Annotated in this window: 58 protein-coding genes, 1 pseudogene and 1 riboswitch (1 of these 60 running past the window's edge); of the genes and pseudogenes, 17 read left to right on the forward strand and 42 right to left on the reverse strand. The window is 72.5% G+C overall.

The window, feature by feature from the left end; translation table 11 throughout:
• The 12 genes from nuoE to V6U82_RS21995 all read right to left on the reverse strand — a co-directional run.
• The coding region (nuoE, locus tag V6U82_RS21940; protein ID WP_334464082.1) for an NADH-quinone oxidoreductase subunit NuoE at positions 1-1,066 on the reverse strand (1,066 nt) is incomplete at its 3' end.
• The gene (locus V6U82_RS21945) at positions 1,063-2,388 is read right to left on the reverse strand and encodes an NADH-quinone oxidoreductase subunit D (protein WP_334464085.1); all 1,326 of its coding nucleotides are present in this window, start codon (positions 2,386-2,388) and stop codon (positions 1,063-1,065) included. The genes V6U82_RS21945 and nuoE, both read right to left, overlap by 4 nt.
• The gene (locus V6U82_RS21950) at positions 2,385-3,119 is read right to left on the reverse strand and encodes an NADH-quinone oxidoreductase subunit C (protein ID WP_128138195.1); all 735 of its coding nucleotides are present in this window, start codon (positions 3,117-3,119) and stop codon (positions 2,385-2,387) included. Before V6U82_RS21950 ends, V6U82_RS21945 begins: the two co-directional genes overlap by 4 nt.
• Positions 3,116-3,796: a NuoB/complex I 20 kDa subunit family protein gene (locus V6U82_RS21955; RefSeq protein ID WP_013283602.1), complete on the reverse strand. Its 681-nt coding sequence runs from the start codon at positions 3,794-3,796 to the stop codon at positions 3,116-3,118. The genes V6U82_RS21950 and V6U82_RS21955 overlap by 4 nt, the downstream gene beginning before the upstream one ends.
• Positions 3,797-3,807: 11 nt before the next feature.
• Complete coding sequence (locus V6U82_RS21960) at positions 3,808-4,173, reverse strand: NADH-quinone oxidoreductase subunit A (RefSeq protein ID WP_013283601.1); 366 nt, start codon at positions 4,171-4,173, stop codon at positions 3,808-3,810.
• A gap of 134 nt (positions 4,174-4,307) precedes the next feature.
• On the reverse strand, positions 4,308-5,582 hold the full coding sequence (locus V6U82_RS21965) for a geranylgeranyl reductase family protein (protein ID WP_030273587.1): 1,275 nt from the start codon (positions 5,580-5,582) through the stop codon (positions 4,308-4,310).
• Positions 5,583-5,716: 134 nt separating this feature from the next.
• The gene (locus V6U82_RS21970) at positions 5,717-5,935 is read right to left on the reverse strand and encodes a hypothetical protein (protein WP_128138197.1); all 219 of its coding nucleotides are present in this window, start codon (positions 5,933-5,935) and stop codon (positions 5,717-5,719) included.
• Between the two features lie 74 nt (positions 5,936-6,009).
• On the reverse strand, positions 6,010-6,720 hold the full coding sequence (locus tag V6U82_RS21975; RefSeq protein WP_013283598.1) for a demethylmenaquinone methyltransferase: 711 nt from the start codon (positions 6,718-6,720) through the stop codon (positions 6,010-6,012).
• A gap of 98 nt (positions 6,721-6,818) precedes the next feature.
• Positions 6,819-8,078, reverse strand: coding sequence for a cell wall anchor protein (locus V6U82_RS21980; protein WP_334464095.1), 1,260 nt, complete (start codon positions 8,076-8,078; stop codon positions 6,819-6,821).
• A gap of 425 nt (positions 8,079-8,503) precedes the next feature.
• Complete coding sequence (gene mqnC, locus V6U82_RS21985; protein WP_334464097.1) at positions 8,504-9,694, reverse strand: cyclic dehypoxanthinyl futalosine synthase; 1,191 nt, start codon at positions 9,692-9,694, stop codon at positions 8,504-8,506.
• A gap of 73 nt (positions 9,695-9,767) precedes the next feature.
• Positions 9,768-10,178, reverse strand: coding sequence for a type II toxin-antitoxin system VapC family toxin (locus V6U82_RS21990; RefSeq protein WP_128137405.1), 411 nt, complete (start codon positions 10,176-10,178; stop codon positions 9,768-9,770).
• Positions 10,175-10,453, reverse strand: a complete 279-nt coding sequence (locus tag V6U82_RS21995) for a type II toxin-antitoxin system Phd/YefM family antitoxin (RefSeq protein ID WP_128137404.1) — start codon at positions 10,451-10,453, stop codon at positions 10,175-10,177. The genes V6U82_RS21990 and V6U82_RS21995 overlap by 4 nt, the downstream gene beginning before the upstream one ends.
• 104 nt (positions 10,454-10,557) lie before the next feature.
• On the opposite strand from V6U82_RS21995, the gene V6U82_RS22000 reads away from it, so the two are divergent.
• The gene (locus V6U82_RS22000; RefSeq protein ID WP_334464101.1) at positions 10,558-11,199 is read left to right on the forward strand and encodes a hypothetical protein; all 642 of its coding nucleotides are present in this window, start codon (positions 10,558-10,560) and stop codon (positions 11,197-11,199) included.
• A 12-nt stretch (positions 11,200-11,211) separates the two neighbouring features.
• Here the strand turns inward: V6U82_RS22000 and paaE are convergent, their stop codons facing one another.
• Genes paaE through paaA form a run of 5 tightly spaced genes read right to left on the reverse strand, consistent with a single transcriptional unit; the run spans position 11,212 to position 15,032 of the window.
• Positions 11,212-12,324: a 1,2-phenylacetyl-CoA epoxidase subunit PaaE gene (gene paaE, locus V6U82_RS22005; RefSeq protein ID WP_334464103.1), complete on the reverse strand. Its 1,113-nt coding sequence runs from the start codon at positions 12,322-12,324 to the stop codon at positions 11,212-11,214.
• Positions 12,321-12,797, reverse strand: coding sequence for a 1,2-phenylacetyl-CoA epoxidase subunit PaaD (paaD, locus tag V6U82_RS22010; protein WP_334464235.1), 477 nt, complete (start codon positions 12,795-12,797; stop codon positions 12,321-12,323). Before paaD ends, paaE begins: the two co-directional genes overlap by 4 nt.
• Entirely contained in the window at positions 12,791-13,549 is a 759-nt protein-coding gene (paaC, locus tag V6U82_RS22015) for a 1,2-phenylacetyl-CoA epoxidase subunit PaaC (protein WP_436836957.1), read from the reverse strand. Before paaC ends, paaD begins: the two co-directional genes overlap by 7 nt.
• Positions 13,550-13,569: 20 nt before the next feature.
• On the reverse strand, positions 13,570-13,914 hold the full coding sequence (gene paaB, locus V6U82_RS22020; protein WP_442933456.1) for a 1,2-phenylacetyl-CoA epoxidase subunit PaaB: 345 nt from the start codon (positions 13,912-13,914) through the stop codon (positions 13,570-13,572).
• 53 nt (positions 13,915-13,967) lie between these two features.
• Positions 13,968-15,032 (reverse strand): 1,2-phenylacetyl-CoA epoxidase subunit PaaA, encoded by a 1,065-nt coding sequence (gene paaA, locus V6U82_RS22025; protein ID WP_334464105.1) that lies wholly within the window; start codon positions 15,030-15,032, stop codon positions 13,968-13,970.
• 359 nt (positions 15,033-15,391) lie between these two features.
• Between paaA and V6U82_RS22030 the strand changes: the two genes are divergently transcribed.
• Both V6U82_RS22030 and V6U82_RS22035 read left to right on the forward strand, forming a co-directional pair.
• On the forward strand, positions 15,392-16,372 hold the full coding sequence (locus V6U82_RS22030) for a hypothetical protein (protein WP_334464107.1): 981 nt from the start codon (positions 15,392-15,394) through the stop codon (positions 16,370-16,372).
• Entirely contained in the window at positions 16,372-17,310 is a 939-nt protein-coding gene (locus tag V6U82_RS22035) for a hypothetical protein (RefSeq protein ID WP_128137399.1), read from the forward strand. Before V6U82_RS22030 ends, V6U82_RS22035 begins: the two co-directional genes overlap by 1 nt.
• A 56-nt stretch (positions 17,311-17,366) precedes the next feature.
• On the opposite strand, the gene V6U82_RS22040 is transcribed toward V6U82_RS22035, so the two are convergent.
• From V6U82_RS22040 to V6U82_RS22060, 5 genes are all read right to left on the reverse strand, one after another.
• On the reverse strand, positions 17,367-18,218 hold the full coding sequence (locus V6U82_RS22040) for a menaquinone biosynthetic enzyme MqnA/MqnD family protein (RefSeq protein WP_334464109.1): 852 nt from the start codon (positions 18,216-18,218) through the stop codon (positions 17,367-17,369).
• A gap of 80 nt (positions 18,219-18,298) precedes the next feature.
• A complete protein-coding gene (locus tag V6U82_RS22045) occupies positions 18,299-19,552 on the reverse strand; it encodes an MFS transporter (protein ID WP_334464111.1) in 1,254 nt (417 codons plus the stop codon).
• A gap of 41 nt (positions 19,553-19,593) precedes the next feature.
• Positions 19,594-20,175 carry an ArsR/SmtB family transcription factor gene (locus tag V6U82_RS22050; protein WP_128138652.1) on the reverse strand — a complete coding sequence of 194 codons (582 nt, stop codon included), beginning with the start codon at positions 20,173-20,175 and terminating at the stop codon, positions 19,594-19,596.
• A 55-nt stretch (positions 20,176-20,230) separates the two neighbouring features.
• A complete protein-coding gene (locus V6U82_RS22055; RefSeq protein WP_120572095.1) occupies positions 20,231-20,551 on the reverse strand; it encodes a helix-turn-helix domain-containing protein in 321 nt (106 codons plus the stop codon).
• A complete protein-coding gene (locus V6U82_RS22060; RefSeq protein WP_120572096.1) occupies positions 20,548-20,919 on the reverse strand; it encodes a type II toxin-antitoxin system RelE/ParE family toxin in 372 nt (123 codons plus the stop codon). Before V6U82_RS22060 ends, V6U82_RS22055 begins: the two co-directional genes overlap by 4 nt.
• A 221-nt stretch (positions 20,920-21,140) precedes the next feature.
• Here V6U82_RS22060 and V6U82_RS22065 point away from each other — a divergent pair, with 221 nt between their 5' ends.
• Positions 21,141-23,186, forward strand: coding sequence for a HelD family protein (locus tag V6U82_RS22065; protein WP_334464114.1), 2,046 nt, complete (start codon positions 21,141-21,143; stop codon positions 23,184-23,186).
• Positions 23,187-23,234: 48 nt separating this feature from the next.
• Here the strand turns inward: V6U82_RS22065 and V6U82_RS22070 are convergent, their stop codons facing one another.
• From V6U82_RS22070 to V6U82_RS22085, 4 genes are read right to left on the reverse strand one after another with little or no spacing between them, the layout of a single operon-like run.
• Complete coding sequence (locus tag V6U82_RS22070) at positions 23,235-23,834, reverse strand: hypothetical protein (protein ID WP_334464116.1); 600 nt, start codon at positions 23,832-23,834, stop codon at positions 23,235-23,237.
• Between the two features lie 4 nt (positions 23,835-23,838).
• Positions 23,839-24,192, reverse strand: a complete 354-nt coding sequence (locus V6U82_RS22075) for a YbaB/EbfC family nucleoid-associated protein (RefSeq protein WP_151500175.1) — start codon at positions 24,190-24,192, stop codon at positions 23,839-23,841.
• 9 nt (positions 24,193-24,201) lie between these two features.
• A complete protein-coding gene (locus V6U82_RS22080; protein WP_128138091.1) occupies positions 24,202-25,128 on the reverse strand; it encodes a WXG100 family type VII secretion target in 927 nt (308 codons plus the stop codon).
• 12 nt (positions 25,129-25,140) lie between these two features.
• Entirely contained in the window at positions 25,141-25,461 is a 321-nt protein-coding gene (locus V6U82_RS22085; RefSeq protein WP_128138090.1) for a type VII secretion target, read from the reverse strand.
• Positions 25,462-25,609: 148 nt separating this feature from the next.
• Here V6U82_RS22085 and V6U82_RS22090 point away from each other — a divergent pair, with 148 nt between their 5' ends.
• The 3 genes from V6U82_RS22090 to V6U82_RS22100 all read left to right on the forward strand — a co-directional run bounded on the left by V6U82_RS22090 (position 25,610) and on the right by V6U82_RS22100 (position 28,097).
• Positions 25,610-26,497, forward strand: coding sequence for an ABC transporter ATP-binding protein (locus V6U82_RS22090; RefSeq protein ID WP_334464122.1), 888 nt, complete (start codon positions 25,610-25,612; stop codon positions 26,495-26,497).
• 9 nt (positions 26,498-26,506) lie between these two features.
• The gene (locus V6U82_RS22095) at positions 26,507-27,244 is read left to right on the forward strand and encodes an ABC transporter permease (protein WP_128138089.1); all 738 of its coding nucleotides are present in this window, start codon (positions 26,507-26,509) and stop codon (positions 27,242-27,244) included.
• Positions 27,245-27,338: 94 nt separating this feature from the next.
• Positions 27,339-28,097, forward strand: coding sequence for a VOC family protein (locus tag V6U82_RS22100; protein WP_334464124.1), 759 nt, complete (start codon positions 27,339-27,341; stop codon positions 28,095-28,097).
• 426 nt (positions 28,098-28,523) lie between these two features.
• Here the strand turns inward: V6U82_RS22100 and V6U82_RS22105 are convergent, their stop codons facing one another.
• From V6U82_RS22105 to V6U82_RS22120, 4 genes and pseudogenes are all read right to left on the reverse strand, one after another.
• Positions 28,524-29,303, reverse strand: coding sequence for an ABC transporter ATP-binding protein (locus tag V6U82_RS22105; RefSeq protein ID WP_334464126.1), 780 nt, complete (start codon positions 29,301-29,303; stop codon positions 28,524-28,526).
• Positions 29,300-30,382 (reverse strand): FecCD family ABC transporter permease, encoded by a 1,083-nt coding sequence (locus V6U82_RS22110; RefSeq protein WP_334464238.1) that lies wholly within the window; start codon positions 30,380-30,382, stop codon positions 29,300-29,302. Before V6U82_RS22110 ends, V6U82_RS22105 begins: the two co-directional genes overlap by 4 nt.
• 86 nt (positions 30,383-30,468) lie before the next feature.
• Positions 30,469-31,401 (reverse strand): ABC transporter substrate-binding protein, encoded by a 933-nt coding sequence (locus tag V6U82_RS22115; RefSeq protein ID WP_334464128.1) that lies wholly within the window; start codon positions 31,399-31,401, stop codon positions 30,469-30,471.
• A gap of 106 nt (positions 31,402-31,507) precedes the next feature.
• Positions 31,508-31,601, reverse strand: a riboswitch (cobalamin riboswitch).
• Positions 31,602-31,721: 120 nt separating this feature from the next.
• A pseudogene (locus V6U82_RS22120) lies at positions 31,722-33,044 on the reverse strand (M14 family metallopeptidase); the annotation flags it as partial.
• Between the two features lie 205 nt (positions 33,045-33,249).
• On the opposite strand from V6U82_RS22120, the gene V6U82_RS22125 reads away from it, so the two are divergent.
• A complete protein-coding gene (locus tag V6U82_RS22125; RefSeq protein ID WP_334464130.1) occupies positions 33,250-34,590 on the forward strand; it encodes a C39 family peptidase in 1,341 nt (446 codons plus the stop codon).
• A gap of 71 nt (positions 34,591-34,661) precedes the next feature.
• Here V6U82_RS22125 and V6U82_RS22130 read toward each other — a convergent pair whose 3' ends face one another.
• Genes V6U82_RS22130 through mqnE form a run of 3 tightly spaced genes read right to left on the reverse strand, consistent with a single transcriptional unit; the run spans position 34,662 to position 36,566 of the window.
• A complete protein-coding gene (locus tag V6U82_RS22130) occupies positions 34,662-34,934 on the reverse strand; it encodes a DUF4229 domain-containing protein (protein WP_128137958.1) in 273 nt (90 codons plus the stop codon).
• 26 nt (positions 34,935-34,960) lie between these two features.
• Positions 34,961-35,389 (reverse strand): hypothetical protein, encoded by a 429-nt coding sequence (locus V6U82_RS22135; protein WP_128137959.1) that lies wholly within the window; start codon positions 35,387-35,389, stop codon positions 34,961-34,963.
• A 7-nt stretch (positions 35,390-35,396) separates the two neighbouring features.
• A complete protein-coding gene (mqnE, locus tag V6U82_RS22140) occupies positions 35,397-36,566 on the reverse strand; it encodes an aminofutalosine synthase MqnE (RefSeq protein WP_120572110.1) in 1,170 nt (389 codons plus the stop codon).
• A 223-nt stretch (positions 36,567-36,789) separates the two neighbouring features.
• Here mqnE and V6U82_RS22145 point away from each other — a divergent pair, with 223 nt between their 5' ends.
• The 5 genes from V6U82_RS22145 (at position 36,790) to V6U82_RS22165 (ending at position 43,838) form a co-directional block, all read left to right on the forward strand.
• Positions 36,790-38,409, forward strand: a complete 1,620-nt coding sequence (locus V6U82_RS22145) for a C40 family peptidase (protein WP_334464134.1) — start codon at positions 36,790-36,792, stop codon at positions 38,407-38,409.
• A gap of 109 nt (positions 38,410-38,518) precedes the next feature.
• Positions 38,519-40,384: a hypothetical protein gene (locus V6U82_RS22150; protein ID WP_334464136.1), complete on the forward strand. Its 1,866-nt coding sequence runs from the start codon at positions 38,519-38,521 to the stop codon at positions 40,382-40,384.
• Positions 40,385-40,574: 190 nt separating this feature from the next.
• Positions 40,575-42,458 (forward strand): DEAD/DEAH box helicase, encoded by a 1,884-nt coding sequence (locus V6U82_RS22155; RefSeq protein WP_334464138.1) that lies wholly within the window; start codon positions 40,575-40,577, stop codon positions 42,456-42,458.
• Positions 42,459-42,705: 247 nt separating this feature from the next.
• The gene (locus V6U82_RS22160) at positions 42,706-42,921 is read left to right on the forward strand and encodes a helix-turn-helix transcriptional regulator (RefSeq protein ID WP_036311366.1); all 216 of its coding nucleotides are present in this window, start codon (positions 42,706-42,708) and stop codon (positions 42,919-42,921) included.
• A gap of 296 nt (positions 42,922-43,217) precedes the next feature.
• Positions 43,218-43,838: a putative glycolipid-binding domain-containing protein gene (locus V6U82_RS22165; protein WP_334464240.1), complete on the forward strand. Its 621-nt coding sequence runs from the start codon at positions 43,218-43,220 to the stop codon at positions 43,836-43,838.
• Positions 43,839-43,854: 16 nt separating this feature from the next.
• On the opposite strand, the gene V6U82_RS22170 is transcribed toward V6U82_RS22165, so the two are convergent.
• Genes V6U82_RS22170 through V6U82_RS22180 form a run of 3 tightly spaced genes read right to left on the reverse strand, consistent with a single transcriptional unit; the run spans position 43,855 to position 46,303 of the window.
• Positions 43,855-44,949, reverse strand: coding sequence for a PLP-dependent cysteine synthase family protein (locus tag V6U82_RS22170; RefSeq protein WP_334464146.1), 1,095 nt, complete (start codon positions 44,947-44,949; stop codon positions 43,855-43,857).
• A gap of 10 nt (positions 44,950-44,959) precedes the next feature.
• Positions 44,960-45,802 carry an SDR family NAD(P)-dependent oxidoreductase gene (locus tag V6U82_RS22175; RefSeq protein WP_128137418.1) on the reverse strand — a complete coding sequence of 281 codons (843 nt, stop codon included), beginning with the start codon at positions 45,800-45,802 and terminating at the stop codon, positions 44,960-44,962.
• A gap of 42 nt (positions 45,803-45,844) precedes the next feature.
• Positions 45,845-46,303: an Lrp/AsnC family transcriptional regulator gene (locus tag V6U82_RS22180; RefSeq protein WP_128137417.1), complete on the reverse strand. Its 459-nt coding sequence runs from the start codon at positions 46,301-46,303 to the stop codon at positions 45,845-45,847.
• A gap of 257 nt (positions 46,304-46,560) precedes the next feature.
• Between V6U82_RS22180 and V6U82_RS22185 the strand changes: the two genes are divergently transcribed.
• A complete protein-coding gene (locus V6U82_RS22185) occupies positions 46,561-46,827 on the forward strand; it encodes a BldC family transcriptional regulator (RefSeq protein WP_013473529.1) in 267 nt (88 codons plus the stop codon).
• Positions 46,828-46,884: 57 nt separating this feature from the next.
• On the opposite strand, the gene V6U82_RS22190 is transcribed toward V6U82_RS22185, so the two are convergent.
• Complete coding sequence (locus tag V6U82_RS22190) at positions 46,885-47,529, reverse strand: UbiX family flavin prenyltransferase (protein ID WP_047891631.1); 645 nt, start codon at positions 47,527-47,529, stop codon at positions 46,885-46,887.
• A gap of 143 nt (positions 47,530-47,672) precedes the next feature.
• Here V6U82_RS22190 and V6U82_RS22195 point away from each other — a divergent pair, with 143 nt between their 5' ends.
• The gene (locus V6U82_RS22195; RefSeq protein ID WP_128137416.1) at positions 47,673-48,638 is read left to right on the forward strand and encodes a terpene synthase family protein; all 966 of its coding nucleotides are present in this window, start codon (positions 47,673-47,675) and stop codon (positions 48,636-48,638) included.
• A 58-nt stretch (positions 48,639-48,696) separates the two neighbouring features.
• On the opposite strand, the gene mqnP is transcribed toward V6U82_RS22195, so the two are convergent.
• Genes mqnP through V6U82_RS22210 form a run of 3 tightly spaced genes read right to left on the reverse strand, consistent with a single transcriptional unit; the run spans position 48,697 to position 51,664 of the window.
• Positions 48,697-49,602, reverse strand: coding sequence for a menaquinone biosynthesis prenyltransferase MqnP (gene mqnP, locus V6U82_RS22200; RefSeq protein WP_128137415.1), 906 nt, complete (start codon positions 49,600-49,602; stop codon positions 48,697-48,699).
• A complete protein-coding gene (locus tag V6U82_RS22205) occupies positions 49,602-51,059 on the reverse strand; it encodes a menaquinone biosynthesis decarboxylase (protein ID WP_334464152.1) in 1,458 nt (485 codons plus the stop codon). Before V6U82_RS22205 ends, mqnP begins: the two co-directional genes overlap by 1 nt.
• A gap of 47 nt (positions 51,060-51,106) precedes the next feature.
• Positions 51,107-51,664, reverse strand: a complete 558-nt coding sequence (locus V6U82_RS22210) for a carboxymuconolactone decarboxylase family protein (protein WP_334464154.1) — start codon at positions 51,662-51,664, stop codon at positions 51,107-51,109.
• 63 nt (positions 51,665-51,727) lie between these two features.
• Here V6U82_RS22210 and V6U82_RS22215 point away from each other — a divergent pair, with 63 nt between their 5' ends.
• Together V6U82_RS22215 and V6U82_RS22220 are read left to right on the forward strand one after the other, a co-directional pair.
• On the forward strand, positions 51,728-52,198 hold the full coding sequence (locus V6U82_RS22215) for a MarR family winged helix-turn-helix transcriptional regulator (protein ID WP_128137412.1): 471 nt from the start codon (positions 51,728-51,730) through the stop codon (positions 52,196-52,198).
• 44 nt (positions 52,199-52,242) lie between these two features.
• Positions 52,243-52,467: a hypothetical protein gene (locus tag V6U82_RS22220; protein WP_128137411.1), complete on the forward strand. Its 225-nt coding sequence runs from the start codon at positions 52,243-52,245 to the stop codon at positions 52,465-52,467.
• Here the strand turns inward: V6U82_RS22220 and ccsB are convergent.
• Both ccsB and resB read right to left on the reverse strand, forming a co-directional pair.
• Positions 52,433-53,410: a c-type cytochrome biogenesis protein CcsB gene (ccsB, locus tag V6U82_RS22225; protein ID WP_334464157.1), complete on the reverse strand. Its 978-nt coding sequence runs from the start codon at positions 53,408-53,410 to the stop codon at positions 52,433-52,435. The genes V6U82_RS22220 and ccsB overlap by 35 nt on opposite strands.
• Positions 53,410-54,248: the 3' portion of a cytochrome c biogenesis protein ResB gene (gene resB, locus V6U82_RS22230; RefSeq protein ID WP_334464159.1), read on the reverse strand. 781 nt of this gene lie beyond the right edge of the window; the window shows 839 of its 1,620 coding nt (coding positions 782-1,620); its start codon lies beyond the right edge, outside the window; its stop codon occupies positions 53,410-53,412. Before resB ends, ccsB begins: the two co-directional genes overlap by 1 nt.

Here is a 54,248-nt window from a genome sequence, read left to right on the forward strand (position 1 = left end):
CCGCCGGGTCGGCGCCGCCCGCGCCCGTACCGGACTCCGCTTCCTTGAGGTTGCGCCCCTGCGCGCCGGCCGCGCCGCCGGCGGGCTTGCCGTCGCCGGCCGGCGGGTTCGCCGCCGCGCCGGCCGCCTCGGCCGCCCGCGCGTCGCGGGGCGCCGGGGCCGGGCCGTCCACCGGCATCTTCGTGCCGGGCGCGTCGGGCACCGCGGTGCTCGCGTCCGGCTGCCGGGTCTCGGCGGTACGCACCTGCGGCGACTTGGCGTCCGGCGCCTTGACGTCCGGCGCGGTGCTGCCGGTGGCCGCCTCCGGCTTGGCCGGCTGGGGCGCGGGGGCCGGCTTCGCGGCCTCGGCCTTCGCCTTCTCCTCGGCGGCGGCCCGGTCGGCCTCGGCCTTGCTGCGGATCGGCGTCCTCGGGTCGAAGCCCGGCACCGAGACGCCGTGCTGCTCGGCCAGGCGCAGGCCGCGCAGGCTGGGCTCGCCCGGCCCGCCGTCGGCCACCGCGCCGTCGCGCTCGTCGGCGAAACCGGCGAGCTGGACCGCCATCTCCTTGAGCGTGCAGAGCCGCGCCCCGCGGGTCGGCATCGGCCGGCCGCCGGCGCGCAGCTCCTCGACCACGTCGAGCGCGGCCTGCGGCTCCACGTTGTCGAAGAAGTCGTAGTTGACGGTCATCACCGGGCCGTAGTCGCACGCCGCCAGGCACTCGGCGTGCTCCAGGGTGATCTTCCCGTCGGCGGTGGTCTCCTCGTGCCCGACGCCGAGGTGCTCGGCGAGGGTGTCGTAGACCTTCTGCCCGCCGAGCACGTCGCACATCGTGTTGGTGCAGACGCTCACCAGGTAGTCACCGGTGGGCTTGCGCTTGTACATGGTGTAGAAGGTGGCGACGGCGCCGACCTGGGCCTTGTTGAGCCCGAGCACCTCGGCGCAGAACTCGACCCCGGCCGGGGAGACGTAGCCCTCCTCGGACTGGACCAGGTGCAGCAGCGGCAGCAGCGCCGAGCGGGACCGGTCCGCCGGGTACCGGGCGATGATCTCCCGCGCCCGGGCGCGAGTCGTTTCGGAAAAGCTCATCGGTCACAACCACCCATCACGGGGTCCAGCGAGGCGCCGCCGGCGATCACGTCGGCGATCAGGCCGCCCTCGGCCATCGCCGGGAGGGCCTGGAGGTTGACGAAGCTCGGCTCCCGGTAGTGCACCCGGTAGGGCCGGGTGCCGCCGTCGGACACCGCGTGCACGCCCAGCTCGCCGCGGGGCGACTCGATGCCGACGTACACCTGGCCCGGCGGAACCCGGAAGCCCTCGGTGACGAGCTTGAAGTGGTGGATCAGCGACTCCATGGACTGACCCATGATCTTGGCGACGTGCTCCAGCGAGTTGCCCATGCCGTCCACGCCGATGGCGAGCTGCGCCGGCCAGGCGATCTTCTTGTCGGACACCATCACCGGGCCGGGCTTCAGGCGGTCCAGCGCCTGCTCGATCAGCTTCAGCGACTCGCGGATCTCCGCCACCCGCACCAGGTAGCGGCCCCACACGTCACCGTCGGTGTGCGTCGGCACGTCGAACTCGTACGTCTCGTAACCGCAGTACGGCATCGTCTTGCGCAGGTCCCAGGCGAGGCCCGCGGACCGCAGCACCGGGCCGGTGACGCCGAGCGCCATGCAGGCGGTCACGTCGAGCACCGCCACGTGCTGCGTACGCTCCAGCCAGATCGGCTGGCCGGACAGCAGGTTCTCGTACTCCTTGAGCCGCTTCGGCATCAGCTTGAGGAAGTCGCGGATCTTGCGGATCGCGTCGTCCGGCACGTCCTGCGCCACACCGCCCGGCCGCACGTACGCGTGGTTCATCCGCAGGCCGGTGATGGTCTCGAAGATGTCGAGGACGTACTCCCGCTCGCGGAAGCCGTACAGCATCATGTTGATCGCGCCCAGCTCCATGGCGGTGGTCGCCAGCCAGACCAGGTGCGACGAGACGCGGTTGAGCTCCATCATCAGCACGCGGATGGTGGTGGCCCGCTCGGTGATGTCGTCGGTGATGCCGAGCAGCTTCTCCACCGCGAGCGCGTACGCCGTCTCGTTGAACAGCGGCGAGAGGTAGTCCATCCGGGTCACGAACGTCGAGCCCTGGACCCAGTTGCGGTACTCCAGGTTCTTCTCGATGCCGGTGTGCAGGTAGCCGATGACCGAGCGGGCCTCGCGGACCGTCTCGCCCTCCAGCTCCAGGACCAGCCGGAGCACGCCGTGGGTGGACGGGTGCTGCGGGCCCATGTTGACGACGATCCGCTCGTCGTTGATCGGGTCCGTGCCGGAGACGACCTCGTCCCAGTCCCCGCCGGTGACGGTGAAGACCTTGCCCTCGGTCGTCTCGCGCTCGGTCGCGTAGTTCGACGTGGTCATTGGTACGACCTCCTACGGTCCGGCGGGGGGATCTCCGCACCCTTGTACTCGACGGGGACGCCGCCCAGCGGGTAGTCCTTGCGCTGCGGGTGCCCCTCCCAGTCGTCCGGCATGAGGATCCGGGTCAGGGCGGGGTGGCCGTCGAAGACGACGCCGAACATGTCGTACGTCTCCCGCTCCTGCCAGTCGGCGGTCGGGTAGACGGCGGTGACACTCGGGACGTTCGGCTCCTCGGCGGAGACCGCCACCTCCAGCCGGACGCTGCGCCGGTAGGTCATCGAGGTGAGCTGGTAGACCACGTGCAGGCGGCGCTCCGCGCCCAGGTAGTCCACGCCGGACACCGACGAGAGCAGCTCGAAGCGCAGCGCGAGGTCGTCGCGCATCACCTGGCAGACCTCGGCGATCCGCTCCGGGCGGACGTGCAGGGTCAGCTCGCCCCGGTCGACCACGACCTTCTCGATCGCGTCGCCGAAGTCCGGGTACGCCTCCTCCAGCGCGTCCCGCACCTCGTCGAAGTAGCTCCCGTACGGCCGGGCCGCCTCCTCGATCGGCTTGCGCTGGCGGACCAGGCCGCCGTAGCCGGAGACGTCACCGGTGCCCTGGTTGCCGAACATGCCCCGGCCGGCCGGGCTGGCCGGGGGGTACTCCGCCGGGGCGGTGGAGCTGGCACCGGCCGGGGTGGTGGGTACCGGCACCCCGCCGTCGTTGTTCTTGTCGTTCGGTGCGGTCATTTCGGGCCCCTATGCGACGCCTGAAGGTGGTTCTGCGCCTTCATCCAGTTCTCGATCCGAAGCTGCTCCTCGCGCCCCTCGCGGACCGCCTTCGTCCACTCGGCACGCCGGGCCTTGTCGCTGCGGTACGACGAGGGCATCGAGCCGTACGGCACCACCGGCACGTCACCGCGCGCCTGGCGGGCCTCCAGCATCTTGCGGCCGTTCGGGCCCAGCGGCTCGTGCATGATCTTCTCGCGCAGCTTGAGCACCGCGTCGATGAGCATCTCCGGCCGGGGCGGGCAGCCGGGGAGGTACATGTCGACCGGGACGACGTGGTCGACGCCCTGCACGATGGCGTAGTTGTTGAACATGCCGCCGCTGCTGGCGCAGACGCCCATCGAGATGACCCAGCGGGGCTCGGCCATCTGGTCGTAGATCTGGCGCAGGACCGGGGCCATCTTCTGGCTCACCCGGCCGGCCACGATCATCAGGTCCGCCTGGCGGGGCGAGGCGCGGAAGACCTCCATGCCCCAGCGGCCCATGTCGTAGTGCGGGCCGCCCGCCGCCATCATCTCGATGGCGCAGCAGGCCAGACCGAACGTGGCGCCCCAGACCGAGGTCTTCCGCGTCCAGTTGACCAGCTTCTCGACGCTGGTGAGCAGGACGCCGGAGGGGAGCTTCTCCTCGATGCCCATCTGCTACCTCCTCAGTCCCAGTCCAGGCCGCCGCGACGCCACACATAGGCGTACGCGACGAAGACCGCGACGATGAACAGGACCATCTCCACGAAGCCGAAGATCGGCAGGGCGTCGAAGGAGACCGCCCAGGGGTAGAGGAAGATGATCTCGATGTCGAAGACGATGAAGAGCATCGCCGTCAGGTAGAACTTGATCGGGAACCGGCCGCCGCCGACCGGCTGCGGGCTCGGCTCGATGCCACACTCGTACGCCTCGAGCTTGGCCTTGTTCAGACGCCGCGGGCCGGCGAGTCGGGCAGCGGCCACGGAGAACAGCGCGAACGCCGCAGCGAGGGCGAACAGCCCGATGATGGGTGCGTAAGGAGAGAGCGTCATCGTTGTCCCCTGCTCGTCCTTCCCTGACCTCGGTGGTTGGCCAAAATCACACTATTCACGTCCCTCACGACCTCGGTCGGCGGGGGTCGATCTCTGTCCGGCTCGTGGGCGTTCGGCCCCGGGCCGGTCGTCTCCTACACGGCCGGGGCCACCTTCGTCATCGCGTTGATGACCCGGTCCATCGCGTCCCCGCCGCGCGGGTCGGTCAGGTTGGCCAGCAGCTTGAGCACGAAGCGCATGAGCATCGGGTGCGGCATGCCGTGCTTGGTGGCCATCCGCATGATCTCGGGCCGGCCGATGAGCTTCACGAAGACGCCGCCGAGACGGTAGTAGCCGCCGAAGCGGGCCTTCAGCTCCTGCGGGTACGCCATCAGCGCCCGCTCCCGTTCCGCGCCGGCCGGGCGGGCGAGCGCCTGCACGACGACTTCCGCGGCCATCTCGCCGGACTCCATCGCGTACGCGATGCCCTCGCCGTTGAACGGGTTGACCATGCCGCCGGAGTCGCCGACGAGCAGGACGCCGCGGGTGTAGTGCGGTACCCGGTTGAAGCCCATCGGCAGCGCGGCGCCGAGGATCGGACCCTCCGCGTTGGACTCGTCGGTCATCCCCCAGTCCTCCGGGGTGTTCGCGAGCCAGTCGGTGAGCAGCTTGCGGTAGTTCGTCTTGCCGAACGCCGAGGAGGAGTTGAGCACGCCCAGGCCGACGTTCACCCGGCCGTCGCCGAGGCCGAAGATCCAGCCGTAGCCGGGCAGCAGCGCGTCGCTGCCCTTGGCCCGCAGCTCCAGCCAGGACTCCAGGTAGTCGTCGTCGTGCTTGGCGGGCGAGCGGTAGTAGCGGCGGACGGCCACGCCGATCGGGCGGTCCTCCCGCTTGGCCAGTCCGAGGGCGAGCGGGAAGCGGCCGGAGACGCCGTCGGCGGCGACCACGAGCGGCGCGTGGAACGTGGCGGGTTCCTTGTCCGGGCCGACCTCGGCCTGCACACCGATCACCCGGTCGTCGGCGCCGAGCACCGGACCGAGGACGTTGACGCTGGTCTGCAGCTTCGCCCCGGCGGCGACCGCACGCTGGGCGAGCAGGTCGTCGAAGTCGAGCCGGGTGCGCACCAGGCCGTAGTTGGGGAAGCTGGCCAGGTCGGGCCAGTCCAGCTCCAGGCGTATGCCGCCGCCGATCACCCGCAGGCCCTTGTTGTGCAGCCAGCCCGCCTCGGGCGAGGTGTCCACGCCCATCCGGATCAGCTGCCGCACGGCGCGGGGCGTGAGCCCGTCGCCGCAGACCTTCTCCCGGGGAAATTCCGTCTTCTCCAGCAGCAGCACGCGTACGCCGTGCCGCGCCAGGTGGTACGCCGTGGCCGATCCTCCGGGACCGGCGCCCACGACGATGACGTCGGCGTCGTTCTCCACCGCGGTCATCCGCGCCTCCTCCCGCATGCTCGTGAAATGCTTCACAAGCCGATCCGGTTGGAGTCTATGACCGGCGTTACACCAGTACGCGCTGAGGGGGGCCTAACTTCGCGGAAACGCGCCGGTAAGAGCGTCGAGACCGGTCAGGGGCGCGCCCGCGCGGCCGGTCCGAGCCCGGCGTCGAGCCGGATGGCCTCGGGCAGATGGTCGCGCAACGCGCCACCGGCGGCCCGGTCCAGCGCGGCCAGCACCTCGGCGACGACCTGCCGGACATCGGCGGGATCCGCGCCGGCCAGCTCGCGGAGCTGCGCGATCAGCTCGGCGGCGTCGTCGTCGGTGGCGACCTGGTCTGATCCCGTCATGGGGGCGAGCCTACGGGACAAAGTAGACCAGAATCGGATATTCACGAAATGACCAGCGCCCGCTGGCCGGACGGTCAGTTTCGGACGGCCCGGTGCAGCGCCACGACGCCGCCGGTCAGGTTGCGCCACGCCACCCGGCCCCAGCCGGCCGCGCCGATCCGCGCGGCCAGCGCCGCCTGGTCCGGCCAGGCCCGGATCGACTCGGCCAGGTAGACGTAGGCGTCCGGGTTGCTCGACACCGCGCGGGCCACCGCCGGCAACGACCGCATCAGGTACGACAGGTAGACGGTGCGGAACGCCGGATTCACCGGAGTGCTGAACTCGCAGACCACCAGCCGCCCGCCCGGCCGGGTCACCCGGGCCAGCTCGGCCAGCGCCGCGTCGGTGTCGTTGACGTTGCGCAGCGCGAAGGAGATGGTCACCGCGTCGAAGCTGGCGTCGGCGAACGGCAACCGCAGCGCGTCCCCGGCCAGCAGCGGCACCGACGGGCGGGTGCGCTTACCGGCGTGAAGCATGCCCAGCGACAGGTCCGCGCCGACCGCGTACGCCCCGGAGTGGGCCAGTTCCTCGGTCGACACACCGGTGCCGGCGCCCACGTCCAGCACCCGCTCGCCCGGCCGCAGTCCGAGCGCCGCCCGGGTGGCCCGCCGCCACGACCGGTCCTGACCGAACGACAGGACGGTGTTCGTCAGGTCGTAGCGGGCGGCGACGCCGTCGAACATCGCGGCGACCTCGTGCGGCTGCTTGTCCAGGCTGGCGCGCTGGCCCTGCGGGGTACGGCTCACCCCTCCACTCTGCCAGCCGCGCCGCCCCCGCCTCCCCTCGGGTACGCGACAGGGCGAGGTGGTCACCCACCCCGCCCTGGTCGCGTGTCGGTTCCCGGTCAGTCGCCGGCGCGCTCCTCGCCGGGAGCCACCAGGACCACCTTGCGGCGGCGGGACAGCATCATCAGCGCCGCGCCGGCCGCGAGCACTGCCGCGCCGATGCCGCCGATCAGGCCGACCTGCATACCGGTCACCGGCAGGCCGCCGTCGCCGGTGCCGCCACCCGCACCGCCACCGGCGGTCGGGGTCGGCACCGCCGTCGCGTCACCGGTCGGCGTCGGCTGGGCGGTCGGCGTCGAGGTCGGGCCGGCGGTCGGCGTCGGGCTCGGGGTCGACTGCGGGCTCTGGTCGACGAAGACGTCGAACTGGGCGGTGTTGTCGCCGTCGTCGGTCTCGGCGAACGCGCGCCGCTGCGCCGAGCTGGCGGCCCGCGGCTCCTCCTCCGGCGTGCCGGTGGCGGCGTCCAGGCCGGCGGCCCAGACGAAGCCCGGCCGGAGCAGCTTCTCGGTCACGTCCGCGCCGACCTTCACCCGGACGTCGGCGGTGTAGTACTGGCCGGGCTCGAGCACCGCGCCCAGGTCCTCGCAGTACGCGTTGGCGAAGCCGCCCAGGTCCTGCTCGACGCAGCCCTCGGGCAGCTTGGCGAAGGTGACGCCGGCCGGCAGCGTGATCCCGTAGCTGACGCCGGTGGCGCGCTTGCTGCCGTCGTTGAACACGGCCCAGTCCAGCGGCGCGGTCTCGCCCGGCCGGACCGGGCGCAGGCCCGCCTCACCGGCGTCGTCGCCGTCCACGGTCACGCCGGCGTACACGTCCTGGACCCAGGTGGTGAGGTCGTAGCCGGGCTCGGTGACGGTGATGTCGTGGTCGACCGTGTCGAGCACGCCGGTGCCGTTCGCCGCGCTGATCGAGACCGTGAGCGTGCCGGCCGCACCCTTGCCGCCGGTGGAGAACAGCGGGAGGCCGAAGTCCTCAGTGGTGCCGGCGGGCAGGTCGCCGAGCAGGCACGAGAAGGTGGTGCCGCGGATGTCGCAGCCGGCCGGGACCAGCACGCCGACCTTGGCGGTCTTGAGGCCCTTCGTCTCGACGGTGACCCGGACGCCCTTCGCGTCGACGGTCCCCAGGGTGTTGTTCACCTGGAACTTGAACGGCTTGGCCTTCGCCTCGGTGACGCCCTTGGCGAGCTGGTAGCTGAGCGGGACGAGCTGGAGGTCGGCCTTGTCGGCGGCCTGTGCCGGGCCGGCGGCGGCGCCGAGACCGGCGGTGGAGAGCAGGGCCACGACGCCGGCGCGGGCCAGCGTGGACCGGTAGCGGAAGGTCATTGTTCCCCCGGGGGTAGGGACACGTGATCACGTACCGAACGAACGGACGGTACCGGAGCGACGCGTCGTCACGCCACCGCCCGGCGGCGGGAATTCCCATCGATCCCGGCAGACGGCAGGGGCGGGATGGTCACCCATCCCGCCCCTGCCGCGGTGCGTTATGTGAACGGCCCTCATGGGCCGATGGAGGACGACGGTCCGACGGACGCCGCAAGCGTAATGGCGTCGTCGGCTCACCGGGCCGTGCTCGACCGGGTCGCCGCCGACCTGTTACCTGCCTGCTCGCGGCCCGGATCGGTGGTGTCGCGCGGGCAGGCTAGCCGCCGGTGATCAAGCAGGTGAAGACCCCTGGCGCAAGCTTCACCGGAAACGGGCGGAGCTCCGGCCGCACGACGAACGCCGACCGGCCGAACGGCGGAACCGGGTCAGTTGACCTCGACCAGCGGCAGCGACTTCCCGGCGCCGCCGCCGGGCAGGGCGATCGACGAGAAGTGCGAGACCACCCGGTCGTCGCTCGGGTCGTCGGCGGGCGTGTGGTGCACCGCGAGCCGGTTGTAGAGCGTGTCCCGCTGGGCCGGGATCCGGTCGGCCGACCGGATCATGCCGATCAGCTCGTGCAGGTTCGACCGGTGCCGGGCGCCGGCCGAGGAGATGACGTTCTCCTCCAACATGATCGAGCCGAGGTCGTCCACGCCCATGTGCAACGCGAGCTGCCCGACGTCCTTGCCGGTGGTCAGCCAGGACGCCTGGAGGTGCGGGACCGTCTCGAAGAACAGGCGGGCCACCGCGACCAGGCGCAGGTACTCCAGCGTGGTCGCCTGGGTCCGGCCCTTCAGGTGGTTGTTCTCCGGCTGGTACGTCCACGGGATGAAGGCCCGGAAACCGCGGGTGCGGTCCTGCACGTCGCGGATCATCCGCAGGTGCTCGATGCGCTCGGCGTTCGTCTCGCCGGTGCCCATCATCATGGTGGCGGTCGACTCCAGGCCCTGCCGGTGCGCCAGCTCCATGACCTCCAGCCAGCGGGCGCCGGACTCCTTCAGCGGCGCGATCGCCTTGCGCGGCCGGTCCGGCAGCATCTCGGCGCCCGCACCGGCGATCGAGTCCAGCCCGGCGGCCTTGATCCGGGCGATGGCCTCGTCCAGGCTCACGCCGGAGACCTTGGCCATGTGCAGGATCTCGCTCGGACCGATCGAGTGGATGGCGAGCTGCGGGTACGCCTTCTTGACCGAGGAGAACAGCTCCTCGTAGTACTCGACGCCGTAGTCCGGGTGGTGCCCGCCCTGGAGCATGACCTGGGTGGCGCCCAGCTCGACCGCCTCGCCGCAACGGCGCAGGATCTCCTCGGTCGGGTGGGTCCAGCCCTCCTTGTGCTTGGGGGCCCGGTAGAACGCGCAGAACTTGCACGCCGTCACGCAGACGTTCGTGTAGTTGATGTTGCGGTCGATCAGGTACGTGACGACGTTGTCCGGGTAGCGGCGCCGCCGTACCGCGTCGGCCGCCTCGCCCAGCGCGTGGAAGGGCGCGTCGGTGTAGAGCAGCAGCGCCTCCTCGGGCGTGATCCGCCCGCCGTCCGCGCCGCGTTGCAGGATGTCGTCGATCTCCCGGTTCGCCGTCACATCCCCGAGCGTACGTCGCGGGCCCGACGGCGGTAAACGCCACTCCTCACCCGGTGACGAGAGACCCACCTGGTCAGGGCATGCCCGGACTGGCCACCGGCAGCCCGATCGCCCTGGCCGCCTCCAGCAGCCGCTTGTCGTACGTGACGAACGCGACGAACTCGGCCGCTGCCTGCCGGGCCAGCACCTCGGCGGTCGCGAGATGGACGGCGTCCAGGCTGCGCAGAATCGGCTCCGGATACGCGCCCGCTGTCGCCCGGACCGTGGCGTCGATCTCGACCCGGTAGAGACGTCCCAGCACCGAGGGGACACCCACCAGCGCCTGTGGAGCGGCACGACGCAACGCCCGTGGCACCTCCACCTCGACGAGAGCCGACGACACCAGGGCGGTGCCGGCGCGCTCGTTCAGCCAGCCGAGCAGATCCGGCGTCTCCGCCTCCCGCCGCAGCATCTTGATGACCGCCGCCGAGTCGAGGTAGATCACCAGCGCTCCTCGTCGCGCGCCTCGACCAGCGCGGCTGCGGCGTCCACCGTGGGATCCCCGAGCACCGGCGGCATCGGGACCGGGCCGATTGCGGTCGGGGCCGTAGCCCGGCCCTCGGCCACCAACCGGCCGAGGAGCGCGTCGCCGGCCAGCACCGGGACGAGACGGGCGATCGGCTCACCCCGATCGGTCACCTCGACCGTCTCACCGGCGCGCACCCGCGCCAGCACCCGGCTGGTGTGCTGGTTCAGCTCCCGGACGGCGATCTGCTCCATGAGCCAAGTGTAGGACGCAACGTTCTACGTGTCACGGATGGTGGTCGACCCGAAACGCCACTCCGGAAAGCGGAGCGCTGGCGTCGCCCACCTACGCTCTCGGCGTGTCAGTCGTATCCACTCCCGTACGCGTGGCCGGTGCCCGCTCCGCCCTCTGGTCCCTCACGATGACCGCCGTCCTTGTCGGCTTCGGCCTCGCCGTGATCGCCGTGACCGCGGTGGTCGGCCACCTCACCGTGGGACTGCCGATCGCGGTGCCGATCTGCGTCGGCGTGGTCGGCTGCCTCGCCTTCGCGGTCGGCCTGCGCCTGCTGCACCGGGGCTGGTGGCTGACTTTCCTGTCGGTGGTACCGGCCCTGTTCGTGCTGGTGGGCGCCGTGCAGCTCGCCCCGGAGTCGGTGCTCCGGGAGCGCGGCGTCGCCCAGCAGGTCACCATCACCGACGTGCAGACGGTCGGCAAGCGGCACGAGTTCGCCCTCCAGGGCGACACCGGCCTGCTCGACGAGCCGCTGGTCTACCGGGGCAGCTCCCCCGGCTACCGGGTCGGCCAGCGGCTGACGGTGCTCGTCGACCCGCGGGGCGAGGTGGAACTGACCGACGCGCGGGACGTGGACCCGGACGGAAAGCGGGGCATGCTCGTGTTCGGCGCGGCGGGATGGGCCCTGTTCGCTCTCGTCGGCGGATGGCGCGGCCACGTCAGCCGGGCCCGTGGCCGCGCGGCGACGGCACCGCCGGTGGTCATCTGACCGGCGGCGCCCCTACGCGTCGTAGTCGACTGTCAGTTCGTCGGTGACCGGGCTGGACTGGCAGGTCAGCACGTAACCGGCGGCGACCTCGTCGGGCTCCAGCGCGTAGTTGCGCGCCATCGTCACCTCACCGGCTGTCACCTTGGCCCGGCAGGTCGAGCACACGCCGCCCTTGCAGGCGTACGGCAACTCGCCGCGCACCCGCAGAGCCGCGTCGAGCACCCGCTCGTCCCGGCCCATCGTGAAACTGGACGAGCGCCCGTCCAGCAGGATCGTCACCTCGGTGCCGGTCCCGGGCCGGTCGGCCTCGCGCCGGACCGGCTCCGGCGGGACGTCGACGTGGAACAGCTCGGTGTGCACCGCCGCGTCCGGCACGCCGCGACCCGCGAGCACCGCCTTGGCGTCCACCACCATGCCGTACGGGCCGCAGAGGAACCACTCCTCGATCTCGTCACCGGGTACGAGAGTGTCGAGCAGCCGGGTCAGCCGGTCGGCGTCGATCCGCCCGGACAGCAGCGCGGACTCACCCATCTCCCGGGACAGCACGTGCACCAGGTGCAGCCGGGTCGGGTAGCGGTCCTTCAGGTCGGCCAGCTCCTCGGCGAACATCACCGAGTTCGCCGTGCGGTTGCCGTACACGAGCGTGAACGTGCTGCGCGGCTCGGTGGCCAGCGCGGTCGCGGCCAGCCCGAGGACCGGGGTGATGCCGGAACCGGCGACCACCGCGCCGTACCGGCGGACCCGGTCCGGGGTGAACGCCGAGGTGAAGTGGCCCAGCGGCGGCAGCACCTCGACGGTGTCGCCGCCACGAAGCGCGCCGCAGGCGTACGCGGAGAACGCCCCACCCGGAACCTCACGCACCCCGATCCGCAACCGGCCGTGCCGGGCCAGCTCGTCGGGGGTGGAGCAAATCGAGTACGACCGCCGCACCTCCTCGCCGTCGCCGTCGGCCGGGCGGCGGACGGTGAGGTGCTGCCCGGCGGAGAACGCGAACGTCTCGCGCAGCTCCTCCGGTACCGCGAACGTGATCGACACCGAGTCGTCGGTGAGCCGGTCCACGGCCGTGACGGGCAGCGGGTGGAAGACCGGCCGGCGGCGCACCGGCCGGGTGATGGTGACAGTCACAGCGCCTTCAGGTGGTCGAAGGGTTCGGAACAGGAGCGGCAGCGCCACAGCGCCTTGCACGCGGTGGAGCCGAAGCGGCTGATCTGCGTGGTTTCCGGCGACCCGCAGCGCGGACAGCGTACGGCGAGGGTCAGCGGCACCACCGTGTCGTCGCCGCGCGGCGCGGGCGGGGCGATGCCGGCGGCGGCGAGCTTGGCCCGGCCCGCCTCGGAGATCCAGTCGGTGCTCCACGCCGGGTGGTAGACGGTACGGACCTCGGCGTCCGGATGCCCGGCCGCGGCCAGCGCCCGGCGGATGTCCTCCCGGATCACGTCCATGGCCGGGCAGCCGGTGTAGGTGGGGGTGATGGTGACGACGACCCGGCCGGTGTCCGGTTCCTCGTCGACCGCGCGCAGGATGCCCAGATCGTCGATGGTGACGACCCGGATCTCCGGGTCCACCACCGCCGCCGCGGCCGCCCTGGCATTCACCAGGTGGCTCCGGGGTGGGCGCGGTGCAGCACCTGCATCTCGGCGAGCAGGTACGAGAGGTGCTCGGTGTGCAGGCCGTCCCGCCCGCCGCCGGGTGCCCAGCCGGTCTCCGGCCGGGTCAGCGTGGCCTCGTCCAGCACGGCGGACACGGTGGCGTCGAAGCCGGCCCGAAGGGTGGACGGGTCGACCGGCGCCGCCGGGTCCGGTGCGAACAGTTCGTGGACGTACGGCCACACCTGGTCGACCGCGTCCTGCATGCGCCGGTGCGACTCCTCGGTGCCGTCGCCGAGCCGCTTCACCCACAGCGCGGCGTGGTCCAGGTGGTACGCCGACTCCTTGCGCGCCTTCGCCCCGACCGCGGCCAGCCGTTCGTCGGCGCAGCCGGCCAGCGCCGTGTAGAGCGGCGACTGGTACGCGGCCAGGAAGAACAGCTTCGCCATGGTCACGCCGAAGTCGCCGTTGGGCAGCTCGACCAGGAGGCAGTTGCGGAACTCGCGGTCGTCGCGCAGGTAGGCCAGGTCGTCCTCGTCGCGGCCCGCGCCCTCCAGTTCGCCCGCGTACGTGAGCAGCAGCCGCGCCGCGCCGAGCTGATCGAGGGCGATGTTGGCGAGCGCGATGTCCTCCTCCATCTCCGGCGCGCGGGACGTCCACTCACCGAGGCGCTGCGCCGCGATGAGCGCGTCGTCGCCGATGGCCAGCGTGAAGTCGAACAACGGCACAGAGCCGCCTTCCGTTCGCGACTGCGGGGCTCGCAGGACGGGCTCACTCCTCGCGCTCACAGGTGGGCCGCCCCTTCGGGGACCTCGTAGAACGTGGGGTGGCGGTAGACCTTGTCGGCGGCCGGGTCGAAGAACGCGTCCTTCTCGTCCGGGCTGGACGCGGTGATCGCGCTCGCCGGCACCACCCAGATGGAGACGCCCTCCTGGCGGCGGGTGTAGAGATCCCGGGCGTTGCGCAGGGCCAGCTCGGCGTCGGGGGCGTGCAGGCTGCCGACGTGGGTGTGCGAGAGGCCGCGGCGGGCCCGCACGAAGACCTCCCACAGGGGAGTGGACGCGCTGTTCATGCCGAGCCGACCAGGCATGCCCTCACGGCCCTCGCTTCGCTCGGTGCGTTCGCTCATGCCGTGCTGGCCGGGCATGCCCTCACGGCCCTCGCTTCGCTCGGTGCGTTCGCTCATGCCGCTACCGCCTTTCGCTCCGCCCGCTTCGCGGCGTACGCCGCGGCGGCCTCCCGTACCCACGCGCCGTCGGCGTGCGCCTTGCGCCGGTGCGCCATGCGCTCCCGGTTGCACGGCCCGTCGCCCTTGATCACCCGCATCAGCTCGGCGTAGTCGGGCTGGGTGTAGTCGTACGCCTGCCGCTCCTCGTTCCAGCGCAGGTCCGGGTCGGGAAGGGTGAGGCCGAGCACCTCGGCCTGACCGACGCACATGTCGACGAAGCGCTGGCGCAGCTCGTCGTTGGAGAAGCGCTTGATCTTCCAGGCCATGGACTGGGCGCTGTGCGTCGAGTCGCCGTCCGGCGGGCCGAACATGGCCAGTGACGGGTACCACCAGCGGTCCACCGCGTCCTGCGCCATCGCCTTCTGCGCCGGGGTGCCGTGCGCCAGCGTGTGCAGGATCTCGTAGCCCTGCCGCTGGTGGAACGACTCCTCCTTGCAGACCCGGATCATCGCCCGGGCGTACGGCCCGTACGAGCAGCGGCACAGCGGCACCTGGTTGACGATCGCCGCGCCGTCCACGAGCCAGCCGATCGCGCCCACGTCGGCCCAGGTCAGCGTCGGGTAGTTGAAGATCGAGCTGTACTTCTGCCGCCCGTCGAGCAGCAGGTCCACCAGCTCGTCGCGACTGATCCCGAGCGTCTCGGCGGCCGCGTAGAGGTAGAGGCCGTGACCGGCCTCGTCCTGCACCTTGGCGAGCAGGATCGCCTTGCGCTTGAGCGAGGGCGCCCGGCTGATCCAGTTGCCCTCCGGCTGCATGCCGATGATCTCGGAGTGGGCGTGCTGGGCGATCTGCCGGATCAGCGTCCTGCGGTACGCCTCGGGCATCCAGTCACGGGGCTCGATCTTCTGGTCCGCGTTGATGACGTCGGCGAAGTACGCCTCGACGTCCTCGTCCGGGGCGGCACCACCCCGCCGGGCCCGCGCCGCCGCCTCGCGCAGCGCCGCCTCCGCCGCCTCCACCTCGCCGAGCAGGCCGCCGCCCGGAGCGTCCTCCGGCGGGGCGAAGTCATTGCCATACATGCAGCCAGTGTTACAGCTCGCCACGATTGACACCAGAGGGTGTAACAGGTTTCGAGGACCACCTGGCGTTACCCGACATGCGCGCGCCGCCATCGGCCCAGGTGGCTGTGATGTCGATCACTTCGAATAGAAGAAATCCCCCAAGGGCGGCAAAGCGGCTCAATATCCCGCCCACCCGACAAAGTCACGGGTGTCGAGACCTGGCGTCAGCGCTGTCCGGAAGTAGACTTCCGACCGGCAAACCGTTCGGCTTCATGATCGTCACCGTTCAGGCCACCGTCCCCCGGCCTGGTGGCGACCGGGCCGAACCCATGCGGAAGCGCCGGTCCCCCCGGCCAGACATCTGGAGCTCACCACTCATGCGACCTCGCGTGACCATGGTGCTCGCCATCGTGGCGGTCCTCATCGGCGGCGTCATGCTGGTGCCGGCCGCGTACGCGAAGCTCTCCGGCGGAGACGGCGCGGGCGGCATCGGCGGGGGGGGGCAGGGCCCGGCGCCGGCACCGACCCCGCCCGCGCCCCCGACGCTCGCCGACGCCCCGGTGTCGGTGAACTTCAAGGGCGAGTTCTTCTCCTGGGCCCTGATGGACCGCGAGACCGGCACGGTCACCGGCGCGAAGAACATGAACCAGACCAGCTCCACCGAGTCGATGCTCAAGGCCTGGATCGTCGCGGACTACCTTCGTCAGCTCGGCGACAAGCAGCCGGCCGCCGACCTCGAGAAGGCGGCGATCCTGGCGATCCGGAACAGCGACGACGACGGCGCCAACCGGGTCTACCGGGCGGCCGGCGGCTCCTACCAGCCCCAGCCGGGCGGCAAGCCGGACCCGGTCATCGCGCGCGCGATCCGGATCTGCGGCCTGACCGACACCAAGCCCGGCGACGTGCCCGACTACAAGGGCTGGTGGAGCTTCACCGAGATGTCCCCCCGGGACGCGGCCCGCCTCGGCGACTGCATCGCCGACGGCCGCGCCGCCGGGCCCAAGTGGACCAAGTGGCTGCTCAGCGAGATGACCAAGGTGGCCGGCAGCGTCAACAAGCAGGGGGAACGCTCCGGCGGCGGCCGGTGGGGCATCATCGACGGCCTGCCCGCGACGATCAAGGCGCAGGGTCCGGTGCACATGAAGAACGGCTGGACCCAGCTCGCCTACGACGGCAACTGGCACGTCAGCTGCCTGGCGTTCACCGACAAGTGGAGTCTCTCCGTGATGATGCGGTACCCGGCCCGCTCCGGCCTGCCGTACGGTGCGAAGATGTGCGCCGCCGTCGCCACCCAGCTCGTGACGCCGCAGCCCGGCGCCGCACTCAAGGTGCCGCAGCAGCCGGTCGGGAAGCTCTGATGGCCGGTGCCCGGCGTCGGCCCGGCAGCTATCGGCGCCCGCTCGCGTTCAGCGCCCTGGCTGCGGTCCTCGTCGGCCTGCTCGGCCTCTCCCTGCGCGTGATCCCCGGCTCGCCGCTGGAGGCCACCGCGAACTCGCATCCCGAACCGACGAGCGAGCGGTCGGCGCAGCAGACTGTCGACCGCAACGCGAAACCGCGGGTCGCCCCCTCACGGTCGCTCGAACCACTGCCGTTCGAGGCGAAGAACCTGGACAGCCTCAAGATCAAGGGCTGGTACGCCTGGTCCGTGCTGGACAAGCGCACCGGGAAGATCATCGGTTCGTCGAACATGGGCGAGACGAGCACCACCGCGTCCCTGATCAAGTCCTGGGTGGTGGCCGATTACCTGCGCCTGAGCGCCGAGGACGGCAAGACGCCGAGCAACGCCAGGCTGGCCGACGCCACGAAGATCATCCGGGACAGCGACAACACCCGGGCGCAGGAGTTCTACGAGAGCGTCGGCGGCTCGGACTCGATCGAACGACTGATCTCGATCTGCAAGCTGACCGACAGCGAGGTCGCCTCCGACGGTGGCTGGAGCCGCACGGAACTGTCCCCCCGGGACACCGCCCGCCTCGGTCTCTGCATCGACGACGGCCGCGCGGCCGGGCCGAAGTGGACCAAGTGGCTGCTCGACGAGATGCGTCAGGTACGCGCTCCCGGCGACTTCGGCATCCGCAAGGCGTTCCCGGCCGCGCAGCAGAAGAAGATCGCCATCAAGAACGGGTGGATCGACCGGGACAAGGAAGAGGAGTACCACGTCAACTGCCTGGCCATCGGCGACACCTGGACGATGGGCGTGATGCTGCGCACCCCGTTCGGCGTCGAGGGCGGCTGGGAGTACGGCATGGACGCCTGCGAACGGATCACCAAGGCGCTGCTGCGCCCCGCGACCTGAGCCACACGCGCCCCGGCGCGCTGATTCCCCGCGACGCCCCGAGCCGCGCGGCTCGGTCAGCCCTGGAAGAACTCCGGGCCGTCGGCCGGCAACGCCGGCACCTCCCCGTACGCGGCCGCCCGGCGGGCGAACTCGCGCAGCCCGGCCACCTGCCGCTCGCCCAGCGAGAAGTCGAGTGCCCGGAAGTACGTGGCGAGCGTCGCCGCGTCGAACGTCTCCCAGCGGGCCGCCGCCTCCGCCACCTGGTCCAGCTCGGCCAGGCACAGGTCACGCGAGCGCAGGAACGCCTCGTGCACCTCCTTGACCAGGCCCGGGTGGGCGGCGGCGAACTCGCGGCGTACCGCCCAGACGGCGAACACCATCGGCAGACCGGTCCAGTCGTGCCACGCCTGCCCCAGGTCGGTCACTTCGAGTCCCTTGGCCGGCGCCTCGTAGAGCGCGCGCAGCGCCACGTCGCCGATGAGCACGCCGGCGTCGGCCTCCAGCAGCATCTGGGTCAGGTCCGGCGGGCAGCGGAAGTACTCCGGGCGCACCCCGTGCCGCTCGGCGAGCAGCAGCTGGGCCAGCAGCACCCCGGTACGCGACGTGGAACCGAGCGCCACCCGGCCGCCGTCCAGCTCGCCCAGCGGGCGGGTGGACACCACGTTCACCGAGAGGACCGGCCCGTCGCTGCCGACCGCCAGGTCGGGCAGGAGCAGCAGGTCGTCGGCGTGCTTGAGGAACTCCACGAGCGTGATCGGGCCGATGTCCAGGTCACCGGCGACCAGGTCGGCGCTCAGCCGGTCCGGCGAGTCCTTGTGCAGGTCGACGTCGATCAGCGCGCCGGACCGCATCAGCCCCCAGTAGATGGGCAGGCAGTTGAGGAACTGGATGTGCCCCACCCGGGGGCGGGCGATGCGATCGGCCATGACCCGACCGTATCGCCGTGGCGTCGAACCCGCCGCCGGGGGATCCGATCGAGTGGTGAACTCCGCACCTCCGGCCGCACCTAACCGCCTGCCACGGCGACGGCGGCGGGCGTGGCCGCGCGGGCGACGGCGGCCCGCTCGGCGCGTACCGCCCGGCGCACCGGCCAGGCCAGCGCCACCACCACGAGCAGTCCGGCCACGCCGCATCCGGCGACGAGTGCGCGCGGGCCGGCCACCTCCAGCAGCAGCCCACCGACCAGGTAACCGCCCATCGCGGCGCCCTGCGCGGCGGCCCCGAAGACGGCGAACGCCCGGCCCCGGGCCGCCTCCGGCACCCGTCGTGCCAGCAGCAACTGGTCGAACACGTTGTTGCCTCCGTTGGCCACGCCGCCCAGCAGCCAGATCGGCACGAGCAGCCAGGCCGAGGGCACCGCCGCCGAGACCAGCACCGCCAGGCAGCAACCCCCGAGCAGCACCAGCCCGGCGCCGAGCAGCGCGCCGTCGTCGGCGAGCCGGCGGGCGACCCGGGCGAACAGCCACGCGCCGAGCACGATTCCGAGCGTCCAGGAGCCGGTGACCAGGCCGTACACGGTGGTGCTGCTGCCGAGCGTCTCCCGGATGAAGAAGACCTCGATCACGTTCACCGCGCCGACCGCGCCGACCACCGCGGCCACGCTGCCGACCATCATCGTCAGCAGCGGGTCGCGGCGCAGCCGCCACGGTGGCGCGACCGCCGCGGCGACGCCGGCCGGCGTCCGGCGCCCTCCCCTGCGGGTACGGATGAGCAGCCCGGCCGCCACCAGCGCGAGGTAACTGAACGCGTCGACGAGCAGCGGCACCCGGGTGCCGAACTGGCCGACGAGCAGCCCGGCGAGTGCCGGACCGGCGAGCGCGCCGAGCGTCCCGGCGGTCTGGTTGAGCGCGCCCGCGCGGGGCAGGTCCTCGGGCCGGACCATCACCGGCACCAGCGCGGCGATGGCCGGCTGGGTGACCGCGAGCCCGGTCGCGAGCAGTGCCACGAGCGCGATCACCAGGACCGGATCCCGGGCGTACGCGAGGGCCAGGCAGACCGCACCCTGGGCGAGACCGGCCGCGACGAGCAGCACCCGGCTGTCCACCCGGTCGGCGAGCCGGCCGGTCAGCGGCGCGAACACCACGAGCGGCAGCGTCGCGGCGAGCAGCAGCCCGGAGACGGCGAGTCCGCCGGCGCCGGCGGACTGGAGCGCGAGCGTGAGCGTGGCGGCGGCGAGGAAGTCCCCGCAGCTGGAGATGCCGCGAGCGGTGGCCGCGAGCCAGACGTCCGGCCAGCGCGACTCGCCAGTTGTGAAGGACATACTTCGAAAGTAATCCTTCACAACTGGCGTACGCAACCCCGTCAGTCGAGAGGCATCGCCCGGTACTGCGTCGCCACCGGCCGCGCCCCGGCGGGCGGATCGGTCCGGGTCCGCCGCCGGTACGGCTCCATCAACGCCTGGATCGCCTGGTTCAGCTCGGTCAGCTCCTCGGCGGTCATGAGCAGCACGCTGTCGCTGAACCACGTCGCCGCGTACCACTCCGGCGACTCGTCCGACGCGCGGCGCAACCACTCCCGGACCCGCTGGGCGTCGCGGACCATGTGTGCCTCGACCAGGGCCGCCTCGGCGGCACGCGCCTCCGGGTCGGCGTCCGGCCCCACCTCGACGTGGTACGACGGGTTCACCGCCTGCCACAACCGCTCCCGGGCGTCACCCCGGCCCGGCGCCTGCCGGACCAGCCCGAACCTCGCCAGCTCGCGCAGGTGGTAGCTGGTCGCGCTCGGCGACAGCCCGGCGATCTCGGCGCACTCGGTGGCCGTCGCACCGCCCTCCAGCGTGCCGAGATGTTCCATGATCGCCATGCGGGCCGGGTGAGCGAGCGCCCGCATCACCTGCGGATCACTGATCGTCACCCGGCTCCGGCCGGGAAGCGCCTCGGTCATACCTCAATGATCCCGCGTCCGCGGACGCCGGGATCCAGCGGTGGAACCCATCGGATCAGGCGACCTTGAGCTGCTCGTCACCGAAGTCGGCGATCAGTTTGAGGGTGCCACCGAGCGCGCCGATGTAGCGCGCGAGCACCTCCTGGGTCGCGACGTTGCCCGCCTCGATCTGTGAGACCCGGGCGACCGAGACACCCATCCTCGACGCCACCTGCTCCTGGGTCATCTCCCGCCGCTTGCGCAGCTCGGCGAGCCGCCACCCGCGAGCATGATCGAGCATCTCCCCGACCTCGGCCTCGAACGCGCGCGGTCCGCCGGCCGTGTCGATCGCGCGGTCCAGGTGCGTGGTGTCCCGCCAGCGCTTGACGCCGCTCATCGGCTCTCCTCCTGCCGTTCCTTCAGGTACGTGTCGTACAGCTGCTCCGCCTCCGGTATGGCCTCCCGGTACCAGCGCGCCCACTGCCCCGACTTGTCACCGGCGACCAGCAGCACCGCCGAACGCCAAGGATCGAAGACGAACAGAATCCTGATCTCGGTGCGCCCCGCTGACGGGGGCCGCAGCTCCTTGAGATTGCTGAGACGCGAGGCGGTGATGCTGTCGACGAGGGGCCGCCCCTCGGCGGGCCCGTTGCGTTCCAGCACCAGGATGGCCTGGTTGACGAGGCGATGGGAGTCGCGGTCGAGGACGTAGAGCTGGTCGAGGAACTCCTCCACCTGCCCGGTCATCAGGATCTCCCACTCCATCCCCCACCTCCGGACTTAATAATATTCTTAAGGCGGAGGTGGGTCGAGCGAATCGCCTGCCACCACGAAATTCGTTGGCGCGACCTGCCGGTGCTCCCGTAGCGTGGAGGGCCGCCCGACGGCCGCGGTGAGCATGCACCGCAGCGGACGTCCCCGCGCCGGGAGCAGGCCAATCGCCCCGGACACGCGAGCGAGCCTCAGTTGAGCCATCGGAGTTCATCGTGTCCGTAACCGACCTTGACGCCACACCCGGCCTCGACGGCGAACTGGCCGCCGAGCGTGCCCACCTCGACGCCTCCCGCGCCGCGCTGACCCGGATGCGGGAACGCGCCCAGGCGCTCTTCGCCACCGGCGACAAGGTGGCCGGTGACTCGTACACCGCCGAGCAGCTCGGCCGGCACATGGCCCGGCGGGTCAAGGAGCTGGCCGACGACCCGGCCACCCCGCTGTTCTTCGGCCGCCTGGACTTCGGCGGCGACGACCCGGACCACGCCGGGCGGGAGTACCACGTCGGGCGGCGGCACATCACCGACGAGCTGGGCGAGCCGCTGGTGCTGGACTGGCGTGCCCCGGTCTCCCGGTCGTTCTACCGGGCGAGCGCGCGCGACCCGCAGGGTGTCGCCGTACGCCGCCGGTTCGGGTTCAGCGCCGGGACGCTGACCAGCTTCGAGGACGAGCACCTGGACCGGGGTGAGGAACTCGGCACCGCCAGCCGCATCCTCACCGCCGAGATCGAGCGCCCCCGCGTCGGCCCGATGCGTGACATCGTGGCCACCATCCAGCCGGAGCAGGACGAGCTGGTCCGGGCCGACCTGGCCGACTCGATCTGCGTACAGGGCGCGCCGGGCACCGGAAAGACGGCGGTCGGGCTGCACCGCGCCGCGTACCTGCTCTATCTGCACCGCGAACGGCTGCGCCGCTCGGGCGTGCTGATCGTCGGGCCGAACCGGGCGTTCCTGTCGTACATCGCGGCGGTGCTGCCGGCGCTCGGTGAGGTCGAGGTCGAGCAGGCCACCGTGGAGGACCTGGTCGCGCGGGTGCCGGTCCGCGCGGTCGACGACCCGGCCGCCGCCGCGCTCAAGCACGACGTCCGGATGGCCGAGGTGCTGCGCCGGGCCGTCGACGCCCACATCGGTACGCCCACCGAGCCGATCATGGTGTCGGACGGCTCGTACCGGTGGCGGATCGGGCTCGACCCGCTGCACCGGCTGGTCACCGAGACCCGCCGGGAAGGGCTGCCCTACGCCACCGGGCGGGAACGGGTCCGGGCGCGGGTGGTGGGGCTGCTGCAACGCCAGGCCGAGGCGCGCCGGGCGGAGTCACCGAGCGACGCCTGGCTGCGCCGGATGAGCCGGATCAAGCCGGTCACCGACCTCCTCGACGCGGTCTGGCCGGCGCTCACCGCGGACGGGCTGCTGCACCGGCTGCGCACCGACGCCGACGCGCTCGCCGCCGCCGCGGACGGCCTGCTCACGCCCGAGGAGCAGGAGCTGTTCCGGTCCGGCAAGGTCGCGCGCACCGCGAAGGCGACCCGGTGGAGCGCCGCCGACGCGGTGCTCATCGACGAGGTGGCCGGACTGCTGGAACGGCCCGCCGGCTTCGGGCACGTGGTAGTCGACGAGGCGCAGGACCTGTCCCCGATGCAGTGCCGGGCCATCGCCCGGCGCAGCGAGCACGGCTCGATCACGCTGCTCGGCGACCTGGCCCAGGGCACCGCGCCCTGGGCGGCGACCGACTGGCGGGAATCCCTGGCCCACCTGGGCAAGCCGGACGCCGCTGTGGTGCCGCTGAGCGTGGGCTTCCGGGTTCCGGCCGCCGTGGTGGCGTTCGCGAACCGGCTGCTGCCGGCGCTCGCCGTCGACGTACCCCCGGCCCGGTCGCTGCGCAACGACGGCGCGCTGGACGTGCGTACCGCCGACGACCTGACGGCCGCGACGGTGGCCGAGGTGCGGGCGGCGCTCGCGCACGACGGCTCGGTCGGTGTGATCGCCGCCGACGACGCGGTCGACCGGCTCCGCGCGGCGCTCGCCGACGCGGGCGTCGAGACCGCGACCGCCGACGATGTCGAGGCCGCTGCGCGCGTCACAGTGGTCCCGGCGACGCTGGTCAAGGGCCTGGAGTACGACCACGTGGTGGTCGTCGAGCCGGCCGCGATCGTGGCCGCCGAGCCGCGCGGGCTGCACCGCCTCTACGTGGTGCTGACCCGGGCGGTCTCCCGCCTGGCCGTGCTGCACAGCGAGCCGCTGCCCGCGCCACTGACGGCCTGACGCGGGCGGGCGGCTGCGGCCCGGCCGCGGCCCGGGCGGGCGGATCCGTCAGGCGGACAACGCGGCGGCGACCTCGCGCAGCGGCCGGCCGGACTCGGCGATCGGCACGGTGAACGACAGCCAGGAACCGTCGGTGAAGTCGATCCGCAGCCGCTTCGGGTTGAGCCGGTGCCAGCCCACCCGCGCGGAGGCGATCTCCGCCCGGGTGGCCGACCACGCCACCGAGGTCTCGGCCAGCGCGCGTTCCTCGGCCTCGCGCCCGGCCAGCAGCTTGACCCCACCGGTACGGCAGACCAGCAACCGCCGGTCGGTGACCGCGAGCAGCGTCTCCCGGACCTGGAGGTCGGGCCGGGGCGGGCGGAGCGCGCGGTGCAGGCGGGAGGCGGCCGAGCCGGGGGCGCCGCGCCCGGCGATCCCCCAGCCGATCAGGTCGACCAGGCGGTCGCCGCGGTCCCATGTGGCCAGCGGCAGCAGGACGTTGAGCAGCACCGAGCCGACCGTCCGCCGGCTCTGGTCGGCGGTGGACTCCGGTTCGGGCGGCGGCGCCGGGGCGAGCCCCTGGCCGACGTCGGTCCTGGCGTGGGCCAGGACGCGCTCGCCCGGCTCGGCGAGCAGGCCGAGCCGGTCGCGGTATCTGGTCTCGTCCATCGGCTCAGTATCGGTCTCGGCCGTAGCCGTCGTCGGCGCGGCGCTCCGCGGCGGGGGCGTTGCCCATCACCTCGCCGACGATCTCGCGTACGCGGGCGGCGGCGGCCTCCTGCGCCCGGTTCGCGGCCGAGGTGATCTCCTCCGCGAGCGTGTACGAGTCGAAGCGCATGGCACGCGCGTTGATGTCGGTGGAGAGGATCTTGCCGTCGGCGGCTGCGACGACAGTGACCAGGCCGGAGTCGCTCACCCCCTCGGCGCTGCTCTGCTCCAGCTCGGCCATCCGCGCGCCGAGTTCGCGCTGCCACCCGTCCAGGTTGCGGGCCAGCGCCTCGATCCGGTCCAGGGCCGGGAACGTCATTGCTGCCTCTCAGTTCACGATCGAGTCGAACACGTTCTGCACACCCTTGGTGTACGGGCCGAGGTCCTCGCGGTAGGTGCCGTCCACGAGGTAGTTGCGGTCCTTGCGCCCGTCGGAGATGTCGTGCAGGCCCATCCCGGTGTCGAGCAGCGCGCCGCCGATGCCGGGGATGTTCACCGGTGAGGTCTGGTTGATGGCGAACTTGCCCGGGAACAGGATGGCGGCGCGCTTGGCCTTGAACACCATCGCCTCCCTGGTGTAGCCGGCCTTACTGAACGCGCCGTACGCCTTCTTGGCCTTGCGGAGCTCCAGCACCACCTGGCGGTAGCGCATGAGCAGCTCGGCGACCTTCTGGAGCTTGGTGGCGAGCTTCGTGAGGATCTCCGCGAACCGCGCCACGATCTTGACCATGCGGCCGACGGTGGTGGCGAGCCGGGCCAGCACCCGTACCACTGTGGCGGCAAGGCTCACCCCGGCGCTCAGCACCGCCGCCACCGCGGCGATGATGACCTCGGTCAGGAACCAGAGCAGGAACTCCAGGATCAGCTCGACCAGCAGGTTGAACGCGTCCACCGCCGCGTTCGCGGAGTCGACCAGCACCTGCTTGGTGCCGTCCAGTCCCGCTGCGAGATCGTCCATCGCCTCCTCGATGGACTGCATCGAGGCGTGGAACTTCTCCGCCGCGTCGCCGTCCCAGGCGCCGCGCAGCCGGGCCCGGTCGGCGATCTGGTCACCGGCGATCTGCCGGACCGCCTCCCCCGTGGTCATCGCGAGCTGGGCCGCCCGCATCAGGTCGTCCGGCTCACCGGCGACCAGCTCCAGGAGCTGCTCGAACGGCCACAGCACCGCGTTCGACAGCGGCTTGAACGGATCGGGCGTGCCCGACACGATCTGCTCGAAGTAGGTCTTGTTGCGCTGGAGCGCCTCGGTGCTCATCCCCGCTCCCCCTCAGCCGCCGGCGGTGAACATGGTGTCGTTCGCCGCGTCCGTGTCGTCGTAGGCGGCGGCGGTCTCGGCGAGCCCCGTGGCGACGGTCAGCATGGTCTCGGCGCCGTCCGCCAGCCCTTGCAGGCACGCCTCGAACTGCTCCGCGTACGCCGCGGCGAGGCTGAACGACGCGGGCATCACGCCGAAGGAGTGCCGGGCCACGTGGCCGTCGCGGAACACCCGCTCCAGCTCACGGAACCGGCCGGCCCGGTCCCGGGAGGCGGCGGCGAACGCCCTCAGCGCCTCCGGCTGGACGTCGAGATTCCTGCTCGGACTGGTCACGGACCCTCCCCAGTGTCCGGTCGGAAATTCCACCGTCGTCGACGGCGCCACCAGACTAGGGGATGCGAGCACCCGGTCAGGGGACAGCAGGGCGGGCGCAGGAACGGTAGACAGGGAGACACAGCCCTTCCGCCCGAGGAGACCGCCGATGATCCTGGCCCGCGCCGAACAGGTCAGCCGCCGCTACGGCGAGGTGCTGGCGCTGGACCGGGTCGACCTGACCGTCCGGGCCGGGGAGCTGGTCGGCCTGCTCGGACCGAACGGCGCCGGCAAGAGCACCCTGATCAACCTGCTGGTCGGGCTGCGCCGACCCACCACCGGCCGGGTCGAGCTGTGCGGCGGCGACCCGCGCGACCCGGCGAGCCGACGGCAGCTCGGGGTCACCCCGCAGGAGACCGGCCTGCCCGGCACGCTGCGGGTCGGCGAGGTGGTCGACTTCGTCTCCGCGCACTTCCCCGACCCGGTGCCGCGCGGCGAGCTGCTCGACCGGTTCGGCCTCGCCGACCAGGTACGCCGGCAGACCGGTGGTCTCTCCGGCGGGCAGCGTCGGCGGCTCGCCGTGGCGCTGGCGTTCGTCGGCCGTCCCCGGCTGGTGGTGCTCGACGAGCCGACCACCGGCCTCGACGTGGAGGCGCGGCACGCGCTCTGGGACGCGATCCGGGGCTTCCACGCCGACGGCGGCACCGTGCTGCTGAGCAGCCACTACCTGGAGGAGGTGGAGGCGCTCGCGCAACGGGTGGTGGTGATCGGTCACGGGCGGGTGCTCGCCGACGACTCGGTGGCGGCGATCCGCGGAATCATCGGCGTACGCCGGGTCAGTCTGGTCGCCGACGACCTGCCGGCGCTGCCGGGAGTGGTCGCCACCGAACGCGCCGACGGGCGGGTACACCTGCTCACCACCGACGCCGACCAGCTCGTCCGCGACCTGGTCACCTCCGGGGTGGCGTTCCGCGACCTGGAGGTCCGGCCCACCTCGCTGGAGGAGGCGTTCCTCGCCATCACGGCCGACGACCGGCCCGCGCCCACCCCTGTCTAGGAGACCGCCGTGCCACTCGCCCTCGTCCACGCCCGCTACCACCTCCTGGAGATCATCCGGGTGCCGGTGGCGGTGGTGGGCAGCGCGTTCTTCCCCGCCGCCTCGATGCTCTTCTTCGTGGTGCCGTTCGCCGGCGACGACCCGGCCGGCGCCACCTATGCCACCGCCGCCATGGTGACGTTCGCGGTGATGACCGCCAACATCTTCCAGTACGGCGTGGGCGTCTCCGAGGACCGCGACCAGCCCTGGAACCCGTACACCCGGACCCTGCCGACCGGACCGGCCCCGCGGCTGGCCGGGCGGATCCTGGCCGGGGTGGTGCTGACCTACGTCTCGATGATCCCGGTGGTGGTGATCGCGGCGGTCGCCACCGAGGCCCGGGTCAGCGCGGTGCAGTTCCTGCTCGGGCTCGGCGCGGTCGCCGTGGTCTCGGTGCCGTTCACGCTGCTCGGCCTGGCGATCGGCTACTCGCTGCCGAGCAAGGCCGCGATCGTGGTGGCACAGGTGATCTTCTTCCCGCTCGCGTTCGGCGGTGGCCTGCTCTCCGGGCCGGACGACGCGCCCGGCTTCATCAAGGCGATCGCCCCCTACCTGCCGACCCGGGGCGCCGTGGAACTGATCTGGGCGGCGGTCACCGACTTCCAGCCGGACACCCGGGCGCTGGTGATGCTCCTGGTCTGGGTGCTGGGGCTCGCCGCGCTCGCCGGCTGGGCGTACCGGCGGGACGAGGGCCGTCGCTTCAGCTGACCTTTTGTCCGGTTCCGGCCCGGCGGCCGACCCGGCGGTGCCACGATGCCGACAGGGCGGGCGAGCGGAGCCGCCCCCGGCGAGAGGGGTCACCGTGAACGGCGTCGAGCCCGGCACGCCCTGCTGGACCGACCTGGCCACGCCCGGTCTGGACGACGCACGACGGTTCTACCCCGAGCTGTTCGGCTGGACCGGGCAGATCTCCCCCGAGCCGGACGCCGGCGGCTACACCGTCTTCCGCAAGGACGGGAAGGCGGTCGCCGGGGCCGGGCCACCCGGCACGCCGGACCAGGTGCCGGTCTGGTCCACGTACGTGGCGACCGATGACGCCGACCTGGTCGCCACCCGGGTGGAGGCGGCCGGCGGGCAGGTGGTCGTCTCCCCGTTCGACGTCGCCCAGCAGGGCCGGATGGCGGTACTCGCCGACCCGGCCGGCGCGGTGTTCAGCGTGTGGCAGCCGATGGCGATGCGCGGGGCCGAGCTGTACAACGCGCCCGGCGCCATGTGCTGGAACGAGCTGGTCACCCCCGACCCGGAGAGCGCGAAGGAGTTCTACGCGCTGGTCTTCGGCTGGCATCCGGAGGAACGCCCGGCCGGACCGGTCGCGTACACCGGGTGGCGGTGCGGCGCCCGGATCGTCGCCGGCATGCTGCCCCGGGCCGAGCCGATGCCGGCGGACCTGCCCGCGTACTGGGCGGTCTACTTCGCGGTGGAGGACGCCGACGCCACCGCCACCCGGGCCGCCGAGCTGGGTGGCACCATCCTCGTCCCGCCGCGCGACAACCCGGCCGGCCGCAGCGCCGCCCTGCGCGACCCGGCCGGCGCCCTCTTCTCCATCTCCACCTTGCGCTGACCCCGCCCGCCCCCGCCCCGCCCCCACCCCGCCCCTCTCCGCCGATCTTGCAGTTGCCGCCCTCCCGACGCGGCATAAGCACCTTTCGCCGGGACCAAAAGTCCAAGATCAACGGGGACAGGCGGGGGCCGGTGGAGATCTTGGTACGGAGTGGCCGCCAGGAGGGCTGATTCGTACCAAGATCTGTTTGTCGACCCGGCAACCGGAACGTCGATCCGGGGACTGAGACGGCGAACGCTGCGAGCGGGCAGCCCGACAGGCAAGGCCGACGGCCGACAGGGCCGCCGGCCCTACGCCGACCTTCGGTCGATCTTGCGGTTGCGGCCCTCTCGGCGCGGCATATGCACCTTTCACCCGGGCCGAAAGTCCAAGATCGACGAGGAGAAGCGGGACGAGGAGAAGCGGGATGGGGAGGGGAGGGGTGGGTCAGGTTGGGCGGACGGGTACTACCAAGGGGCCGTGGTCGCCGGGGATCACCCGGATGTGTGCCCGGTAGTGGCGGGCCAGCAACTCCTCGGTGAGCACCTCCTCCGGTGGCCCGGCGGCGGCCACCCGCCCGTCGGCGAGCAGGATCAGGCGGTCGGCGTACTCGCCGGCGATGGAGAGGTCGTGCATGGTGGCCAGCACTGTGAGGCCGTGCGCGCGGCGGAGCTGGTCGACCAGTTCCAGCACCTCCTGCTGATGCCCGATGTCCAGTGCGCTCGTCGGCTCGTCGAGCAGCAGCAGCGTGGCGCCCTGGGCCAGCGCCCGGGCCAGGAAGACGCGCTGCCGCTCGCCGCCGGAGAGCGTGGCCAGCTCGCGGTGGGCGAACGGGCCGAGGTCGAGCCGGTCCAGCACCTCGTGCACGGCGGCCAGGTCGGCGGCGGACTCACGGCCCAGCGGCGGGATGTACGGGTTTCGCCCGAGCAGCGCGTAGTCGAACACCGACATGCCGATCGGTACGACCGGGGACTGCGCCACGGTGGCCACGACACGGGCGCGGTCGCGGCGGCGCAGCGCGCCGATCGGCGTACCGAAGAGGGCCACCTCGCCCGGGCCGGTGAGCAGGCCGCCGACGGCGCGCAACAGGGTGGACTTGCCGGCGCCGTTGGGTCCGATCACGGTGACCCACTCGCCGGCGGCGACCGTGAGGTCGACGCCCGCCAGGATCGGGGTGCCGCCGAGGTCGACCCGCAGGTCGTGCACGCGCACGGCGGGGGCGTTCACATCGCCACCCGGCGGGCGGTACGCAGCACCAGCACGAAGAACGGGCCGCCGAGCAGCGCGGTGACCACACCGATCGGGATCTCGGCGGGTGCGGCGGCGGTACGGGCGACCACGTCGGTCAGGGCCAGGAACGCGCCGCCGAACAGCATCGACAGCGGCAGGATCACGCGGTGGCTGGAACCGGCGAGCAGTCGCATGGTGTGCGGCACGATGATGCCGACGAAGCCGATCAGCCCGGACGCGGAGACGGCGGCGGCGGTGCCGAGCGACGCGGCGGCGATCAGCAGGTAGCGGGAGCGCTGCGGGTGCAGGCCGAGACCGGCGGCCTCGTCGTCGCCGACGGAGAGCACGTCCAGTTCACGCCGGTGCAGCAGCACCACCACGGAGGTGAGCACGAAGTACGGCAGGACCAGCCACACGTCGTGCCAGCCGGCGGTGGCCAGCCGCCCGAGCAGCCAGGAGTAGACCTGCTGGATGTTGTCGGAGTGCTGTTGCAGCAGGTACGTCTGCCCGGCGGCGAAGAACGCGGAGACCGCCACCCCGGCCAGGATCAGCGTGGCCGGGGAGCGGTCCCGCCCGCCGGCCGCGCCGAGCAGGTACGTCAGCACGACCGCGCCGAGCGACCCGACGAACGCGGCCAGCGGAATGGTGATCGGCAGTCCGGTCAGCGCGCCGCCCGCACCGGCGCCGAGGACGATCGCCGCGGTGACCGCGAACCCGGCTCCGGCCGCCACGCCGAGCAGGTAGGGGTCGGCCAGCGGGTTGCGGAAGACGCCCTGGTAGCAGCCGCCGGCCAGGGCGAGGAGCGCGCCGACCAGCAGGCCGAGCACGACCCGGGGCAGCCGCAGCTCGGTGATGATGGCGACTTCCCGCTCGGTGAGCCCGCTGTCCAGGTGCACCCCGGGCAGCAGGTTGAGCAGTTCGGCCGCGACGCTGCCGGGCGGCAGGCTGACCGGGCCGAGGGAGACGCCCGCGACCAGCGCGACGAGCACCGCCACGACTCCGGCGAGCAGCCAGCGCTTGCGCAGTCCGGCGGGCCGGACCGGGGCGCCGGCCGCGTCGCGCGCCCCACGCCGCAGGGGCCGGGGCAGCCGGGCACCCGGCCGGGACGCGTCGGGCGTCCCGGCCGGGCGAGGGGCGGAGTCCGCCTGTCGTACGGCCACGGTCAGGCCGGGACCTTGGCGGTGGCGTCGACGATCACCTTGAGCAGGTCGACCACGCGCGGGCCCCAGCGGGAGGCGATGTCGTCGTCCAGCTCCACGATCTGGTTGTTCTTCACCGCGGTGATGCCGGACCACCCGCTGCGCGCCTTCACCGTGTCGGCGCTCTGCTTGCAGCACTTGGTGTCGGAGAGGAAGACGAAGTCGGGGTTCGCCTTGACGATGACCTCCTGGGAGAGCTGCGGGTAGCCGCCGTTCTTCCCGTCGGCGTCGGACGCGTCGGCGATGTTCTCCAGGCCGGCGAGCGCGTAGATGGAGCCGATGAAGGTCTTGCTGGTCGCCGTGTACAGCTCCGGGCCCAGCTCGTGGTAGTAGGTCGGCTTCTCCGTGCGCTTCGGCAGGTCCTTGGTGAGCGCGGTGATGTCGTCCTTCATCTTCTGCACCACGGCGTCGGCCTCGGACCGGTGGCCGGTGAGCGTACCCAGGTCGGTGAGCTGCCGGTACGTGTCGTCGAGCGTGGCCGCGGCGGGGATCTGGAGGACCGGGATCTTCAGCGCGACGAGCTGGTCGGCGATCTTGTTGAGGTTGTCGGAGATCACCACCAGGTCGGGGTTGCGGGAGGCGACCGCCTCGGCGTTCGGCTGGTAGCCGGACAGGTCGGTGCGGGGCGCCTCGGCCGGGTAGTTCGACTGGTCGTCGACGGCGGTGACCTGCTTGCCGGCGCCGATGGCGAAGAGCATCTCGGTGGAGGTCGGCGAGAGCGAGACGATCTTCTCGGGCCGCTTCTCCAGCGTCAGCTTGCCGACGGTGGCCGGGAACGCGCCGCCGGAGCCGCCTGCCGCGGGGGTGTCGGTCGAGGTCTTCTCGGCGCAGCCGCCGAGAAGCAGCACGCCGGCCGCGAGCGCGGCGGCGAAGATCCGGGGGGTACGTCGGGACATTGATCCTCCTGTCGGTCGAGGAGTGTGGTGCTTCGCCGACAGGGGAAAGGCCCGTCCGCGAGGCGCCCTTCCTCGAGAGCGCGTGTCGCGACCGGGCCGCAGGCGACCTGGCTCGTCCCACGTCCGTCGGCGCCGGCGGAAGGCCGGCGCCGCGCGTACGGGGCATCACAGTTGCGGGACAGCGCCGGTTTCACACCGGCTTCGCTGTGGCACGGTCGGTGCCACGGTAGCGCACGACCAGCGGAGATCGTCCGGACGGGAGGGGTGGACGGGAACCCCGGCGGGGGTGGAACCGGGGTTCCCGTCCGGTGGTGAGGTCAGCAGTACTGGCTCTGCTTGCCGATCGCCCGGTACGGGCAGTCGGCGTACTCGGACAGGATCAGCACGGCCTCCCGGTTGCGTGAGGTCTGCGCCGGGATCACCTCGTCCGGCGGGTAGAAGCCGCCGCCGGAGGCCGAGCCGGGGTACATCTCGAAGGTGTACGCCCAGATCTTGTGGGCGCCCCACATCCAGTCGATGCTGGTGCCGTCGGCGATGTAGAGGTCGCTCGACTGTTCCGGGGTGTAGTTGTTCGTCGCCGCCATCTGCCGCCCGATGGTGGCGAAGGTGTTGTACTGGTCGGCGTTCATCCCGGTGGCGGTGTTGTTGTACGTGTACCCGTACGGCCAGAGCACCAGCTGCGAGTAGGTGTGGAAGTCGATGTTGGCCTTGATCTGCTGCACCCCGCCGACGACCCGGCTGTTGACGAAGTTGCGCAGCGCCGCGGTCTCCGGGGCGGAGAAGGCGGACGGGCCCCGGTAGGTGTCCGACGACTTGGTGCCGGACGAGCCGCCGCAGCAGCCCCACTGGTAGGCCCAGTTGCGGTTCAGGTCGGTGCCGACGGCGGTCGAACCGCTGTTGGGCTGCCGGTTCTTGCGCCAGGAGCGGTAGGAGCCGGTGGCGATGTCGTACTCGCTGCCGTCCGGGTTGACGGTGGGGACGATCCAGATCTCCCGGGAGTTGACGATGCCGGTGATCCGGGAGTCGCTGCCGTAGTTGTCGGTGAAGAGGTTGAGCAGGTAGATCGCCATCTCCACGGTCAGGTGCTCGCGGGCGTGCTGCTGGGCGTTGAACAGGATCTCCGGCTCGGCCTCGTCGGTGGCGACGTTGTCGGAGATCTTCACCGCCATCAGGTCCCGGCCCTGGTACGACGTGCCGATGCTCAGCTTCCGGGCGATGGTCGGGTGGTCGGCGACCACCTTGTTCACCACGGCGGTCAGCTCGGCGTAGTCGTGGTAGTTCGAGTCGGCGGGCGGGAACGCGTTGGCGGTCATGTCCCCGTCGGCGTGGTCGTGCTCCGGCACGACGTCCTTCTCGAGCCGGAATCCGAGCCGGGTGATCGCGTTGGCCTCGGCCTTCGTCGCCGTGACGTGCAGCACGCCGTGCTCGGAGTAGTCGATGGCGGCGCCGGTGGAGGCGACGGCGGTGCGGTCGGCCGCCGTACGCGGGCCGAGCACCCGGTAGGCGACGGTGGCCGGCTCGCCGGAGCCTTCCGGCGCGGGCCGGGCGACGGCGGGCGCGGCGGCCGCGGTGAGGACGATGGTCAGGCCGACGGCGGCGGCGAGCGCCAGCCGGCGGCGGAGCGGAGAGGTGCGGAAGGCCATGGACAACCTCCTGGGGGTACGGGAGATCCCGTTGTCCGCACACTCCACCAGGAGACACATGGTCATATCAATATCTGTCTCTCTCTTTAGCCATCCCGACCTGATCGTCACTTCGGCAATGATTTTCTATGCCTGAACATCTGGCGAAACTTCCCGCCAAGCGCGACAGTGAACGGCAACGATGCCGTCTCCCTGTGGAGCTGCCATGTTCGGAAGACCCATGCGCGCGGCCGCCCTCGCCGGCCTCACCGCGCTCACCCTCCTCGCCACGAGCGCACCGGTCCAGGCACAAGCCGCGCGACCGGGCGTCACGCACGACGAACAGATCACCTTTCAGGAGTTCTCCCGCTTCCCCGACTGGCGTACCGGCACCCACCAGGGCACCCGCGCCGTACCGGGCCGCCACCCCGCGCTGACCATCGGCCGCGCGGCGGGCACCACCGAGTTCACCGACGAGCACACCGGCACGACCCGCACCTGGGAGTACGCCACCTGGACCTCGCCCGAGCGGCGGATCGGCTTCGACGCCACCGAGATGGTCGCGTCGTGGAACGCCGCCACCCCGGCCGGCACCTGGATCCAGGTCGAGCTGCACGGCAAGTACAACACCGGGGCACAGACCCCGTGGTACGTCATGGGCCGCTGGGCCTCCGGCGACCAGGACATCAAGCGCTCCACGCTGGACGGCCAGGGCGACCCCTGGTCGAGCATCTGGACCGACACGTTCTCGGTCGACGACGCCGACGCCGGGGTGCTGCTGCGCTCGTACCAGTTGCGGCTGACGCTCTACCGTGCGCCCGGCCAGGCCGCATCGCCGCAGGTCCGGATGGTCGGCGCGATGGCGTCGAACGTGCCGGACCGGTTCACCGTCACCCCGAGCCGGGGCGGCATCGCCTGGGGCACCGAGCTGGCCGTGCCGCGCTACTCGCAGAACATCCACATCGGCGAGTACCCCGAGTACGACGGCGGCGGTGAGGCGTGGTGCTCGCCCACCTCGACGGAGATGGTGGTCGAGTACTGGGGTCGCAAGCCCTCGGCCGAGGACACCTCCTGGGTCGACCCCTCCTACCCCGACCCGACTGTCGACCACGCCGCCCGGATGACCTACGACTACGAGTACGAGGGCGCCGGCAACTGGCCGTTCAACACCGCGTACGCGGCGAGCTTCCCCGGCCTGGAGGCGCGGGTCACCCGGCTGCACTCGCTGGACGAGGCGGAACGCTTCATCAAGGCGGGCATCCCGGTGGTGACCTCGCAGTCGTTCCTCGCCAGCGAGCTGGACGGGGCCAACTACGGCACCGCCGGGCACCTGTTCGTGATCGTCGGCTTCACCGCCGACGGCGACGTGATCGTCAACGACCCGGCGTCCTCGTCGAACGACGCGGTCCGCAACGTCTACAAGCGGGAGCAGTTCGAGCAGATCTGGCTGCGCACCAAGCGCTACCGGGCCAACGGCACCGTGGCCTCCGGCTCCGGCGGCATCGCGTACCTGATCAAGCCGGCCGACCGGCCGTGGCCGGTCGTCCCGGGCTCGACCAACTGGTGAACGGTTCGACCGACCGGTGAACGACGAGGGGCCCGGTGCCGTGTCCGGCGCCGGGCCCCTCGTCCATCCGCTCAGCCGTCGCGGCGCTCGGCGTCCGGCTCGTCGTCACCGGCGAGCGCCGAGCGCAGCCGGTCCTTCTCGGCGCGACGCCGCTCCGACGCCTCCGCCATCTCCCCGGCCATCTCGTCCCGCCAGTTGCGCAGCAGGAAGAACGACAGCGCGGCGGAGGAGATCAGCGCCACCATCAGCCGCAGGAACATGTTCATCTCGACGAACCAGAGGGCTGCCAGCACTGCGACGAACAGCCCGACCCGGCCCAGCGTGTACTTGACCGCCGCGCTCATTCCCGCATTCCCACTCTCTCCGTGCCTCAGCCCGTACGCCGGGCCAGCCAGTGCACGCCATGAAACCAGATGACGGCGTAGACCACGGTGAACACCGCCGCGGCCGACGCGCCGGTGAACAACGCGGGCAGCCCGGAGGCCAGGCCCGCGACCAGCAGACCGGCGACGACGCCGAGCCCGAGACCGGCCAGCGCGGCCACCACCCGGGCGGCGCCGAACTCCCAGGCCCGGAACTCGTCCCAGAACAGCCAGAGCGGCAGGATCACCGCGAGCCAGCCGTTCGTACCACCGAAGCCGCTGTCGCCGACGGTGGCGAACGCCCACTCGAAGACCAGCAGCGCCAGCACCCCGATGACCAGGCCGGCGAGGCTCACCCCGAGCAGGTCGCCGAGGGTGAGGATGCGCCCCTCGGCGTCCCGCCGGGGGAAGCCGCGCTGCTGTTCCTCGTCGCTCATCGCCAGGTCAGGCCCAGACCTGCTGCGGCTCGGACCGGCGCTCCGCCAGCGACGGCGGCCCGTCGTACTCGCGGACGATCTCGTAGCGGGTGTTCCGTTCCACCGGACGGAAACCGGCGTCCCAGATCATGTGCAGCAGGTCGTCGCGGTGCATGGTGTTCGGCGTGCCGTACGAGTCGGCGTCGTGGGTGATCTTGTATTCCACGACCGAGCCGTCCAGGTCGTCGACGCCGAAGTTCAGCGAGAGCTGCGCCACCGACAGCCCGTGCATGACCCAGAAGCACTTGACGTGCGGCACGTTGTCGAACAGCAGCCGGGAGACCGCGAACGTCTTGAGCGACTCGGCCGGCGAGGCCATCGTGGTCCGGGCCTGGATCCGGTTACGGATCTTGCCGTCCGCCGAGTCGACGAAGTCGTGCTGGTAGCGCAGCGGGATGAAGACCTGGAAGCCGCCGGTCTCGTCCTGCAGCTCACGCAGCCGCAGCACGTGGTCGACCCGGTGCCGGGGCTCCTCGATGTGGCCGTAGAGCATGGTCGACGGCGTCTTCATGCCCTTCGAGTGGGCCAGCCGGTGGATGCGCGACCAGTCCTCCCAGTGGCAGTTGTGGTCGACGATGTGCTGCCGGACCTCCCAGTCGAAGATCTCCGCGCCGCCGCCGGTGAGCGACTCCAGGCCGGCGTCCATCAGCTCGTCGAGGATCGCGTCGGCGCTGAGCCCGCTGATCTTCTCGAACCACTGCACCTCGGTGGCGGTGAACGCCTTGAGGTTGACCTTCGGCAGCGCGGCCTTCAGCTCGCGCAGCACCTTCGGGTAGTAGCGCCAGGGCAGCGTCGGGTGCAGGCCGTTGACGATGTGCAGCTCGGTGAGCTGCTCGTCCTCCATCTCCTTGGCCTTGCGGACCGCCTCGTCGATACGCATCGTGTAGGCGTCCTTCTCGCCCGGCTTGCGCTGGAACGAGCAGTACGCGCACGACGCGGAGCAGACGTTCGTCAGGTTCAGGTGCCGGTTGACGTTGAACATCACCCGGTCGCCGTTGAGCTCGGTACGCCTGTGGTGGGCCAGCCGGCCCAGCCAGGTCAGGTCGTCGCTGGCGTAGAGGGCGATGCCGTCCTCGCGGGTCAGCCGCTCCCCCGCGTACACCTTCGCCTCGAGTTCGCGCTTGAGTCCGGCGTCCATCCGAAAGCCACGTCCTTCCACCTGGGTTCCCGATCGAGCGTACGTCGCGGGTCCGACCGGCCGCCGACGTGGTCGCGCCGGTTCACCGGCCGTCACGCTCCGCACATCGACATCGTCGCACCCGTGAGGTAAGACAGGGTGGGGCGGAACACACACCAGGGCCGTCCTGTCCCGACACGCCCCAACCACGCGTGGCGGACCCCCAGACCGGACGGGGAGCGGTATGGCTCACAGCACCAAGGCCCGACGGCGACGAGGACGGCAGCCGGTGATCTCACCGATCCTGCGCCCGGCGCTCTGGTCCGCCCTCCTGGGGGCGGTCGCGGCCGCGGCGCTCGCCACACCCGCCTGGGCCGACCCGCTGCCCGACGTCGTGCCCGACACCGGCTCCCGGCCCCAGGTCACCGGCCCACTGCAACTGCCCGGCTCGTCCGGCACCGTCCGCGGCGTACCCGGCACCGTTCCCGGCCTCCCCGGCACCGTCCCGGGTCTGCCCGGCGTGGCCGTCCCGGGCGGCACGGCGGGCCTGCCGGGCACCACCGGCGTGACCAACCCGGCCGACGGTCCGCTGGTCGCGCAGATCAACCAGCTCGACGCCCGGGTCACCCAGCTCGGCGAGGAACTGCTCCGGATCAAGACCGAGCGGGACGCCGCACAGACCGAGCTGACCCAGTCCGCCGCCCGGCTCAAGGAGGCCCAGGACGCGCTCCGCCGCGCCCAGGACAACGCCAAGAGCGCCGCCGCCGACGCGGTCAAGGCCGACGCGGCGCTGCCGCCCGGTGAGTTCGGCGCGAGCCTGCGCGACTTCGCCAACCTCCAGCGCATCACCCGGGGCGACAAGGCCGAGGGCGCCACCACGTCGGTGACCGGCGAACTCCTCCGGGCCACCAGCGCCGAGGAGGCCGCCCGGAAGGCACACGAGTCGGCCCGGCGCCGGGCCACCGAGCAGACCGCGGCGTTCACCCGCGCCGAGGCCGACCTGCGCAAGCAGGAAACCGCGCTCGTCGCCCTGCGCAAGGAGAACGCGGCCAAGCTCCTGGAGATCGAGCGCCTGGCGGACGCCGCCGAGCAGCGGCTCGGCACCTCGTACGTGGTCGACCAGAGCATCGACGGCCTGGTGGCCGATCCGCGGGCGCTCGCCGCCGTGCGCTACGCCCTCGCCCAGCTCGGTGACCCCTACCTGTGGGCCGCGGAGGGCCCGGACCGGTTCGACTGCTCCGGCCTGATGCTCGCCTCCTACCAGGCGGCCGGCTACCGCGGTCTGCCCCGCGTCGCCAAGGACCAGTACTTCGCCACCCGCTCCCGTACCGTTCCGCCGAACGCCCTGCTCCCCGGTGACCTGCTGTTCTTCGCCTCGGGCAGCAGCTGGACCAGCGTCCACCACGTCGCCATGTACATCGGCAACGGCAAGATGGTGGAGGCGCCCCGGACCGGTGACGTCGTCAAGATCTCGGTGGTCCGCTGGTCCCGGCTCTACGCCGCGACCCGGGTGATCGGAGCCGTACCCGCCCCGGCCACCCCCGCCCCGCCGCCGACCGTGCCGGCCACGCCGAAGCCGTCGACGACCCCCAAGCCGACGCCCACCACGCCGAAGCCGTCGACCACGCCCAAGCCGACGCCGACCACGCCGAAGCCCACCACGCCGACGCCGAAGCCGACGACGTCCAGCCCCGCGCCCAGCACGCCGCCGGCGAGCCCGACCGACTCGCCCGACCCGACGCCGAGCCAGAGCGCGAGCGCCGAGCCGGACACCAGCAGCGCCGCGCCGAGCAGCAGCAGTGTCGCCCCGTCGAGCAGCACGTCCAGCAGCGGCTCCGCCAGCCCGAGCAGCAGCGCCGACTGACCCAACCGCCACTCCGGCTGTGCTCCCGGGCCGGAATATGGCACGGTGAGATCCAGGCACTTCCGGTCGGCGCCACGGCTGGAGGCGAGCGTGGGTGCGGAGGGGCGAGATGGGCGAGCAGGACGTTCCGGCGGAGAAGGTCCACCCGGGACCGACGCCCGACCCCGCCGACCCGGCCGGCGACGACCACGGTTCGGCCTCACCCGGGCCGGTAGCCGTCGCGCGGGCGCGGGTGTCGGTCGCCGGTTCGGCCGTGCCGCCGCCCGCCGGTGACGAGCAGCCGCTTCCGCAGGCCGGTCCCACGACGTACCGGGCGGGCACTCCGGCGGACACCCCACCGCCGCTGGACCGGCGCCTCCCCGGCGCCACAGTGCCGCCGTCCAGTTGGTCCGCCTTCGCCGTGGCCGAGCGCCCGGCGACGCCCGAGCCTGCCGTCGCACCGGTAGCGGACGGCGACGCCTCCCCCGGTACGCCCGGCAGTGCTTCCACGGCAATCCCGGCTCCCCGCGTCTCCGGTTCCGCACGCGTGCCCGCACCCGCTCCTGCCGCCCCGGCCGTGGACGCGGCGGCAGTGGACGCCGCAGCGCCCGCCGACGCCGCCCCGGACCACGACGCCGCCCCGGGTCGGCAGGCGGACGCCGCCTCCGAGCCGCACGACGGCTCCGGAACCTCCTCCGCCGGATCCGCCGCGGCCTCGGCAGCCGGTTCCGGCGAGTCTTCGCCGCCCGTCACCGCAGCGTCGGCCGGGTCCGCAGGCGCGCCGCCGGTCACGTCCGGCGACGCACCGCCGGTCGGGTCCGACGACTCCCCGCCGCACGGGTCCGCCGACTCCCCGCCGGCCTCCGCGGCCGACCGCCCGGCCCCGCTCACCGGCGCTTCCATGCCCGCCGAGCAGGCCGGACCCGCACCCGCCCGGGCCAGCGCGTCGGTGCCCGGCCTGAGCCGCGTCTCCGCCGAGGAGGTCGCCGCCTCCGTGGTGGCCGCGCCGCCCGCCGCCGCCACGGTCTACCGGGCCGGACCGGTGAACCCGGAACCGCCGGAGCCGGTCCAGCCACCGGAGCCCGCGCAGCCCCCGGCGCCGAACGGCCCGGAGCCCGAGCCGGCGCCGACCCCGGTGCCGGGTCCGACGCCGCCGTCGCCCGCGCCGCCGGTGCCCGAGCCGGAGCCCCCGCTCCGTCCCACGCCACCCCTGCCTACGCCGCCCGCGCCCACCCCGCCGACGCCCACGCCCGGGCCGGTGCCACCGGTCCCCGGGCCGCCCGTGCCGCCGCCGGGTCCGCCCGTACCCCCGCCACCGCCCCCGCCGGGTCCGATGCCCGCACCGCCGTTCCCGCCACCACCGGCGATGACGGGCGGGCCGGGCCCACTGCCCGCGCCGCTGTTCCCCGCCCCGGCGGCCGGCCCCTCGTTCCCGCCCGCGCGGGCCGCCGTACCGGGCCCGCCGGTCGCGCCCCTGTCGCCGCCGGTCGCGCCCATCGCGCCGCCGGTCGCGCCCCTGTCGCCGCCGGTCGCGCCCCTGTCGCCGCCGGTCGCGCCCGGCACGCCGGACAATGCGCTGCCGTCGTGGGCCGCCGCGCCCGTGTCGGCACCGCCGCCGCCCGTGGTGCCGGCCCCGGCGCTGCCGACCTGGCCGCCGCCGGCCACGCCCGCCCGCGACGCCGACACGACCCGTCCGGTACGCCCGCAGCCCGGCGGGCCGGATCTCGCCACCACCGCGTACGGCGGGACCGACGGGCCCGGTTTCGCCACCGTGTCGTTCCCGCAGGGCAACCCGCTGGAGAACTCCGGATCGCTGACCGGGCACATCCTGGCCCAGGGCTGGTCCGAGGAGAGCCCGGCGGCCCGGGGCGGCAACACCAAGGTGATCATCGTGCTGGCGGTAGCGCTGATCATGCTCATCGCGATCAGCCTGCTCGTGGTCTTCCTGGCCAACGACGCGCTGAGCGGCCTGACCGGGACCATGCTCATCGAGTGACAGGGGTGAGCCCGCCCACTACGGTCTCGCGTTGCCGTGGCGGAGTCGTCGATGCGCCGTACACTTGTCTCTGATCATTGACCCGGCGCGCCCGACTGCGCGCGCCCATGGGCGATCTTGCGGGCGATTCGGCGGCGTGACAGGCCGCGGCGGGCCATCGCGAAGATGCGCCCCGCTCGAGAGGTATTTCTTGACCACGTTCGCTGAATCCAGCACGTCCCCGTCCGTCGACCCGACGCCCGAGAGCGTCGACTTCGCCTCGCTCGGCCTGCCCCGGCAGGTCGTCGAGACGCTCGCCCGGCAGGGCATCACCACTCCGTTCGAGATCCAGCGGGCCACACTGCCCGACTCGCTGGCGGGCCGCGACGTCCTCGGCCGGGGCCAGACCGGCTCGGGCAAGACGCTCGCCTTCGGCCTGCCGGTGATCGCCCGGGTCGCCGACCGCAACCGGGCCCGGCCGCTGCACCCCCGTGCCCTGGTCCTGGTCCCCACCCGTGAACTTGCCATGCAGGTCAACGACGCCCTCGTGCCGCTCGGCAAGTCGGTGGGCGTGTTCCTGAAGACCGCCGTCGGCGGTGTGCCGTACGACCGGCAGATCGACGCGCTGCGCCGCGGCGTGGAGATCATTGTGGCCACCCCGGGACGGCTCGGCGACCTGATCGAGCGCGGCGTGTGCCGGCTCGACGACGTCGAGATCACCGTGCTGGACGAGGCCGACCAGATGGCGGACATGGGCTTCCTGCCCGAGGTCACCCGGCTGCTGGCGAAGACTCCGGCGGACGCGCAGCGGCTGCTGTTCTCGGCCACTCTGGACAACGACGTCGACACGCTCGTCAAGCGGTTCATGACCGACCCGGTCACCCACTCGACCGCACCGGCCACCGCCGCCGTGTCCACCATGGATCACCACCTGCTGCTGATCCCGCCGCACGACAAGTTCGCGGTCGCGGCGTCCATCGCCGCCCGTGAGGGCCGCACCATGCTGTTCGCCCGTACGCAGCTCGGCGTGGACCGGCTGGTCGAGCAGCTCGCGGCCGTCGGTGTGCGGGCCGGTGGGCTGCACGGCGGCAAGACCCAGCGCATGCGCACCAAGACGCTCGCCGAGTTCCGCGAGGGCCGGACGCCCGTGCTGGTCGCGACCGACGTGGCGGCCCGGGGCATCCACGTCGACGGGGTCTCGCTGGTGCTGCACGTGGACCCGCCGAAGGACCCGAAGGACTACCTGCACCGGGCCGGCCGTACGGCCCGGGCCGGCGAGTCGGGCGCGGTGGCGACGCTGGTGCTGCCCAAGCAGCGCCGCACCACGCTGGCCATGATGGAGAAGGCGGGCGTCGAGCCGGCCGAGACCCGGGTCCGGGCGGGCGACGAGGCGCTGGCCGAGCTGACCGGCGCGCGCGAGCCCAGCGGCGTACCGGTCCGGGACGAGCCGGAGCCGCGGCGCGGCGGCGGCTCGCGCCGCTTCGGCGACCGGGACGGCCGGGGCTTCGACCGCGGCGGCCGGGGCTTCTCCGACCGGGGCGGACGCGACTTCTCCGACCGTGGCGAGCGCCGGTTCGGCGACCGTGACGGCCGGGGCGAGCGCCGCTACGGCGACCGGCCCGCGGGCGAGCGGTCCGGCGACCGGTTCGCGGACCGCGGTGGTGACCGCCGGTTCGGCGACCGGCCGACCGGCGAGCGCTACTCGGGCGAGCGGTCCGGCGGCGGCGAGCGCCGCTTCGGACGGCCGGAGCACCGCGACGACCGCAGCTTCGGCGACCGGCGGTCCGACGGCCGGAGCTTCGGCGAGCAGCGGTCCGACGACCGCGGCCAGCGCGGCGAGCGGCCGTACGGGGACCGGCAGCGGCCGGCGGCCGGCCGCGGGTACGACCGGGACGAGCGGCGGTACGACGACCGGCCGGGCGGCTCGCGCGGCTTCGGCGACCGGCGCCAGGACGACCGCCCGCACGCCGAGCGGCGTTTCGGTGACCGGGGCGACGCGCGCCCGGCTGAGCGCCGGGGCGGTTTCCGGGCCGAGGGGCGGGGCCGGGACGACCGGCGCGGCTTCGGCGGGCGCCCGCCGGCACGTACCCACTGATCTGAGCGCACCCACTGCCGCCGCCGAGCATCCGCTCGGCGGCGGCGGTGCGTCTTGGGGTGATGTCGGCTCCCGTTCTAGCTGCGTGGTACGCGGACGGGATACCGCCGGGAACTCGCCACCGGGCGGGGGCCTGATCCATCAGATCGCTCACTTACCCCCCTCGTCAACATTGACGGGCCCACGTAGATGGGGTGATTTGTTCGCGTCACCATAGTCGGGTCTGCCCGCTCCTACCTTCGAAGTCGTGACCAAGGAGACGGGACCGGGCGAACTTGTCGCGGCCGGTGAGATCTTGAAGATGCTCGGCGTGGGCAGATCGAGATTCCGCGAGATCCGGCGGCACCCCGCATTCCCCGCGCCGTATCAAGAACTGTCGGTCGGCGCGGTCTGGTTGAAGCGGGACGTCGAGCGGTACATCCGGGAGCACCGGCCGCCCCGGCCGGCGGACGACGACGAGTAGCCCAGCGACGTATGAACACACCACGCCTGTACGGGCCCGGCGAGCTGGCCGTCCTGTTCGGCGTATCGCGTCAGCGGGTCCTCCAGATCACCCGCCGCCCCGGGTTTCCCGAGCCGCTCGCCCGACTGATCGGCATGAACGTCTGGGACGCTGACGAGGTCGACGAGTGGGCCCGCCACAACCGGCCACCCCGCCCCACAGAGGCGCGACGAGCAGGGGTAGTCGTAACGCCCCGGCTCGCGGCGGCGTTCGCGCATCCGCTGCCGCCGACCGCCGGGTCGCGTAACGTCCGGACCATGCCGAAGTCGCTCTTCTGGGCCCGGACCGACACCGCCGGCTCCGAGCACGTCGTGCTCGACGACGGTCAGGGGCTGACCGCGCACGGTGTGGCGCTCGCCGTGGATCCGATCCCGTACACGTGCCGGTACCGCCTGACCGTCGGCCCGGACTGGTCGACGAACCGGCTGGAGGTCGAGTCCGAGGGCGCGGGCTGGTCGCGGAGCGTACGCCTGGAGCGGGGCCGGGACGGGTGGCGCGTGCGTACCGGTGAGGAGGGTGACCTGGACGCGGCGCTGAGCGCGGCGGGCCACCCACCGGCGGGCCTGCCGGGCACCGACGACCCGGGCCGGCTGGCCGAGGCGCTCGACGTGGATCTGGGCGGCTCCCCGTTGACGAACACGCTGCCGATCCGCCGGATCGGGCTGGGCCGGCTGCCCGCCGACCTGGCCACCGCCGTGACGGTGGCCTGGGTGCTGCTGCCCGGACTGGCCGTGGTGCCCGCCGAGCAGGTCTACACCTCGCTGGGCCCGGGCCGGGTCCGGTATTCCAGTGACACGTTCGCCGCCGACCTGGAGGTCGACCCGGACGGTTTCGTGGTGCGCTATCCGGGGCTGGCCGAGCGGGTCGACCCGCGCTGACCGTCCGGGGTCCGGGTCAGGCCGCCGGCCAGGTGCCGTCGGTCAGGAACCGGTCGACGGTGGCGAGGTGCGGCGCGAGGTCGAGCCCTTGCGCGGCCACCCACTCGTCGGAGTAGTAGGTGTCGCCGTACCGGTCGCCCGGGTCGCAGATCAGCGTCACCACCGAGCCGGTACGCCCGGCCGCGCGCATCTGCGCGATCAGCCCGAACGCGCCCCACAGGTTGGTGCCGGTGGAGCCGCCCACGCGGCGGCCGAGCACGGCCGAGCCGGCCCGCATCGCGGCGAGCGACGCGGCGTCCGGCACCTGCACCATCCGGTCCACCACGCTGGGCAGAAAGGACGCCTCGACGGTGGGCCGCCCGATGCCCTCGATCCGGGAGCCGCGGTCGGTGCGCACCGACCAGTCGCCGGCCTGCCAGGCGGGGTAGAAGGCGGAGTTCTCCGGGTCCACCACGCAGAGCTTGGTGGGCAGCCGCCGGTACCGGGCGTAGCGGCCGATGGTGGCGCTGGTGCCGCCGGTGCCGGCGCCGACCACGATCCAGGCGGGCACCGGGTGCCGTTCCAGCGCGAGCTGGGCGTAGATCGACTCGGCGATGTTGTTGTTGCCCCGCCAGTCGGTGGCCCGCTCGGCGTAGGTGAACTGGTCCATGAACCGGCCGCCGCTGTCCTCGGCGAGCCAGCGCGCCTCCACCACGACCTTCGACGGGTCGTCCACCAGGTGACAGCGACCGCCCTGGAACTCGATCTGGGCGATCTTCTCCGGTGACGTGGAGGCGGGCATGACCGCGATGAACGGCAGCCCGAGCATCCGGGCGAAGTACGCCTCGGAGACGGCCGTCGAGCCGGACGACGCCTCCACGATCGTGGTGTCCGGGCCGATCCAGCCGTTGCAGAGCCCGTAGAGGAACAGCGAGCGGGCCAGCCGGTGCTTCAGCGAGCCGGTGGGGTGCACCGACTCGTCCTTGAGATAGAGGTCGATCCCCCACTCGCGGGGCAGCGGGAACGGCAGCAGGTGGGTGTCGGCGGAACGGTTGGCGTCCGCCTCGACCGTGGCGATCGCCTCGGTCACCCAGCGCCGGCTGGCCTCGTCGCACCGGTCGAAGTGAGTCACGTCGGCAACGTTACAAGCGAGGTGGGCTCGGGTTTTCCCGGACCCGGCGGGCCTGCCGCCGCTGACCGGCCCGTCCGGTGGCCCGGATCACCGGCGTGAGGGCCAGGGCGAGCCGGGGGAAGGCGTCCAGGAGCCGCACCTGGGCGCCACGCCAGCGCGGCAGGCTGACCACCGGCCGGGGCCGGCGGGCCAGCCGGACGACCCGCGCGGCGACCCGCTCCGGCGTGAGCAGCGAGCCGGTGAAGGACGCCAGCGCTCCCGGGTCGTCCAGCTTGTCGTGCAGCATCGGCGTCCAGATCCCGTCCGGGCACAGGCACGACACGTGTACGCCCCGGACGCCGGCCATCCGCAGGTCACTCAGGGTGCCGAGGCTGAACGCGAGCAGGGCGTGCTTGCTGGCCGCGTACACCGTCTCGCCGGGCGCGGCGATCAGCCCGGCCAGCGAGACGACGTTGAGCACGTGGCCGCGGCCCTGTTCGCGCATCACCGCGACGGCGGCGAGCGTGCCGTTCATCGCGCCGAGCGCGTTCACCTCGACCACCGCGCGGCGGGTCGGGGCGTCGTGTCCCCACGACGGGCCGGTGACCAGGATGCCCGCGTTGTTCACCCAGAGCCCGAGGCCGCCGGGCGCGGCCGCCGCCTCGGCGGCGACGTCCGCGCAGGCGGACTCGTCACGTACGTCGAGCGGGCGGGACCAGCCACCCAGCGGCGCGGCGGCGGCCGACACGGCCCCGGCGTCGGTGTCGGTGAGCAGCACGTTCCAGCCGTCGGCGTGCAGCGCGGCGGCGATCGCCCGCCCCAGCCCGCCGGCCGCTCCGGTCACCACCGCGGCACCGCGTCCCGAGCTCGTCATCGGCGCACGGTAACCGCAACCCCCGGCCCGGGGCCAGAGGCGTCAGGTGGTGGGCGCTTCCAGCGGCTGCGGGCGGTTCTCCCACTTGGTCGACAGGGCGATGCTGGTACGGGTGGACGCCACGCCGGCCGTCCGGTTCAGCCGGACGATCAGCTGCTCCAGCTCGGCGATCGTGCCGACTCGCGCCTTGAGCAGGAAGGACTCGACGCCGGCCATGAAGTAGCAGGACTCGATCTCGGGGATGCGGCGGAACGACTCCAGCACGTCGTCGGTGTCCGCGTCGGAGTCCTCGATGATGCCGATGAGCGCGGTCACGCCGAGCCCGATCGACTCCGGCTCGACCTCGGCCCGGTACGCCCGGATCACGCCGCTGGACTCCAGCTTGCCGACCCGCTCGTGCACGGCCGGGGCGGAGAGGCCGACCTGACGGGCCAGCTCGGCGTACGACAGACGGGCGTTGCCCCGCAACAGCTCCACGAGGCTCAGGTCGATCGTGTCCACGGAGAGTGACCCTATCCGTTCGGCGACCACGGAACACTGTCGGTACCCGTGGATCAACCCTTCACAAACGTACGATCACGGGGGTTCTCCGCCGGTACCATTTCCTATCCTTCCCAGTGTGTGCGTTTTTCGCGTTTGGCGGACACGTCCGGTAGCCGGTGCTGTAATTGCCATACGTCCCTCATGACGGCTCTGGGCTCGCACCGGCCGGGGGCAGTGTGTTCAGCCGGGGGCTTCGTCGACGCGAGGAGGGGGCTGTGGACACTGGAGATCGCCTGCTGACACCGGGTGAGGTCGCTGCGCTGTTTCGGGTGGACCCGAAGACCGTGACCAGATGGGCAGCGGCCGGCCGGATCGGCAGTATCCGGACTCCAGGAGGGCACCGCCGGTTTCGGGAATCCGAGGTGCGGGCCCTGCTCGAGGGGGAGGGCATGCTGGACGAGGCGGAGGACATGGGCAAGGCCCGCAACATGGGCCCGACCGCTTCCACCGGCCCCGGACCGGCGAACGCCGGCATGTACTGAACGTGCGGGGCGCGGTCCGGCCGAGGGCCGCGCCCCGCACGTCGGCAACCGGGCCGGTCAGTCCGGATCCGCCTCCCGGCGACCGGCGGCCAGCTCGCCGGACCACCGCCGGAACAGCGTGTGCTCGACACCGAGCGCGTCGAGCACCTTCCCGGCCACGAAGTCCACGAGCTGCCCGGCGGACGCCGCCGCCCCGGCGCCGTAGAAGCCCGGACTGGCCGGCAGCACCACCGCGCCGGCGTCGTGCAGCGCGATCAGATGTTCCAGGTGACTGCGGGTCACCGGGGTCTCCCGGGGCACCACGACGACCGGGCGGCGCTCCTTGAGGTTCACCTCGGCGGCGCGCTGGAGCAGATCCTTCGACAGCCCGATCGCGATGCCCGCGCACGCGGCGGTACTCGCCGGCACCACCGCCATGCCGCGTACCGGGTAGGAACCGCTGCTCGGGCCGGCCGCCAGGTCACCGGCGGGCCAGTGCCGCAGGTCCGCGCCGGTGAGGTCACGGTCGAGCCAGGCAGCCAGGTCCTCGGCCCAGTGCGCGTCCCGGAACGGCCGGCCGGTCTCGTCCAGCACTGTCAGCCGGGCCGCCCGGGAGACGATCAGGTCCACCGCCTGGCCGGCGTCGAGCAGGCCCCGGACGACAGCCGCCGCGTACGGCGTCCCGGACGCGCCGGAGACACCCACCACCCATGGTTCGCGCATGCCCTCAAGCGTGCCTGGTCGCCGCGGACGGCGGGCGGCGACCCCCGTTCGGTCGGCCCGCCCGGGATGTCCAGAGGGTTCACGGAACGTCCCGCGACATGAAATTCTTCGACCGGCGATCCACTTCCACGGAGGGGCCGGTGATGACGGCAGCGGTGCTGCGGGCGCTCCGCTCCGACTGCCCGATCCCGCCCCGCCTCTCCCCGTACGCCGACGACGTGCAGGAGTGGCTGGTGGAACTCGTCGACCGGCTCGGCCTGCCGGCTGACCCGGCCACCCGGCGACGGCTGGCGCGGGCCGGCTTCGCCCGGTACGCCGGCCGGCTCTACCCGGACGCCGGCGAGCCCGACCTGCGGGTGCTGACCGCGTTGTTCACCTGGTTCTTCCTCGTCGACGACGCCTGCGACGGGCGGGACGGGCTGGCCCCGCCGCAGATCCGGGCGTTGCGTGACGGCGCGCTCGCGTTGCTGCGCGAGGGTCCGCGCGCCCGTCATCCGGGCTTCTCCGGCCCGCTGCGCCGTCTGCTGGTGCAGGCGTGGCGGGAGCCGCGCCGCCGGATGCCGGCCCGGTGGCGGCTGCGTTTCGCCGACGCGGTCGCCGACCACCTCGACGGGGTGTACCGGGAGGCCACCGCCGCCACGTCCGGCCGTCCACCGGGTGTCGCCGAGTACGTGCGGCTGCGCCGGGCCACGTCGGCGGCGTACGTGTCGTACCCGCTGATCGAGTTCGCGTCCGGGCGTCCGCTGCCCGACGCGGTCTACCACCATCCGGCGCTGCGGCGGCTCGCCGGCCTCGCCAACGACCTGCTGTCCTGGTTCAACGACATCGCCTCGCTGGAGCGCGACCGGGCCACCGGCGGCGGGCACAACCTGGTGCTGGCGACGGCCGCCGAGCGGGGCGTGCCGCTGCCGGCGGCGGTCGACCTGGTGGCCGCGCACTGGCGGGCGGAGATGGACCGGTTCGCGGCGCTCCTGGCGGCGGCGCCGTCGTTCGGTCCGACGCTCGACGACGCGGTCGCCATCCACCTCGACGGGCTGGCCGCCGCCGTGCGCGGCACCGTCGACTGGACGCTGGAGAGCGCCCGCTACCCGGTCGCCACGGTGTCCTGACCGGGGTGCGGCCCGGCGCCCCGGCCGTCAACGGCGGCCGGGCCCTCGGCGTCCCGGCTCAGGGCCGCAGGCCGAGCCGGATCACCAGGTCGAGCAGCGCGAGGACGAACAACGCGATGCCGACGAAGCCGTTGGCGGTGAAGAACGCCCGGTTGACCTTGCTCAGGTCGGTGGGGCTGACCACCATGTGCTGGTAGGTGAAGGCGACAGCGGTCAGCGCCAGCCCGATCCACCACAGCCAGCCGAAGCCGACCCACGCGCCGAACCAGATGAACAGCGCGAACGTCACCACGTGAGCGACAGTGGAGGCGTGCAGCGCGAAGCGCAGCCCGTACCGGGCGGGGACGCTGTGCACCCCGATCTCGCGGTCCACGTCGGCGTCCTGGCAGGCGTAGATCAGGTCGAAGCCGCCGATCCAGAGGCCGACCGCGGCGCCGAGCAGCCAGGCCGGGCCGGAGCCGTCGAGCGTGCCGGTGACCGCCAGCCAGGCGCCGACCGGGCCGACCGCCTGGGCGACCCCGAGGATGGCGTGCGGCCAGTTCGTGAACCGCTTGCCGTACGGGTAGACCACGAGCGGCACCACGGCGAGCGGCGCGAGCACCAGGCAGAGCGGGTTGAGCAGGGCGGCGGCGGCCAGGAACACCACGAGCGCGACGGCCGCGCCGGTCCAGGCCGTCCGCACGCTCACCGCGCCGGTGACCAGTTCCCGGTTCGCGGTACGCGGGTTCCGCGCGTCGATACGCCGGTCGAGGATCCGGTTCGCGGCCATGGCGAACGTCCGCGCGCCGACCATCGCCACGGTGATCAGCAGCAGGTCGAGCCAGCGCACCCGGCCGCCGTTGAGCTGCATGGCGGTCAGCGCCGACAGGTACGCGAACGGCAGCGCGAAGACCGAGTGCTCGATGGCGACGAGCTTGAGGAAGGACGAGACCCGGCCGGGCCGTTCCTGGACTGCCGCCGTCATCAGATCCCGTATTCCTTCCAGCGCTTGTCGACCAGCGAGACCACCTCGGGCGCCATGCGCATCTCCTCCGGCCAGCCCCGGGTGTAGCCCTCCTCGGGCAGCTTGCGGGTCGCGTCGATGCCCGCCTTGCCACCCCAGAACTGCTGGTACGACGCGTGGTCGAGGTGGTCCACCGGCCCTTCGGTGACCATCAGGTCGCGGGCGTAGTCGACGTTGCCGAAGGCGCGGAACGCGACCTCGTTGTAGTCGTGCACGTCGCAGTCCTCGTCCACGATCACGATCAGCTTGGTCAGCGACATCATGTGCGCGCCCCAGATCGCGTTCATGACCTTCTGCGCGTGCTTGGGGTAGCGCTTGCGGATCGACACGATCGCGCAGTTGTGGAAGACACCGGCGGCGGGCAGGTCGTAGTCGACGATGTCCGGGATGAGGAAGCGCAGCAGCGGCGCGAAGATCCGCTCGGTGGCCTTGCCGAGGCCGTGGTCCTCCTGCGGCGGCTGGGACGTGACGATCGAGTGGTAGACCGGGTCGCGTTGCATGGTCATGCACTCGATGTGCATCACCGGGAACGGCTCGACCGGTGTGTAGAAGCCGGTGTGGTCGCCGAACGGCCCCTCGGGCAGGCGCTCGCCCGGCTCGATGTAGCCCTCCAGCACGATCTGCGCGTGCGCCGGCACCTGCAACGGGACGGTCAGGCAGTCCACCATCTCGACCCGCTCACCGGCGAGGAACCCGGCGAACAGGTATTCGTCGATGTCGGCTGGCAGCGGCGCGCTGGCCGAGTACGCCACCACCGGGTCGGCGCCGATCGCGATCGCCACCGGCAGCCGCTGGCCGAGCCGCTCGGCGACCGCGTGGTGCGCGGTGGAGTTCTTGTGGATCTGCCAGTGCATGCCGATCGTGTTGTGGCTGTGCTGCTGGAGCCGGTAGAGCCCGAGGTTGCGCTTGCCGGTCTCCGGGTGCTTGGTGTGGGTCAGCCCGAAGTTGTGGAAGATCCCGCCGTCACCGGGCCACACCTGCAACCCGGGCAGCCGGTTCAGGTCGACGTCGTCGCCCCGGTAGACCACCTGCTGGCAGGGGGCGGTCTTGACCTTCTTCGGCGGCATCGACTTGAGCTGCATGACCTTGCCGAGGCCGCCCATCATCCCGGAGAAGCCCTGCGGCAGCTCCGGCTTGAGCATGTCGCCGATCCGCTCGCCGATCTCGTCGAGGTGCTCCACCCCGAGCGCCATCGCCATCCGCTTCTCGGTGCCGAACAGGTTGATCGCCACCGGCATCTCGCCCCGGGTGGGACGCTCGAACAGCAGCGCGGGCCCGCCGGCCCGGACGGTGCGGGTGACGATCTCGCTGATCTCCAGCGTGGGGTCGACCGGCGCGCTCACCCGCCGCAGCTCGCCCGCACGCTCCAGCGCCGCGAGGAAGTCCTTCAGATCGGTGTACGGGAAGCGAGCCGCCATACCCCTATCCTCCCGTACCCCCTTCCCCGGGCCGGGCGCGCCCCCGGTCAACAGAGGGCGGGCGTCCAGGCGTACGGGGCCAGCGGCGCGTCGAGCGGCGCATCGGTGAGCCGGTTGGCGAACGTGGAGATCGTGTACGTGCCGACGCCGAGCACCACGTCCAGCGCGTGCCGGGGCTGCCATCCGGCGGCGAGCAGCGCGTCCAGGTCGGCGTCGGGGACCGCGCCCCGGTGGTCGAGGACGGCGACGGTGAACCGGCGCAGCGCCTCCAGCCGGGGATCGGGCAGCGCCGCACCGGTCCGCAGCGCCTCGATCAGCTCCGGCGCGGCGCCGTGCCGGACCAGCGTCGCGGTGTGCATGGCCACGCAGAGGTGGCAGCCGTTGCGCGTGGCGACCGTCAGCACGACCACCTCGCGGGCGACCGGGTCGAGGTCGGTGGCCTCGAACGCGGCGTTGGCGGCGAGGAAGCCCTTGAGCAGTTCGGGCGAGCCGGCCATCAGGCTCACGGCGGCGGGCAGGTGGCCGAGTGTGCGGCGTACCCCGGCCATGACCGGGCGGGCGGCGGCGGGCGCGGTGTCCGGCTCGTACGCGGTGAAGCGGGACATGACGGGGCCCCTCTCGTAAGATGGTCAACGTGGTTGACGAAATAGTAAACGCGGTTGTCGAACATGGCAACGCCTGACCGCCCCGGCTTCGCGCTGCCGCTGCTCCTGCTCGCCGGCTTCCGTACGCTGATCGACGACCTGCACGCCGAGCTGGCCCGCCAGGGGCACCCCGAGCTGCGCCCCGCCCACGGCTTCGTCCTCCAGGCCGTCGGCCCGGCCGGCACCACCGCCTCCGACCTCGGGCAACGCCTCGGCGTCTCCAAGCAGGCCGCGGGCAAGACGGTGGACCGGATGGTCGCGCTCGGCTACCTGGAACGCGTGGACGACCCCGCCGACGCCCGCCGCAAGCTCGTCCGGACGACCGCGAAGGGCCGCGACGGCCTGCACCGCTCGGCAGTCGTCTTCGACGAGCTACGCGACCGCTGGGCGGCCACGCTCGGCGCGGAGCGGGTCGCCGCCATCGAGGACGACCTGCGCCGGATGGTCCCGGCCGACGTGTTCCGCCTCGACGTCCCCGGCTGGTTCGGCGGATGACTTCGTCACTGACAGCTTCGCCGACGGCGGTTCATCATCGACGGATGGATGACGCGTACGTGGTGGGTGACCCCGACGGCCTCAGCCCGCTCCAGGCAGAGATCCGCGACGCGGTGGCCCGCGAGCTGCACGCCCAGTTCGCGCTGCGGGCGGACCGCCTCGAACTGGCCGACCTTCCGGAGGTGGCCTACCAGGTCACGCGCCGGGTGGACGAGGTGCTGAGCGGTCGCCCGGTCACTCCACCCCGGCGTACGAGTGCAGACCGGTGAAGAAGAAGTTGACCCCGAACAGGTTCATCATCACGGTCAGGAAGCCCACGACGGCGATCCAGGTGGCCACGTTGCGCTTCACGCTCGGCGTGGCCCGGGCGTGCAGGTAGCCCGCGTACACCACCCAGGAGATGAACGCCCAGGTCTCCTTGGGATCCCAGCCCCAGGCGCGGCCCCAGGCCGCCTCGGCCCAGATCGCCCCCGCGATCACCGCGAAGGTGAAGATCGGGAACGAGAAGGCGTGCAGCATGAAGGTCAGCCGCTCCAGCCCGGCCGCCTCCGGGAGGCGGCGGGCCAGGGTGTACGGGAAGCTGCGCCGCCCCTGCTCCCAGCCGTTCCGCATCAGGTACGCGGCAGCGGGCACCACGCCCAGCAGGAAGATGCCCGAAGCGAAGATGATCGTCGAGACGTGGATGATGAACCACCACGACTGCAGCGCCGGCATCAGCGGCTCGATCGGCACGTAGAGCTTCAGCTCGGCGAAGGCCAGCAGCAGCACCATGACCAGCGTCAGGAACAGCCCGAGCCGGCGCAGCCACGGCTGCTTCCAGAGCACCACGAGCCAGGCCGCCACCCCGATCCAGGTGCCGGTCAGCACGAACTCGTACATGTTGCCCCAGGGCATCCGGTCGGCGGCGAGGCCCCGGGTGACCACGGCGCCCAGGTGCACGGCGGCGGCGAGCACGGTGAGCCAGGCGGCGATCCGGCCGGCCAGCACGGCCCGCGCGCCGGTGCGGTCCGGGCGCGGCGGCGTCGCCGGGGCGGCCGGCTCGTCGACCGTGCCGCCGGCTCCGCCGACGCCCGCGCCGACCAGCTTCCGCGCCGGTGCGGCCGCGGACACCTTCCGCGCGTTGCCCAGCGCGAACTCCACGGCGTGGCTGATCATCGCGATCAGGTACGCCAGGATCGCGAACGCGACCAGCTGGTCGGAGAGTGCGGACATCAGTCGTCTCCTTCTCGCGCCCGCCGTGCGTCCGGCGCGTCACCGCTCACCGCGGCGACGAGCTGCGCGAACTCGTCGGCGAACCCAGGGTGCTCGGTGCGCGGCAGCCCACCGGCCTCCACCAAACTACTACCGCTCGTCGGAGATCCCCCCTCGGGGGGCGAAACCCGGAACCAGACCCGGCGCCGCCAGGCGAACAGCGAGCCCATCAGGCCCAGCAGCAGCGTGCCGCTCGCCACCAGCAGCAACGTCTGCCCGGGCGCGTGCCGGACCGCGAGCGTGATGTACGGCTTGCTGCCGACGAACTCCAGCGTGCTGCCGTCGTCCAGGGTCCACTTCTCGCCCGGCCGCAGCAGCTTGGTGCCGATCTCCTTGAGCTTGCCGTCGTCGATCTGCCGCCGGTCCAGCGCGTAGACCGAGCCGGGGATGCCCGCGTCCAGCCCGAGGTTGCCCCGGTACGCGGTCAGGTTCACCGCCGGGTTCCGCTCGGCCGGGTACTGCGACGCCACGTACGGCGCGCTCTCCGGTGCCGTCGGCAGGTAGAGCCCGTCGAAGGCGATCTGCTGGTCCGGGGCACGCGCGCCGGTCTTCGGGTCGACGTTGGCGTCCGGGAAGATCGCCACGCCCTCCTCGGTCGCGTTGGAGTCGCCGGTGCGCAGGAACGGCGCCTCGCTGGTCTGGCTGCGGCCGTACTTGTCGGTGTACTTCAGCAGCGGCGCGTAGCCGTTGCCGAGCAGGTAGACGTTCGCCGAGCCGAGCCGCAGCGGCGAGTTGACCGAGAACCCTGCGGTCCGTTCCGCGCCGCCCGGCTCGTCCACCTTGACGGTGGCCCAGTAGC

It is taken from the genome of Micromonospora sp. CPCC 205554, from assembly GCF_036902745.1.
In the GTDB taxonomy this organism is placed as follows: domain Bacteria; phylum Actinomycetota; class Actinomycetes; order Mycobacteriales; family Micromonosporaceae; genus Micromonospora; species Micromonospora tulbaghiae.

Bases quoted from the DNA above. Each gene is read 5' to 3' on its own strand.
- mqnE (WP_120572110.1), bottom strand. From the start codon at position 36,566: ATGGACGCCGGACTCAAGCGCGAACTCGAGGCGAAGGTGTACGCGGGG.
- ccsB (WP_334464157.1), bottom strand. From the start codon at position 53,410: ATGTCCGCACTCTCCGACCAGCTGGTCGCGTTCGCGATCCTGGCGTAC.
- V6U82_RS21995 (WP_128137404.1), bottom strand. From the start codon at position 10,453: ATGGAGCAGATCGCCGTCCGGGAGCTGAACCAGCACACCAGCCGGGTG.
- V6U82_RS22195 (WP_128137416.1), top strand. From the start codon at position 47,673: ATGACGGCAGCGGTGCTGCGGGCGCTCCGCTCCGACTGCCCGATCCCG.
- V6U82_RS22205 (WP_334464152.1), bottom strand. From the start codon at position 51,059: ATGGCGGCTCGCTTCCCGTACACCGATCTGAAGGACTTCCTCGCGGCG.
- V6U82_RS22210 (WP_334464154.1), bottom strand. From the start codon at position 51,664: ATGTCCCGCTTCACCGCGTACGAGCCGGACACCGCGCCCGCCGCCGCC.
- V6U82_RS22215 (WP_128137412.1), top strand. From the start codon at position 51,728: ATGGCAACGCCTGACCGCCCCGGCTTCGCGCTGCCGCTGCTCCTGCTC.
- V6U82_RS22030 (WP_334464107.1), top strand. From the start codon at position 15,392: ATGCGACCTCGCGTGACCATGGTGCTCGCCATCGTGGCGGTCCTCATC.
- paaA (WP_334464105.1), bottom strand. From the start codon at position 15,032: ATGTATGGCAATGACTTCGCCCCGCCGGAGGACGCTCCGGGCGGCGGC.
- V6U82_RS21955 (WP_013283602.1), bottom strand. From the start codon at position 3,796: ATGGGCATCGAGGAGAAGCTCCCCTCCGGCGTCCTGCTCACCAGCGTC.
- V6U82_RS22220 (WP_128137411.1), top strand. From the start codon at position 52,243: ATGGATGACGCGTACGTGGTGGGTGACCCCGACGGCCTCAGCCCGCTC.
- V6U82_RS22115 (WP_334464128.1), bottom strand. From the start codon at position 31,401: ATGTCCCGACGTACCCCCCGGATCTTCGCCGCCGCGCTCGCGGCCGGC.
- V6U82_RS21945 (WP_334464085.1), bottom strand. From the start codon at position 2,388: ATGACCACGTCGAACTACGCGACCGAGCGCGAGACGACCGAGGGCAAG.
- V6U82_RS22175 (WP_128137418.1), bottom strand. From the start codon at position 45,802: ATGACGAGCTCGGGACGCGGTGCCGCGGTGGTGACCGGAGCGGCCGGC.
- V6U82_RS22145 (WP_334464134.1), top strand. From the start codon at position 36,790: ATGGCTCACAGCACCAAGGCCCGACGGCGACGAGGACGGCAGCCGGTG.
- V6U82_RS22125 (WP_334464130.1), top strand. From the start codon at position 33,250: ATGTTCGGAAGACCCATGCGCGCGGCCGCCCTCGCCGGCCTCACCGCG.
- V6U82_RS22060 (WP_120572096.1), bottom strand. From the start codon at position 20,919: ATGGAGTGGGAGATCCTGATGACCGGGCAGGTGGAGGAGTTCCTCGAC.
- V6U82_RS22050 (WP_128138652.1), bottom strand. From the start codon at position 20,175: ATGACCGAGGCGCTTCCCGGCCGGAGCCGGGTGACGATCAGTGATCCG.
- V6U82_RS21950 (WP_128138195.1), bottom strand. From the start codon at position 3,119: ATGACCGCACCGAACGACAAGAACAACGACGGCGGGGTGCCGGTACCC.
- V6U82_RS21970 (WP_128138197.1), bottom strand. From the start codon at position 5,935: ATGACGGGATCAGACCAGGTCGCCACCGACGACGACGCCGCCGAGCTG.
- mqnP (WP_128137415.1), bottom strand. From the start codon at position 49,602: ATGACGGCGGCAGTCCAGGAACGGCCCGGCCGGGTCTCGTCCTTCCTC.
- V6U82_RS22040 (WP_334464109.1), bottom strand. From the start codon at position 18,218: ATGGCCGATCGCATCGCCCGCCCCCGGGTGGGGCACATCCAGTTCCTC.
- V6U82_RS22135 (WP_128137959.1), bottom strand. From the start codon at position 35,389: ATGAGCGACGAGGAACAGCAGCGCGGCTTCCCCCGGCGGGACGCCGAG.
- V6U82_RS22055 (WP_120572095.1), bottom strand. From the start codon at position 20,551: ATGAGCGGCGTCAAGCGCTGGCGGGACACCACGCACCTGGACCGCGCG.
- V6U82_RS22090 (WP_334464122.1), top strand. From the start codon at position 25,610: ATGATCCTGGCCCGCGCCGAACAGGTCAGCCGCCGCTACGGCGAGGTG.
- V6U82_RS21965 (WP_030273587.1), bottom strand. From the start codon at position 5,582: ATGACCGCGGTGGAGAACGACGCCGACGTCATCGTCGTGGGCGCCGGT.
- V6U82_RS22080 (WP_128138091.1), bottom strand. From the start codon at position 25,128: ATGAGCACCGAGGCGCTCCAGCGCAACAAGACCTACTTCGAGCAGATC.
- V6U82_RS22045 (WP_334464111.1), bottom strand. From the start codon at position 19,552: ATGTCCTTCACAACTGGCGAGTCGCGCTGGCCGGACGTCTGGCTCGCG.
- V6U82_RS21980 (WP_334464095.1), bottom strand. From the start codon at position 8,078: ATGACCTTCCGCTACCGGTCCACGCTGGCCCGCGCCGGCGTCGTGGCC.
- V6U82_RS22165 (WP_334464240.1), top strand. From the start codon at position 43,218: ATGCCGAAGTCGCTCTTCTGGGCCCGGACCGACACCGCCGGCTCCGAG.
- V6U82_RS22075 (WP_151500175.1), bottom strand. From the start codon at position 24,192: ATGACGTTCCCGGCCCTGGACCGGATCGAGGCGCTGGCCCGCAACCTG.
- V6U82_RS22130 (WP_128137958.1), bottom strand. From the start codon at position 34,934: ATGAGCGCGGCGGTCAAGTACACGCTGGGCCGGGTCGGGCTGTTCGTC.
- V6U82_RS22190 (WP_047891631.1), bottom strand. From the start codon at position 47,529: ATGCGCGAACCATGGGTGGTGGGTGTCTCCGGCGCGTCCGGGACGCCG.
- V6U82_RS22070 (WP_334464116.1), bottom strand. From the start codon at position 23,834: ATGGACGAGACCAGATACCGCGACCGGCTCGGCCTGCTCGCCGAGCCG.
- V6U82_RS21960 (WP_013283601.1), bottom strand. From the start codon at position 4,173: ATGACGCTCTCTCCTTACGCACCCATCATCGGGCTGTTCGCCCTCGCT.
- paaB (WP_442933456.1), bottom strand. From the start codon at position 13,914: ATGAGCGAACGCACCGAGCGAAGCGAGGGCCGTGAGGGCATGCCTGGT.
- V6U82_RS22150 (WP_334464136.1), top strand. From the start codon at position 38,519: ATGGGCGAGCAGGACGTTCCGGCGGAGAAGGTCCACCCGGGACCGACG.
- V6U82_RS22035 (WP_128137399.1), top strand. From the start codon at position 16,372: ATGGCCGGTGCCCGGCGTCGGCCCGGCAGCTATCGGCGCCCGCTCGCG.